The organism is uncultured Roseibium sp. (assembly GCF_947499295.1).
Lineage (GTDB): Bacteria > Pseudomonadota > Alphaproteobacteria > Rhizobiales > Stappiaceae > Roseibium.
Genome location: NZ_CANMNP010000005.1, coordinates 229,050 through 286,720, shown reverse-complemented (window position 1 = coordinate 286,720; position 57,671 = coordinate 229,050). Strand labels below are relative to the sequence as shown.

53 protein-coding genes (2 of these 53 cut by a window edge) are annotated in these 57,671 nt (G+C 55.2%); 23 read left to right on the top strand and 30 right to left on the bottom strand.

The annotated features are described in order from the left end of the window. Positions 1-1,097, top strand: partial view of a TolC family outer membrane protein gene (locus Q0835_RS11275; protein WP_298961140.1) — the 3' portion only. Its footprint begins 412 nt before the window's first position; only the last 1,097 of its 1,509 coding nucleotides appear in the window; its start codon lies off the left edge, out of view; it ends in the stop codon at positions 1,095-1,097. Between the two features lie 81 nt (positions 1,098-1,178). Here Q0835_RS11275 and Q0835_RS11270 read toward each other — a convergent pair whose 3' ends face one another. From Q0835_RS11270 to Q0835_RS11255, 4 genes are all read right to left on the bottom strand, one after another. Next, complete coding sequence (locus tag Q0835_RS11270; protein ID WP_298820118.1) at positions 1,179-2,210, bottom strand: glycine betaine/L-proline ABC transporter ATP-binding protein; 1,032 nt, start codon at positions 2,208-2,210, stop codon at positions 1,179-1,181. Next, positions 2,203-3,087, bottom strand: coding sequence for a proline/glycine betaine ABC transporter permease (locus Q0835_RS11265; RefSeq protein WP_298961137.1), 885 nt, complete (start codon positions 3,085-3,087; stop codon positions 2,203-2,205). Before Q0835_RS11265 ends, Q0835_RS11270 begins: the two co-directional genes overlap by 8 nt. 75 nt (positions 3,088-3,162) lie before the next feature. Continuing rightward, complete coding sequence (locus Q0835_RS11260) at positions 3,163-4,155, bottom strand: ABC transporter substrate-binding protein (protein ID WP_298820116.1); 993 nt, start codon at positions 4,153-4,155, stop codon at positions 3,163-3,165. A gap of 489 nt (positions 4,156-4,644) precedes the next feature. Further along, entirely contained in the window at positions 4,645-5,502 is an 858-nt protein-coding gene (locus Q0835_RS11255; RefSeq protein ID WP_298961134.1) for a LysR family transcriptional regulator, read from the bottom strand. A 90-nt stretch (positions 5,503-5,592) separates the two neighbouring features. Here Q0835_RS11255 and Q0835_RS11250 point away from each other — a divergent pair, with 90 nt between their 5' ends. From Q0835_RS11250 to Q0835_RS11225, 6 genes are all read left to right on the top strand, one after another. Further along, complete coding sequence (locus Q0835_RS11250; RefSeq protein WP_298961131.1) at positions 5,593-6,006, top strand: VOC family protein; 414 nt, start codon at positions 5,593-5,595, stop codon at positions 6,004-6,006. After that, entirely contained in the window at positions 6,003-6,950 is a 948-nt protein-coding gene (locus tag Q0835_RS11245; RefSeq protein WP_298961129.1) for a glyoxylate/hydroxypyruvate reductase A, read from the top strand. Before Q0835_RS11250 ends, Q0835_RS11245 begins: the two co-directional genes overlap by 4 nt. A gap of 84 nt (positions 6,951-7,034) precedes the next feature. Further along, a complete protein-coding gene (locus Q0835_RS11240) occupies positions 7,035-7,853 on the top strand; it encodes a sugar phosphate isomerase/epimerase family protein (RefSeq protein ID WP_298961126.1) in 819 nt (272 codons plus the stop codon). Between the two features lie 129 nt (positions 7,854-7,982). Next, on the top strand, positions 7,983-8,699 hold the full coding sequence (locus Q0835_RS11235) for a cytochrome c biogenesis CcdA family protein (RefSeq protein ID WP_298820106.1): 717 nt from the start codon (positions 7,983-7,985) through the stop codon (positions 8,697-8,699). Between the two features lie 23 nt (positions 8,700-8,722). After that, positions 8,723-9,145, top strand: a complete 423-nt coding sequence (locus Q0835_RS11230; RefSeq protein ID WP_298961123.1) for a thioredoxin family protein — start codon at positions 8,723-8,725, stop codon at positions 9,143-9,145. A gap of 146 nt (positions 9,146-9,291) precedes the next feature. Next, positions 9,292-10,281 (top strand): aldo/keto reductase, encoded by a 990-nt coding sequence (locus Q0835_RS11225; RefSeq protein WP_298961120.1) that lies wholly within the window; start codon positions 9,292-9,294, stop codon positions 10,279-10,281. A gap of 136 nt (positions 10,282-10,417) precedes the next feature. On the opposite strand, the gene gndA is transcribed toward Q0835_RS11225, so the two are convergent. Beyond that, positions 10,418-11,842 (bottom strand): NADP-dependent phosphogluconate dehydrogenase, encoded by a 1,425-nt coding sequence (gene gndA, locus Q0835_RS11220; RefSeq protein ID WP_298961117.1) that lies wholly within the window; start codon positions 11,840-11,842, stop codon positions 10,418-10,420. Between the two features lie 263 nt (positions 11,843-12,105). On the opposite strand from gndA, the gene Q0835_RS11215 reads away from it, so the two are divergent. Further along, the gene (locus Q0835_RS11215) at positions 12,106-13,086 is read left to right on the top strand and encodes an ABC transporter substrate-binding protein (protein WP_298961114.1); all 981 of its coding nucleotides are present in this window, start codon (positions 12,106-12,108) and stop codon (positions 13,084-13,086) included. Positions 13,087-13,206: 120 nt separating this feature from the next. Then, the gene (locus Q0835_RS11210) at positions 13,207-14,907 is read left to right on the top strand and encodes an iron ABC transporter permease (protein ID WP_298961111.1); all 1,701 of its coding nucleotides are present in this window, start codon (positions 13,207-13,209) and stop codon (positions 14,905-14,907) included. 1 nt (position 14,908) lies between these two features. Here Q0835_RS11210 and Q0835_RS11205 read toward each other — a convergent pair whose 3' ends face one another. Both Q0835_RS11205 and Q0835_RS11200 read right to left on the bottom strand, forming a co-directional pair. Beyond that, positions 14,909-15,955 carry an ABC transporter ATP-binding protein gene (locus tag Q0835_RS11205; RefSeq protein ID WP_298961108.1) on the bottom strand — a complete coding sequence of 349 codons (1,047 nt, stop codon included), beginning with the start codon at positions 15,953-15,955 and terminating at the stop codon, positions 14,909-14,911. A gap of 58 nt (positions 15,956-16,013) precedes the next feature. Next, a complete protein-coding gene (locus tag Q0835_RS11200; protein ID WP_298961105.1) occupies positions 16,014-16,946 on the bottom strand; it encodes a phosphotransferase in 933 nt (310 codons plus the stop codon). A gap of 244 nt (positions 16,947-17,190) precedes the next feature. On the opposite strand from Q0835_RS11200, the gene Q0835_RS11195 reads away from it, so the two are divergent. The 3 genes from Q0835_RS11195 to Q0835_RS11185 all read left to right on the top strand — a co-directional run bounded on the left by Q0835_RS11195 (position 17,191) and on the right by Q0835_RS11185 (position 22,689). Beyond that, positions 17,191-18,768 (top strand): trimethylamine methyltransferase family protein, encoded by a 1,578-nt coding sequence (locus Q0835_RS11195; protein WP_298961102.1) that lies wholly within the window; start codon positions 17,191-17,193, stop codon positions 18,766-18,768. 62 nt (positions 18,769-18,830) lie between these two features. Then, positions 18,831-21,266 (top strand): FAD-dependent oxidoreductase, encoded by a 2,436-nt coding sequence (locus Q0835_RS11190; RefSeq protein ID WP_298961099.1) that lies wholly within the window; start codon positions 18,831-18,833, stop codon positions 21,264-21,266. Positions 21,267-21,312: 46 nt separating this feature from the next. Then, entirely contained in the window at positions 21,313-22,689 is a 1,377-nt protein-coding gene (locus Q0835_RS11185; RefSeq protein ID WP_298961096.1) for a Xaa-Pro peptidase family protein, read from the top strand. Between the two features lie 30 nt (positions 22,690-22,719). Here the strand turns inward: Q0835_RS11185 and Q0835_RS11180 are convergent, their stop codons facing one another. The 3 genes from Q0835_RS11180 to Q0835_RS11170 form a co-directional block, all read right to left on the bottom strand. Further along, a complete protein-coding gene (locus tag Q0835_RS11180) occupies positions 22,720-23,025 on the bottom strand; it encodes a hypothetical protein (RefSeq protein WP_298820083.1) in 306 nt (101 codons plus the stop codon). Positions 23,026-23,173: 148 nt separating this feature from the next. Beyond that, positions 23,174-23,650: an SRPBCC family protein gene (locus tag Q0835_RS11175; protein WP_298961094.1), complete on the bottom strand. Its 477-nt coding sequence runs from the start codon at positions 23,648-23,650 to the stop codon at positions 23,174-23,176. Between the two features lie 27 nt (positions 23,651-23,677). Further along, complete coding sequence (locus tag Q0835_RS11170; protein ID WP_298961091.1) at positions 23,678-24,709, bottom strand: haloalkane dehalogenase; 1,032 nt, start codon at positions 24,707-24,709, stop codon at positions 23,678-23,680. A 158-nt stretch (positions 24,710-24,867) separates the two neighbouring features. Between Q0835_RS11170 and Q0835_RS11165 the strand changes: the two genes are divergently transcribed. Further along, complete coding sequence (locus Q0835_RS11165; protein WP_298961088.1) at positions 24,868-25,749, top strand: LysR family transcriptional regulator; 882 nt, start codon at positions 24,868-24,870, stop codon at positions 25,747-25,749. Between the two features lie 18 nt (positions 25,750-25,767). Here Q0835_RS11165 and Q0835_RS11160 read toward each other — a convergent pair whose 3' ends face one another. Beyond that, positions 25,768-26,670, bottom strand: a complete 903-nt coding sequence (locus Q0835_RS11160; RefSeq protein ID WP_298820076.1) for a LysR family transcriptional regulator — start codon at positions 26,668-26,670, stop codon at positions 25,768-25,770. A 162-nt stretch (positions 26,671-26,832) separates the two neighbouring features. Between Q0835_RS11160 and Q0835_RS11155 the strand changes: the two genes are divergently transcribed. Beyond that, positions 26,833-26,967, top strand: a complete 135-nt coding sequence (locus Q0835_RS11155; protein WP_298820074.1) for a hypothetical protein — start codon at positions 26,833-26,835, stop codon at positions 26,965-26,967. 22 nt (positions 26,968-26,989) lie between these two features. Here Q0835_RS11155 and Q0835_RS11150 read toward each other — a convergent pair whose 3' ends face one another. Together Q0835_RS11150 and Q0835_RS11145 are read right to left on the bottom strand one after the other, a co-directional pair. Further along, the gene (locus tag Q0835_RS11150; protein WP_298961085.1) at positions 26,990-27,781 is read right to left on the bottom strand and encodes a PhnD/SsuA/transferrin family substrate-binding protein; all 792 of its coding nucleotides are present in this window, start codon (positions 27,779-27,781) and stop codon (positions 26,990-26,992) included. Between the two features lie 32 nt (positions 27,782-27,813). After that, complete coding sequence (locus Q0835_RS11145) at positions 27,814-28,722, bottom strand: fatty acid desaturase (protein WP_298961083.1); 909 nt, start codon at positions 28,720-28,722, stop codon at positions 27,814-27,816. 350 nt (positions 28,723-29,072) lie between these two features. Here Q0835_RS11145 and Q0835_RS11140 point away from each other — a divergent pair, with 350 nt between their 5' ends. Together Q0835_RS11140 and Q0835_RS11135 are read left to right on the top strand one after the other, a co-directional pair. Continuing rightward, on the top strand, positions 29,073-30,386 hold the full coding sequence (locus tag Q0835_RS11140) for an FAD-dependent oxidoreductase (protein ID WP_298961081.1): 1,314 nt from the start codon (positions 29,073-29,075) through the stop codon (positions 30,384-30,386). Positions 30,387-30,480: 94 nt separating this feature from the next. Next, positions 30,481-31,602, top strand: coding sequence for an ATP-dependent RecD-like DNA helicase (locus tag Q0835_RS11135; protein ID WP_298820066.1), 1,122 nt, complete (start codon positions 30,481-30,483; stop codon positions 31,600-31,602). Here the strand turns inward: Q0835_RS11135 and Q0835_RS11130 are convergent. Further along, a complete protein-coding gene (locus tag Q0835_RS11130) occupies positions 31,586-32,239 on the bottom strand; it encodes a TetR/AcrR family transcriptional regulator (RefSeq protein WP_298820063.1) in 654 nt (217 codons plus the stop codon). The two genes, Q0835_RS11135 and Q0835_RS11130, sit on opposite strands and share 17 nt — an antisense overlap. 369 nt (positions 32,240-32,608) lie before the next feature. On the opposite strand from Q0835_RS11130, the gene Q0835_RS11125 reads away from it, so the two are divergent. The 4 genes from Q0835_RS11125 to Q0835_RS11110 all read left to right on the top strand — a co-directional run bounded on the left by Q0835_RS11125 (position 32,609) and on the right by Q0835_RS11110 (position 37,103). Then, positions 32,609-35,047: a Tex family protein gene (locus Q0835_RS11125; protein ID WP_298961079.1), complete on the top strand. Its 2,439-nt coding sequence runs from the start codon at positions 32,609-32,611 to the stop codon at positions 35,045-35,047. Positions 35,048-35,181: 134 nt separating this feature from the next. After that, on the top strand, positions 35,182-35,868 hold the full coding sequence (locus tag Q0835_RS11120; RefSeq protein WP_298820059.1) for a DUF2270 domain-containing protein: 687 nt from the start codon (positions 35,182-35,184) through the stop codon (positions 35,866-35,868). 93 nt (positions 35,869-35,961) lie between these two features. After that, positions 35,962-36,609, top strand: coding sequence for a GntR family transcriptional regulator (locus Q0835_RS11115; RefSeq protein WP_298961077.1), 648 nt, complete (start codon positions 35,962-35,964; stop codon positions 36,607-36,609). A gap of 56 nt (positions 36,610-36,665) precedes the next feature. Next, entirely contained in the window at positions 36,666-37,103 is a 438-nt protein-coding gene (locus Q0835_RS11110; RefSeq protein ID WP_298820055.1) for a GNAT family N-acetyltransferase, read from the top strand. Positions 37,104-37,177: 74 nt separating this feature from the next. On the opposite strand, the gene Q0835_RS11105 is transcribed toward Q0835_RS11110, so the two are convergent. From Q0835_RS11105 to Q0835_RS11050, 12 genes are all read right to left on the bottom strand, one after another. Then, positions 37,178-37,858, bottom strand: coding sequence for an MIP/aquaporin family protein (locus tag Q0835_RS11105; protein ID WP_298820053.1), 681 nt, complete (start codon positions 37,856-37,858; stop codon positions 37,178-37,180). A 10-nt stretch (positions 37,859-37,868) separates the two neighbouring features. After that, positions 37,869-38,360 (bottom strand): arsenate reductase ArsC, encoded by a 492-nt coding sequence (locus Q0835_RS11100; protein WP_298961074.1) that lies wholly within the window; start codon positions 38,358-38,360, stop codon positions 37,869-37,871. 30 nt (positions 38,361-38,390) lie between these two features. Next, on the bottom strand, positions 38,391-38,744 hold the full coding sequence (locus Q0835_RS11095) for a metalloregulator ArsR/SmtB family transcription factor (RefSeq protein WP_298820049.1): 354 nt from the start codon (positions 38,742-38,744) through the stop codon (positions 38,391-38,393). Between the two features lie 53 nt (positions 38,745-38,797). Continuing rightward, the gene (locus Q0835_RS11090) at positions 38,798-40,138 is read right to left on the bottom strand and encodes an MFS transporter (RefSeq protein ID WP_298820046.1); all 1,341 of its coding nucleotides are present in this window, start codon (positions 40,136-40,138) and stop codon (positions 38,798-38,800) included. Positions 40,139-40,220: 82 nt separating this feature from the next. Further along, positions 40,221-41,051, bottom strand: coding sequence for a dipeptide ABC transporter ATP-binding protein (locus tag Q0835_RS11085; RefSeq protein ID WP_298820044.1), 831 nt, complete (start codon positions 41,049-41,051; stop codon positions 40,221-40,223). Further along, entirely contained in the window at positions 41,052-41,888 is an 837-nt protein-coding gene (locus Q0835_RS11080) for an ABC transporter ATP-binding protein (protein WP_298820042.1), read from the bottom strand. It abuts the gene before it with no gap. A 4-nt stretch (positions 41,889-41,892) separates the two neighbouring features. After that, on the bottom strand, positions 41,893-42,822 hold the full coding sequence (locus tag Q0835_RS11075; protein ID WP_298820040.1) for an ABC transporter permease subunit: 930 nt from the start codon (positions 42,820-42,822) through the stop codon (positions 41,893-41,895). Between the two features lie 15 nt (positions 42,823-42,837). Further along, positions 42,838-43,845 (bottom strand): ABC transporter permease subunit, encoded by a 1,008-nt coding sequence (locus tag Q0835_RS11070; RefSeq protein WP_298820038.1) that lies wholly within the window; start codon positions 43,843-43,845, stop codon positions 42,838-42,840. Between the two features lie 118 nt (positions 43,846-43,963). Next, entirely contained in the window at positions 43,964-45,568 is a 1,605-nt protein-coding gene (locus tag Q0835_RS11065; RefSeq protein WP_298961069.1) for an ABC transporter substrate-binding protein, read from the bottom strand. A gap of 305 nt (positions 45,569-45,873) precedes the next feature. Continuing rightward, positions 45,874-47,361 (bottom strand): glycerol kinase GlpK, encoded by a 1,488-nt coding sequence (glpK, locus tag Q0835_RS11060; RefSeq protein ID WP_298961066.1) that lies wholly within the window; start codon positions 47,359-47,361, stop codon positions 45,874-45,876. 73 nt (positions 47,362-47,434) lie between these two features. Beyond that, positions 47,435-48,955, bottom strand: coding sequence for a glycerol-3-phosphate dehydrogenase (gene glpD, locus Q0835_RS11055; RefSeq protein ID WP_298961063.1), 1,521 nt, complete (start codon positions 48,953-48,955; stop codon positions 47,435-47,437). A gap of 178 nt (positions 48,956-49,133) precedes the next feature. Then, positions 49,134-51,440 carry a mechanosensitive ion channel domain-containing protein gene (locus Q0835_RS11050; RefSeq protein ID WP_298961060.1) on the bottom strand — a complete coding sequence of 769 codons (2,307 nt, stop codon included), beginning with the start codon at positions 51,438-51,440 and terminating at the stop codon, positions 49,134-49,136. Between the two features lie 289 nt (positions 51,441-51,729). Between Q0835_RS11050 and Q0835_RS11045 the strand changes: the two genes are divergently transcribed. Then, positions 51,730-52,845 carry a DUF2336 domain-containing protein gene (locus Q0835_RS11045; protein ID WP_298820028.1) on the top strand — a complete coding sequence of 372 codons (1,116 nt, stop codon included), beginning with the start codon at positions 51,730-51,732 and terminating at the stop codon, positions 52,843-52,845. Between the two features lie 15 nt (positions 52,846-52,860). Here the strand turns inward: Q0835_RS11045 and Q0835_RS11040 are convergent, their stop codons facing one another. From Q0835_RS11040 to fliI, 3 genes are all read right to left on the bottom strand, one after another. Further along, complete coding sequence (locus tag Q0835_RS11040) at positions 52,861-53,295, bottom strand: paraquat-inducible protein A (RefSeq protein ID WP_298820026.1); 435 nt, start codon at positions 53,293-53,295, stop codon at positions 52,861-52,863. 208 nt (positions 53,296-53,503) lie between these two features. After that, the gene (gene fliJ / locus Q0835_RS11035) at positions 53,504-53,911 is read right to left on the bottom strand and encodes a flagellar export protein FliJ (RefSeq protein ID WP_152499966.1); all 408 of its coding nucleotides are present in this window, start codon (positions 53,909-53,911) and stop codon (positions 53,504-53,506) included. Positions 53,912-53,939: 28 nt separating this feature from the next. After that, positions 53,940-55,265 (bottom strand): flagellar protein export ATPase FliI, encoded by a 1,326-nt coding sequence (fliI, locus tag Q0835_RS11030; protein ID WP_298820025.1) that lies wholly within the window; start codon positions 55,263-55,265, stop codon positions 53,940-53,942. 371 nt (positions 55,266-55,636) lie between these two features. Here fliI and ctrA point away from each other — a divergent pair, with 371 nt between their 5' ends. Together ctrA and Q0835_RS11020 are read left to right on the top strand one after the other, a co-directional pair. Further along, the gene (gene ctrA / locus Q0835_RS11025) at positions 55,637-56,329 is read left to right on the top strand and encodes a response regulator transcription factor CtrA (protein ID WP_068406317.1); all 693 of its coding nucleotides are present in this window, start codon (positions 55,637-55,639) and stop codon (positions 56,327-56,329) included. Positions 56,330-56,589: 260 nt separating this feature from the next. Next, positions 56,590-57,060: an SAM-dependent methyltransferase gene (locus Q0835_RS11020; protein WP_298961056.1), complete on the top strand. Its 471-nt coding sequence runs from the start codon at positions 56,590-56,592 to the stop codon at positions 57,058-57,060. A 62-nt stretch (positions 57,061-57,122) separates the two neighbouring features. On the opposite strand, the gene Q0835_RS11015 is transcribed toward Q0835_RS11020, so the two are convergent. Further along, positions 57,123-57,671, bottom strand: the 3' portion of a protein-coding gene (locus Q0835_RS11015; RefSeq protein ID WP_298961054.1) for an MBL fold metallo-hydrolase. It continues 423 nt past the right edge of the window; only the last 549 of its 972 coding nucleotides appear in the window; the start codon falls outside the window, past its right edge — the gene reads right to left on this strand; the stop codon is at positions 57,123-57,125.

The window sequence follows — 57,671 nt, the reverse complement described above, 5'->3', positions numbered from 1 at the left end:
AGCTGATTGGCGTTGAGCAAACACTGCTGCTCAATACGGCTGACGCTTATTTGCGTGTGGTTCGGGACAGGGCCATTCTCGCACGCCTGAAAGACTATACGGGCGTGGTGCAACGCGAGGTGAAGGCTGCACGAGCGCGGTACAAGTCAGGCGACGCCACGAAGACCGACATCGAGCAGGCCCTTGCCAGACTTGCCGAAGCACAAGGTAATTCGGACCAGGCGGTCGGTGACCTGGAAGCGTCGGAAGCGCTCTATGAACGACTGACGGGACAAAAACCCGGCAAGTTGGGTTGGCCCCGCATTCCCAAAACGCTGGAACCTGGAGGGTTGGATGATGCGATTACGATCGCATTTCAAAACAACCCTTCTATACGCGCTGCAACTGCAGATGCACGCGCAGCCCGATACGCAGCGCGGGCCGCGGTCGGAGACATGCTTCCGCGCGTATCTCTGGAAAGTGAATGGGAAAACGGATACCGCGGCAACCTTGGCAATCAGGACGAAGAGGATTTCCGCTTCGGTGTACGTGTCTCAGCCCCGCTCTTTACTGGTGGGCGCAACATATCCTCCGTCAAGCGAGCCAAGTTCACGGCAGCTCAAGAAGAATATGAGCTCGACGACACGCAGCAGATCATTCGCGAGAACGTCATTCGCGCGATGAAGCAGCGAACGGCATCCCGATTGCGGGCCAAAGCCGGCAAACGCGCCATTGAAGCCAATCGGCGTGCTGTGAAAGGGCTCCAGGTGGAGTTCGACAGCGGGCAGAGGTCCCTGCTCGACGTACTGGATGGCGAACGGGAATTGCTTTTGAGCCAGGTCGATCATGTCCGTGCCCGCTATGATGCGCGCATTGCCGATTTCTTCCTGCTGGCAAACATAGGGCGATTGGCCCCGCAACATTTCTCGATCATCGAAGAACGCCCGGCGGCAGTCGGCAGGCTGATCCCTGAATTCAACACCTGGGATCTTCGGCTTGGTCCGACTGAAAACGACATTGTTCAGATGGAACTGGCTGACGCGAATGCGGTTGATACTGGCCGGAAAGGCCCGGGCGGGATCAACTGGCTGTCCTGGCCCTATCGTTCAGGGAACTGACCAGCACTTCCAATTCGGCTCCAAAAATGACAAGGCCCCGAATTTTCCTCCGGGGCCTTGAAAATCTAATCGAAGCGCATGTCAGTGGCTGGCAGGTGTCACCATGGCACTGATCGTGTCCTGGACGTTCAGGACACCGACTGGCTTTCCATCGCCATTGACGACACAGGCCTCGCCCTCGCCGGTCTCTGCGAAGGTCTTTGCAGCCTCCTCAAGCATAATGCCGCTTTCGATGGTCAGTCCGCCTTCAACGGTTTTGGATTTGTCCATGACCGTTTCGACAAGGATCACGCGCCCTCGATTCACTTCTTTCACGAAGTCGGCGATATAAGCATCGGCAGGATTGAGAACGATGTCCTGGCCCGATCCCTGCTGAATCACGGCACCATCCCGAAGAATTGCAATCTTGTCGCCAAGCCTCAGCGCCTCATCCAGATCGTGGGTGATGAAGACGATGGTCTTGTGCAGCTCTTCCTGCAGATCCAGCAGAACGGTTTGCATGTCCATGCGGATCAACGGATCGAGGGCTGAAAACGCTTCATCCATCAGCAGAATATCGGCGTCGTTGGTCAACGCACGCGCCAGGCCGACGCGCTGCTGCATGCCACCGGAAAGCTGGTTCGGATAATGATCCTCAAAGCCTTCCAGACCGACACGCGCGATCCAGCGGGCTGCCCGCTCTTCCGCCTCTTTCATCGGCACGCCCTGGATTTCCAGTCCATAGACGGTGTTTTTCATTACCGTTCGATGCGGCAGCAGGGCGAACTTTTGGAACACCATGGCGGTCTTGTGGCGACGGAATTCGCGGAGCTCATCCTGGGACATCTTGCAGACGTCCTCGTTGCCATAAAGGACTTCACCGTCCGTCGGATCGATCAGCCGGTTGATGTGCCGGATCAAGGTAGATTTACCCGATCCTGACAATCCCATCACCACTTCGATTTTACCTCCTGGCATCGAAATGTTGATGTTGTTCAAACCGAGTACGTGATTGAACTTTTCGTTCAATTCCGTCTTCGACATGCCCTCCTTGACCTTCCGGACCATCTCTTTGCCGTTCGGTCCAAAAATTTTGTAGAGATTCTTGATCTCAATACCAGTTGCCTCAGCCATGGACGACCTCCGAGTGTTTTTGAAGGCGCTTGCCATAAGCCTGGGTCGCACGGTCAAAGATAATTGCGATTGAAACAATTGAGAGACCACTCAACATTCCAGCCGTCAGGTATTGGTTGTTAATCGCATTGAGAACTTCTTGGCCAAGCCCTTTGACACCGATCATCGACGCGACCACGACCATGGACAGAGACATCATGATGCACTGGTTGATACCTGCCATTATGGTTGGCAGCGCCAGTGGCAATTGGACATTCATGAGTTTCTGTCGCGCATTGGACCCAAAGGCATCTGCGGCTTCAAGCACGTCTTGATCGACAAGCCGGATCCCTAGATTGGTCAATCGGATCATTGGCGGGATTGCATAGATCACGACCGCGATAAGACCTGGGACCTTGCCAATTCCGAAGATCATGACCACCGGGATCAGATAGACAAAGCTCGGCATGGTCTGCATCAAATCCAGCACCGGGTTGACCATCCGCTGGACACGATCAGAACGCGCCATGAGGATACCGATCGGAATGCCCAGAACGATCGCCAGCATGGTGCATACCGTCACCATGGCGACTGTGCGCATCGTGTCTTCCCAGAGCCCGAAGACCCCAATCAGAACAAGCGCAACGACCGTGCCGATCACGATGGACACTTTCCGGCTCAGCAGAAAAATGATCACAGCAAATGCTGCGAGCACAATAGGCCAGGGAGAGTTGATCAGTAGCTGTTCAAGAAAAATCAGGAAGTCCTGCAACGGATCAAACATCTTGTCGATGATGTCACCATACGCCCTGGTGAACTCCTTGAATGATCCATCAATGGTTTTCTTGATTGTTAGCAAGGTGCCCCGGCTAAGCGAGGGAAATTCGATCCAGTCCATCTGTGTCGTCCCGATGGTTTTGCCCCAAATGAAAAGCCCGCACATTAGCGCGGGCTCCAGTCTCGTCTCGGCAGCTTAGAGCGATGCCTTGATTTTTTCGGCAGCTTCCGGGCTGACCCACTGGGTCCATACATCCTCGAAGTTTTCGAGGAAGTAATAAGCACCGTCTTCATTGGCCGCCTGATTGTCGCTCATCCATGCCAACACCTTACCAGCTGTACGGTTGTCCCACGTACGGCCTTTGATGTAGTCCATTGCAGGACCCGCCTTGTTTGCAAAATCGTCTGTCACAACTGTGAAGACTTCGGACTTGACCCAGGAATTCGGCTTCGGATCCGGACAGTCCTCGACCACGGTGCATTTATCCCACTCGGCCTTGTCATGCGGCACTTCAAAGTCGAGCAACGTCATGTCGTATTTGCCGAGAATGGAGGTAGGCGCCCAGTAATAGCCAAGCCAACCTTCCTTGCGCTCGTTGGCGCGGGCAATTGAACCGTCGAGGCCCGCAGCGGAACCCGGATCGACCATTTCAAACCCGGCTTCGTCGAAGCCGAATGCCCGGAACAGGTTGCCGGTGGTTATGCGGCAGTTCCAGCCGGTCGGGCATGTGAAGAAGCCACCTTTGCTGTCGTCTTCCGCTCCCTTGAAGAGATCCGGACGGGCAAGAGCGTCCTTGACGGTTTTGATGCCGTGTTCCTCGGCAATGAACGTTGGCACCCAAAAGCCTTCAACGCCACCTTCGTTGAGGATCTCACCGCCGATGATCAGGGAGCCTTCCGAAACAGCCTGGTCGAGCGGTTCGCGTACGGCATTGATCCAAAGCTCGGGAGCCATGTCCGGCTCACCCTTCTCGTTCATGGAAGTGAACGTCGGCATCGTGTCACCGGCAACGAGCTCGACATTGCAGCCGTAACCGTTCTCGAGAATGATTTTGTCGATCTGGGAGATTGCGCCTGCAGACGCCCAGTTCATTTCAGCGACGGTGATCGTGCCGCAGTCTTCGGCCATGGCTGACGACGCCATCCCGACCAGCGCGGTCGCGGCGACTGTGGCAAACAACTTCTTCATAGGAACACTCCTGTCCAGTCTTTTTGCTGATTGTGTTTTTGGGTGCAGTTCGCAAATTCTCTCCGCGAAGTATTCACGCATCCGCGCTTCCAATTGGAAAGTATATCAAGCAAGAAACGAAGTTTCGACTTGAAGGCATGAATATCAATTATTTTTAATTTAGCCTTCATCTAACGCTTATACGCTACTCTTGCTCTGCAGCCGCTTTGATGAGCCAAACGTAACCGAATGGGATCATCGCCGGTATTTAAACCAGCTCGAAGCTCAACACGCTTTACCATTGCACTAAGAAGCCGTTAGCACAACAGTAGAGTCCCAATTCACCCTGCAATCATATCGTTAATTTCAATAGCGCGCCCTCAAGCGACATTTTTATGCCTACAATCGTCATGAATTTTAGTTTTCTTTCAAAGAAGTGATTCTTGCTGACCTCGCGGAACCCTCAAAACTACACCCATGGGTTGATGTATTGAATGCGGCAATCTCTTTTCAAGGCGCTTTGGCAATCGCTGCGAGCACCAATTCCGTCAGAGAGGCGACAACAGACGCAGTTGGATGAACAAGAACCATCTTGCGCACTGCAGAAGTTGTCATTGACAGTTCCTGCAAGTTGGACCTCTGAGCAATCAGGCCACGCCATTCCGGCACAATTGCCTGACCGGCTCCACTCGCCACCATCTGTGCAATCGTCTCCAATCCATCCAGTTCGCAAAGGATATGTCCACGGCGAAATTTCCGCTCAAAGGCATTCCAGATAACGCGCCCGCCCCAGGCTTCCCTGTCATAGACAATCCAGGGCAAGTCAGCGTCACCGGGGGTCTTCTGATCCGCGTCTGCAGGAGCAATGTGAACCGCCGTTTCTTCGCAGAACAAACTGCTGCGCAAGCTCTTTGGCAACGAGAAAGGCGGTTCGGAAATCAGAACCGCATCCAGGTGGCCCGCCACAAGATCCTGGTAGAGGGCACGGGAGGTGCCCGGCCGAATGGTGAGCATTGCCTTAGGCGCTCTTTCCCTGAAGACGTCGATGACAGTGGGGCCGTAGTCAACAAGGACGGTCGAGACTGCCCCGAGACGGTAAGGCCCACCCAAACCTTCAGCATCTGTAGCAGAGCGTAACCGCTGTGCAGCCTGTACAAGTTCTCGGGCCGCCGGCAACACGCGAAGACACTCTGGTGTCGGTTGTGCCGCATGAGAGGTCCGGACGAGCAGTTCACAGGCAAGTTCGGTTTCCAAAACGCGTATTCTTTGGCTGACAGCCGCTGCAGTGAGGTTTTGCGTCCTCGCGGCACCGGCAATAGAGCCACTTTCAACGACGGCAATCAAGCTTTCCAGAAATCGCGTATCCAAAACATTTGCCTATGAAAGAAGAAGCAAAAAGATAGTAATTGTTTTGAATTGGTTCTGCTACTACGAGCACACACATTTCTGGAGAAACTCATGCAACCCTGCTTCCACCTCGCCTACCACGTAACCGATCTCGATGAAGCACGTGCGTTTTACGGCCGCCTGCTCGGCTGCCAGGAAGGACGCAGCACTGAAGCCTGGGTGGATTTCAATTTCTTTGGACACCAGCTCTCGCTGCATCTTGGCAAGCCATTTGAAACAACCAACACCGGCAAGGTAGGAAACCATATGGTTCCCATGCCCCATCTCGGCGTTGTGCTGGGCATGGAAGAGTGGAAGGCTCTTGCGCAACGGCTCGTAGCCGCTAACCTCGATTTCGTTGTTACCCCGACCATCCGGTTCGAGGGCCAGACCGGGGAACAAAGCACAATGTTTTTTTTGGATCCGTCCGGGAACCCGATAGAAGTAAAAGGCTTCGCCAACGCTGCGGGGATCTTCGAAAGATGAAACCGATTGTGCCGTTCGTTTCCGAAGCAAATGAGGACGAGCGCAAGGCCTGGAGCACAGCCTTGCCGACTGCCTTGAAGGATATTGCCGAAGTCAAAGCCTTCGACACTTTGAGTGAACAGGAACGCTCTCGGGCTACCGTTGCAATTGTTGCCAATCCGGATCCTGCCAAAGTCGCAGCAATGCCAAATTTGGTCTGGGTGCAAAGCCTCTGGGCCGGCGTTGAGCGCTTGACCGCTGAACTGCCCCAAGATGGCCCATTGATTGTGCGCCTGACGGATCCCCAGATGGCAGAGACCATGTCGGAGGCCGTGCTTGCCTGGTCGCTATACCTTCACCGGGATATGCCGAAATACATGACACAGCAACGCCAGCGGGTCTGGCTGGGACATGAGCTGTTACTCCCAGCGCACCGCACCATTGCCATTCTCGGCCTTGGCAAGCTTGGCATTGCATCCGCCAGAAGACTGAAATCAAACGGCTTCAATGTCATCAGCTGGAGCCGAAGCGAAAAGTCACTTGACGACATCAGGACCTATTGTGGCCAAGACGGATTGGAAGCCGTTTTAAAGCAGGCTGACAGTCTTGTGCTTTTGATGCCATTGACGGACGAAACGCGCGGTCTGCTCGACTCAACTGCCTTTGAACACTGCAAACCCGGAGCCACCGTCATTAATTTTGCGCGCGGCCCGATCATTGAAACGCCCGCGCTGATCGCAGCCCTGGATCGCGGGCAATTGAGCCACGCAGTCCTTGACGTCTTCGACAGTGAGCCATTGCCTCCCGAAAGTCCTCTGTGGAGCAACAGCAATGTGACCATCCTGCCGCATATTTCCGCACCAACAATTACGTCGACCGCGTCCCAAATCGTCGCAGACAACATCAGGCACTTTTTCCAGACAGGTTGCCTGCCTGAAAGCGTCGACCGCAAAAAGGGATACTGAAACAAGACGATGCAAACGTCGCAATAGTGTCAAGGATTGCAACTTATCTGATTGGCAACAGCTACAATCAACACAGGTATCACCATGCCAGACCTTCCTATTTTGGGCGCAGCCCTGAACGTGACCTCGCTGAAAACGCATCGGAACCTGATGCTCGAAAAGCAACGGGATCTTGAACTTCAGGACTTCTGGCCGGCTGAAACGCTGAATGGTGATTGGCAACCGCTGGTCGACGAGGCGAAGGCGCTTCTTGACGGTCACACCGGCCGCGTTGGCATTCATGGCCCATTCTGGGGCTTTACCATCGACCCGGTTGATATCGACATTCGCGAGATCGTCAAAAAGCGTCTGCTTCAAGGACTGGAAGTCTGTGAAGCCCTGGGCGGGACCCATATGGTGGTTCACAGTCCCTATTCCACCTGGGATCACAACAATCTCGACAATTACGACGACGCAAGGGACCGCAAGATCGAACTCTGTCATTTGACGATGAAGAACGCAGTCAAACGCGCGGAAGACATCGGCTGCGAACTGGTCATTGAAAATATCGAGGACAAGGACCCGTACGCCCGCGTCGAACTTGCGGAAAGCTTCGGCTCAAAAGCAGTCAGGATATCCATCGATACCGGCCATGCACACTATGCCCACGGTTCCACCGGTGCGCCACCCGTCGATTATTTCGTCAAGGCCGCTGGAAGCAAACTCCGTCATATGCACTTACAGGATGCAGATGGCTACGCCGACCGGCACTGGGCACTTGGTGAAGGCAACATCAACTGGCATTCAGTCTTCAATGCGATCGGGAAACTCGACAGCGACCCTCGCCTGATTGTCGAAATCAAGGATCACGCAAAGCTTCCGGCTTCGATCGCAAACATGAAAGCGCTCGGTCTGGCCCAATAGGGTCAGCCAACAAATTTGTGATCAGACTTTAGGGGACATATACCTGTCGCTGACCTATCTACGGTGCTGTGCCGACCGGCTGAAACCGGCCGGCTTTTGTGATCAATAGACGAGCACTGTCCGGACCATATGCTTGAACTTCCACTCGCTTATCTCGCAGGCCTTTTGACACTTATAAATCCCTGCGTCCTGCCGGTCCTGCCCATCGTTCTGGCATCCGCATTGAACGCCGACCGGCGTGCGCCCGTCGCGCTTGCCGCCGGTATGAGCGTTTCCTTCGTCACCGTCGGCATGCTGATATCCACACTGGGTTACGCCATCGGTCTGACCGAAGAATTGATGTCCAAAGTCGGCGCCACCTTGATGATCGTTTTCGGTCTTGTCTTGCTGGTGCCTGCATTCAGCCAACGGTTTGAACTCGCTGCAGCGGGTTTCTCCGGTTCCGCCGGCCAGAAAATGCAATCCACCGACACAAGCGGCCTGCGTGGCCAGTTCCTTGGCGGCATCCTTCTCGGTGCTGTCTGGTCACCCTGCATCGGGCCGACACTTGGAGGTGCAATTGCACTTGCCTCACAGGGAGAAAGTCTCCTCTGGGCAGCACTCATTATGTGTTTCTTCGCCCTCGGTGTTTCTACGCTGATCGTGGGGTTGGGACTGGGTGCTCGTGAAACTCTGCGCAGCCGAACCGACAAGTTGCGCGGCCTGGCTGAAAAATCCAAACCCATTATGGGCCTCGTGTTCCTGACGGTCGGCGTGCTGCTGATTTTCAACGTCCATCATATGGTCGATGCCTGGGCAATGAGCGTCATGCCGATCTGGCTTCAGGACCTGTCTGTTCGTTTCTGAACCTTTACTGGAAAGGATACCCGATGAACCGCCGTCACTTCCTCCTCTCATCTGCAGCTGCCGGACTAGCGGCAACAGTTTTGCCCAACGCGGCATTTGCGAGCGAAACACTGGATTACGCGCCCGGCCTTATCGAAAAGGAACTTTCTGCAGGCAAGACAGTGTTCGTGGATTACGCCGCATCATGGTGCGGAACCTGTGCCCGTCAGGAACGCGTGATCAATGCCCTTCGCGGAGCCAATCCGGCCTATGATCAGGCGATGGTTTTTGTTCGTGTCGACTGGGACGACTATCGCCAGCACCAAGTCACCACTTCGCGGAAAATTCCGCGCAGATCCACTTTGCTTGTATTGAAAGGCAATCAGGAGCTTGGGCGCATTGTTGCCGGTACAAGCGAAGCTCAAATCAAATCACTGATGGACACAGGCCTCCAGGCCGGAAGCTGAGTTCAGAACCTGCCAAGAACCGTTGATGACCATCGTGACGCGGTTCTTCAGAGTTCGTTTCAATCCTGAAACGACAGTTTCAGATTGTTCTATGGATGCGCAACCAGGTGCATGGCACTTTCCTGCCGAAACGACAGGATAGTGACATGCAAATTTTTTCAAAAGAGATCTCGCCACTCGGGATGGGGTGTTGGCCAATCGGCGGGCCCATGTTCAAGGACGGGCGTCCGCTCGGATATGCAAACAGCGACGACGCTGAATCCATTCGCACCATTCACGCCGCCCTGGAGGGCGGTATTACCCTATTCGACACTGCGGCAGCATATGGCGCTGGACATGCGGAGAAGCTGCTCGGCCAAGCGCTCCGCAATCGTCCTGAGGCTGTAATTGTCAGTAAATTGGGCCTGGCAATCGACGAGACCACAAAAGAAATTCTCGGCGAGGAGGCGAGTGCAGACAGCGTGCTTCCAGCGATTGAAAACAGCCTCAAACGGCTCCAGCGCGACTGCCTCGACATCGTCCTTCTCCATCTGAATTCACTGCCGATTGATCGCGCGATGCCGATATTCGAAGAGATGGAAAAAGCACGCATTGAAGGAAAGATTCGTGGCTATGGTTGGAGCACTGACTTCACAGGCAATGTCGAAGCCTTGTCGAAGAGAGACGGTGTGGTGGCCGTAGAGCACGGCACAAACGTCTTTTGCGATACACCCAAAATCCGCAGGGCGATCGCGCAGCAAGGCCTTGTTGCCTTCATTCGCTCTCCCCTGGCGATGGGTCTGCTGGGCGGAAACTATCGGAAAGGTTCCGTCATGCCGAAAGATGACATCCGATCGACGGAACAGATGTGGCTGACCTATTACAAAGACGGCAAGCCAAACATCGAGTTTCTGGAAAAACTGGACGCAGTACGCGACCTGCTCCAGTCAGATGGCCGGTCGCTGCCTCAAGGCGCACTTGGTTGGCTCTGGGCAAAATCAGACCGCAATTTTCCCTTGCCCGGTGCCCGAACGGTTGCCCAGATCCAGGATCTTGCCGGGGCCCTGAAATTCGGCGCACTTCCAAAAGCTGTTGTTTCTGAAATCGACATCCTCATTGGTCCCAAACACGAGGACTATGTCGAAAAGGAACTCTGATCGGGCGCCAGCCAGACTTGATGGCGGACCGAAAGATTTCCAATAGCCAATGCAAAAACGGCGGCCAAAATGGCCGCCGTGCCTACTTCAACGGGTCATAAGTGCTGCATTCGCAGAAGACCTTCAGACAGTCTGCTCAACCCATCGCCCAGGGACCGTGATAGCCTCCACCATCCTTGTCCGTGCGTTCAAAGCCATGCGCTCCAAAGAAGTCGCGCTGACCTTGCAACATGTTTGCGGTCGACCTGCCGGTACGCATGATGTCGAAATAGGAAAGCGCTGCTGAAAGGGCCGGAACGGGCAGGCCGTGAAGCGCCGCCTGGGCCACCACCTGACGCAGCATCGCTTCTGTCTCCTTCAACTTGTCGGAAAAGAACGGAGCCAGCATCAGATTGCGTTCTGAATTATCTGCAAGTGCTGCAGACATGTCATTCAACATGGCTGAACGGATGATACAGCCATTACGCCAGATACGTGCTATTTGCGGCAGCGGCATCGCCCAACCATATTGCCGCGCGGCTTCCAGGATCAGCCCGAAACCTTGCGCATAACAAACGATTTTGCCGGCAACCAGAGCTGCTTCCAATGCATCGATTGTCACGGCTTCCCGGTCCATTTCACTGGGTGCCGCGCCGAACTCGGCTTCGCCTGCCTGACGCTCGCCCAATCTCGCCGACATGTTCCGTGTCGCGACGGCAGCCTCAATGGCACTTGCCGGTGTTCCCAGCATCAGAGCCTCGATTGCGGTCCAGCGTCCGGTGCCCTTCTGCCCGGCCTTGTCCAAAATGATGTCGAGCATCGGTCGGCCGGTTTCCGGATCGGCGGTTCCGGCAACCTTTCCCGAAATTTCAATCAGGTAGGACTGGAGAATGCCCCCATTCCATTTTTCAAAAACGCGGGCGATTTCGGAAGAATTCATCCTAAAGCCGTCGCGCATGACGCCATAAACTTCTGCAATCATCTGCATGTCGGCATATTCGATACCGTTATGAACGGTTTTCACGAGGTGGCCGGCCCCCGCTTCACCGAGATAGGCAGCACAGGGCTCCTCCTCGTGTTTTGCGGATATGGCTTCTAGGATGTGACCGACCTGGTCCCATGCATCCTTTGCACCGCCCCCCATGATAGACGGACCGAAACGCGCGCCTTCTTCACCGCCAGACACGCCAATGCCCATGAAACGCGGACCTTTTTCCGCAGCCTTCGCCGCCCTGCGGTTGGTGTCGTGATAATTGGCATTGCCTGCATCGATAATCAGATCTTGACCATCAAGCAAAGGGCGCAGCGCTTCAATCTGTGCATCGACAGCCTCGCCAGCTGGAACCATCAGGATCACGGCTCTGGGCGACTTGATTGATGCAACGAAGTCCTCAAGCGTCTTCGAAGGCACAAGCTTGTCAGCAAGTGCGCCGGCTTTTCCAATGAACTGATCTGTCTTCTCGGCAGTGCGGTTATAGACCGCTATCTGAAATCCGTTCTCGGCAATATTGAGCGCGAGGTTGCCGCCCATTGTGCCAAGACCAATCAGCCCGATTTCCGCGACAGCACTTTCAGAGCTCATGAACAACGCCTTTCTCAAATCGATTTAGAACCGTGTGCAGCGGTGATAGCGGACCGGTGCGCATCCGGCAATCCTTGCATACAAGCGAACACAATTTGAGGAACGCCCTTCAGGCCCTCCCTCTCGAAACACGGAGGGTCACGCAGGATTCCCAAAAAGGCCATGTATTATTGTCCAGTGGTCGAAAAAATCTGTCACACAAGACTGATACCCGATTGCCTGACCGCAAGAACCAACGCGGCTCAGCCAAAGGGATCTGTTAAATGAAAAAGCTTCTGATTGCAGCCGGCCTCTTCGCTGCGGCGTCCGTATCCGCCTATGCTGAGGATGTAACAGGCAAACTTGTACTCTACACCTCCCAGCCAAATGCCGACGCACAGGCCACCGTTGATGCGTTTGCTGAAAAGCATCCGGGTGTCGAAGTCGAATGGGTTCGCGATGGCACCACTAAAATGATGGCCAAGTTGCGCGCCGAATTCGAAGCCGGAGCGCCAAAACCGGACGTCCTTCTGATTGCCGACATGGTCACAATGGAAGGCTTGAAAAAAGAAGGCCGCCTGATGGCGCACGAGGGCGCAGACGTTGCTGAATATGACCCTGCGATCATGGACAAGGATAAAACCTACTTCTCTACCAAGCTGATCACCACAGGCATTGTCTACAACACCAACGCGCCAATGAAGCCGACCTCCTATAAGGATCTCCTGAAGGAACAAGCGAAAGACAAACTGGCGATGCCGTCGCCACTGACATCCGGTGCTGCAACGATCCATATGGCCGCCTTGACGTCCAATCCCGATCTGGGCTGGGCTTTCTATGAAGGCCTTGCGGAGCAGGGCGCCAATCCGAAGGGCGGCAATGGCGGAACCTATAAGGCGGTCGCCGGCGGTGAGAAGCTTTATGGATTTGTTGTCGACTTCCTGCCGATCCGCGAAAAGCTCAAGGGTGCCCCGGTAGAATTTGTTTTCCCGGAAGAAGGCGTCTCAGCCGTAACTGAGCCGGTCGCAATCCTGTCCACGGCACAAAATCCGGACGCTGCCAAAGCCTTTGTTGATTTCCTTATCTCCGAGGAAGGTCAAAAACTGGCTGCCTCGCAAGGGTATCTTCCTGCACATCCGGCAGTGAAGGCACCGGAAGGTTTTCCTGCACGCGATACGATCAAACTGATGGACTTCGACCCGGTCTCGGCTCTTGAAAAAGATCAGGCCAACAAGTTGAAGTTCAGCGAAATCTTCGGCGGCTGAGGAGATATCTCACCCCGAGAAACAACGCAGTGCGAGCTTCCTCGCACTGCGTTGTTCTTTCTGCCGTGCCATTTACATGCGCCTCATACCTGGGCAACAAACAGAGTAAATTGAAGCCGCATGCGCCCAAAGCTTGCTCCTGAGAAAACAACACTGCTGCTGCTTGTGGTCGGCGCGACGGCGGTATGTGGCCTGCCCCTTCTGCTGTTGTTCAAAACCGGGCTGACAAGTGAAGGCAGTGTGGCTGTTGGACCGCTTCTGGAAGCGGTTCAAAGCCGCTCGGTCCAGCGGGCGCTTTGGCATTCCATTGAGAGCAGTCTTTGGTCCGCACTCGGTGCGTCCATCCTCGGAACCTGCCTCGCGCTGATCATCGGTTTGACAGACATTCGCGCGAAAGGCCTGCTGGTCTTCCTCATTCTATTGCCGATGATGATCCCGCCGCATGTCACGGCCATAGCCTGGATACAGGCACTTGGACCCGCCAGCCCTGTTTTGCAATTGTTGGGTCTGGCACCCGAAATTGGGTCGACGCATCCGCTCTATTCACGCGAAGGCCTGGTGTTTCTGCTGACGCTGCAGCACAGTCCCCTCGTTTTTCTCCTTGTCCGCGCGGCCTTGCGGACCTTTCCGCGCGAGCTTTCCGATGCCGCACGCATCTCCGGTGCTGGCGCAGCCTTGATGCTGCGCCGGATAACGCTTCCGCTCCTTGGCCCATCGCTTTTGGCCGGTTTCGCGCTTGCCTTCGTTGCCGCGCTCGGCAACTTCGGCATCAACGCGCTGATCGGTATTCCGGCACGTTATACGACCTTACCGGTGCTCGTGTGGCGGCGCCTGGCCAGCTTCGGGCCAGACATTTTGCCCAATGTTGCCGTGATTTCCGTCATCCTGGCGTTGGTCGCACTTTTTGCCATTTTACTGCAAAGCCTGTTGCAGCGCCGCATGCGCGCGAGCCTCATCGGGCTGCCGCAGGACCCTTTGGCAATTTCGCTCGGCTCCAGGCGCATCCTCGTCGAGAGTATCCTCTGGCTGTTTGTTGCCGGCGTGCTTTTGCTTCCCGCAGCTTCCCTGCTTGCGACGTCTTTGGTGAAGACCTACGGCCTGCCACTGTCGCTCGAGACCCTGACATTGGACAATTTCACCGAAGTACTCTGGCGCCAGACAGTCACGCTCAGGGCATTTGCCAATTCGACGTTGATTGCCGGACTAAGCGCATTTGTCATTGCCGCAATGAGTTTGCTTCTCGGCTATTTTCTTGCCCACAAAAATTCAGGAAACCGCCGCTTGGCGGGATTGGCGTTGACGCAGTCTGAAATCGCTTTTGCGGTTCCGGGCCTTGTCATGTCGATCGCGTTCATCCTGGCCTTTATCCGACCGATCCCTGTACTTGGCATCTCGCTCTATGGCACGATCTGGATCATCCTGATTGCGTATGTCTCCGTGTTTCTTGCGGTTGGATTGAAGCCTGTCATGGCCGCATTCCTGCAAATGGACGCTTCTCTGGAAGATGCGGCACGGGTTTCCGGAGCCGGTTTTTTCAGACGCATGCGCAAGATATTCGCTCCCCTTGCCGCACCATCCGCAGCTTCCGGCGCAATCCTTGTCTTCCTCACGGCGTATAATGAAGTCACTGTATCAGCGCTGCTCTGGTCGACGGGAAACGAGACCATCGGAACAACTATCTTCAACTATGAAGACGGCGGTTACACCACACTGGCAGCCGCCATGTCAGCGGTTGTGGTTGGGGCTACAATCTTCATCATGCTGGCCATGAACGTTCTGGCCAGGCGCGTTCCGAACGGCACAATCCCCTGGAAGGACTGAGTTAGGCTGGCAACACCCAGCCTCGAAGAATTTCAAGGCGAAGCATATCCCCCGGAGTGGCCTTTCGATGAAGCGACATCATCAAGTGCTGGTCCAGACCGGGCATCGAAACAAATACATCCCAGACACCCCCTCGATAGACCGTCCGAACCACCCGGGTTTCAAAACCAGATGCGCTGTTTGCAAGAACAATATGCTCTGGTCGAAGCAGCAAGGTGCCTTGTCCGGGAACGGCATTGTGCGGACACTCAACTTCCACCGTTGCACCGCCAAATCCAATCTCGGCCATGCCTGCCTCGGCGCGGTTGATCCTTACGGGCAAGAGAGTGCTTCGGCCAATAAAGCCCGCGACCTCTTTAGACATCGGCCGCCGGTACAAGGTATCCGGATCATCCACTTGAAGAATTTTGCCGTTCCACATCACCGCCACTTTGTCGGCCAGGGCCATCGCTTCGCGCTGATCATGTGTAATGAAAAGTGTCGTTCCACCGCTGGCCTTGTGAAAGCTTGAAAGCTCTTCTTCCATGACCCCTCTAAGATGCGGGTCCAGATTGGCGAGCGGTTCATCCATCAGGACCGTGCCTGCCCCTTGTGCAAGGCAACGCGCAAGCGCAACCCTTTGGCGCTGACCGCCTGACAATTCAGCCGGCCTTCTTTGCCCGAACTCAGAAAGAGCAACGGTTTTCAGGCAATCAGCAACGCGGGCGGACACGACCGAACGACCCTTGCCTGCAGCTTCCAACGGAAAGGCGACGTTTCCCGAAACGCTCATGTGCGGCCAAAGTGCATAGGACTGGAAAACCACCCCGACCTGGCGCTGCTCGGGAGGAACATGAAATCCATCGCCCGCCACTTTTCGCCCGTCTAGCAAGACCTCACCGGCATCAATAGGCTCAAGGCCCGCGATCGTGCGCAACAGGGTGGACTTGCCGCACCCGGAAGGGCCAAGAACGACAAAGAAAGTGCCGTCTTCAATCGACAGCGAAACGTCGTTGAGAGCTTTATGGTCCGCGAAAGATTTGGATACGGCATCAAGATGGATGGACATGCCCTCCGGTATCGCTGTCCTGTGACAGGATCATTACATTGACCGGAACAACGCAGCGCTATTTGGCACGCAGACGCAGCATCAGGTCGACTTCTTCTTCCAGAGCCCGTCCATACGCCCGCGCCGCAGGTGCATTGCTCGTCATGAGCGTTTCATGGCGGAAAAGACAGTATGCCGCAAAGCACCAGTGGTAGCCGATACGCTCCTCCAAGAAACGCTGGACCGTCTGCTGAACGGGGTAGGCCTGCAGGAACATGTCTTCCGCATGTGCGACCAGTGGGTGAAGTCCATAAAGTGTCGCGAGACCTGGCGAGACAAACCCGACAATGTCTTCAACCGGATCGCCGAGGCCCGCGAACTGCCAGTCGATCAATCTCGCGCCCTCTCCCGTTGCCAGGATGGTGCCAAGACAGAAGCTGCGATGGACCAGCGACCTTTCGACAGGCTTCCGAACAACCGCTTTGTCCTGCGGACGCAGCCGCTTGAGATTGGCTGCCTTGCGGCTCTCAGGGATCGCCGCCAGCATGGCATCGCCGCGCCCCAGTACCTCATTGTATCCCGCCGGGACGGTTTGATGACCCTGGACCGGTTCTTTCAGAGCGGCAAATCGCCCGATAAGTGCGGCAGCTTCAGAGACATCGATCTCATTGTCTTCAGGGGACGGATATCCGTAGACCAGCACCGGAGTTCCAGCTGGACTGATTGCAAAGGCTTCCAATGAAGGTGACAAATGGTGGCGTGAAAGAACGGAAAGAGCATCTGCTTCCTGACGTGGCAATGTCGGGAAGAGCGGATTGTCTTCCGCCTCGGGGAAGAATTCCTTGATCACATAGCTGCGGCCGGGCACATCAAGGCGCCAGAACCGGCAGGTATAGGCAACCGGCAAGGGACGCAAATGCGCGTGATCCCAGTCTGCCTCTGGCAACTGGGTTTTCAAAAACGCCAGCAAGGTACTGTCCGAGAGATGCTCCTTCACCGAAACCTCATTCATAAATCTCGCCCTGTCCTGATCGCTTTGATCGCCCCGATCCGTCAAGCCAAAGTTTTTATGCAGAAGGCCCCTGTCGCTTTCGCTCTCTCCGATGTCGGAGTTTGAGCACTCACCGTCGTACTGAGACTGCCCGTAACAAGCAGCTCCTCAACTAAGCTTGCAGACCGTGGCGGCAAACCTATCGCCCGGCCGCCGGACCATTCCACCAAACCCGGCAAGCCTCAAGACAACGGATAGCGAAGCAATGACGAGCGAAATCGAAGCCGCTCCCAAGGCGAAGGCACCACCTGCCCGACGCGGGCGGCGGCGCAGAAGTGGTGACAAGAGCGGTCCGGATCTTTTTCCGCAAAAGCCGTTCAAGCAACCGCGTCATCGCTTCAAACCCCTCGAAGTTGTCTCAGCCGACGAACTGGAGGCCATTCACGATGCTTCCATGCGGGTTTTGGAGGAAATCGGTATTGATTTCCTGCACGAGGATGCAAAGACATGGCTGAAAGCCGCCGGTGCCGACATCAAACCCGGCGAAGATCGCGTACGGATGGATCGCGCCATGGTGGAGGAGCTCGTCGCCAAGGCACCGGGCCAGTTCACCGTCCGCGCCAGGAACCGGGCGCATGATCTTCAGATTGGCGGCGATGCAATCGCCTTTTCCTGTGTCGCAAGCGCGCCCAATGTGGTGGACAAAGACAAGGGCCGGCGTGCTGGAAATCAGCAGGATTACCGTAACTTCCTGAAGCTTTCCCAGCATTTCAATATCATTCATTGCATGATGGGATACCCGGTTGAACCCGTGGATATCCATGCATCCGTTCGTCATCTCGACTGCGTTGCCGACATGCTCCGCATCACCGACAAGGTGTTCCATATCTATTCGCTTGGACGTGAACGCAATCTCGATGGCCTGGAGTTGACCCGCATCGGTTATGGCCTGACGCATGAAGAATTTGTCCGGACGCCAAGCGTTCTGACGGTCATCAACACCTCGTCGCCTTTGCGTCTGGACACACCCATGCTGACGGGCCTGATCGAGATGGCCAAAGCCGGTCAGGTTTCCATTGTCACGCCGTTCACGCTTGCAGGAGCTATGGCTCCTGTGACGATCGCAGGTGCCCTTACATTGCAAAACGCTGAAGCCCTTGCCGGCATCGCCTTTGCCCAACTCGTGCGTCCGGGAGCTCCGGTGGTCTATGGTGGCTTCACCTCCAATGTGGACATGAAATCCGGTGCACCGGCCTTTGGCACGCCGGAATACATGAAAGCCGCGATTGCCGGAGGCCAGCTCGCCCGCCGCTATAACCTGCCCTACCGCACTTCCGGAGTTTGCGCGGCCAATACTGTGGACTATCAGGCTGCTCTGGAAACCACCTTGTCGGAATGGGGAGCGATAAACGGCGGTGGCAATCTGATCAAACATGCCGCCGGTTGGCTCGAGGGTGGTCTCAGTGCCGGTTATGAGAAATTCATCACAGACATCGATCTTCTGCAGAAGCTCCAGGAGTACCTGACACCATTGGATGTTTCGGAAGACGCCCTCGCACTTGAGGCGATCCGGGATGTTGGCCCGGCCGGACATTTCTTTGGAACCGAACATACACAGGCCCGCTACAAGGACGCTTTCTACGCTCCGCTTGTCTCCGATTGGCGCAACTATGAAACATGGGCCGAAGCAGGGAGCCCAATTGCCTATGACAAGGCGAACATGCTCTACAAAAAAGCGCTCGAAGCCTACGAACCTCCGCCTATCGATCCCGCTATAGATGAAGAAATCACCGCCTTCGTTGAAAGGCGGAAAGCCGAAGGCGGCGCACCCACCGATTTTTAGCTTCCACATCGGAAGTCGACCTGGCCGCCAGATTTAGCGCAGGCCGTTCCGGAGCAGATTTAATGAAGACCCACACACAAGTAGTTGTCATTGGCGGCGGTGTCGTTGGCTGCAGTGTGCTCTACCACCTGACCAAACTCGGGTGGACCGATGTAACACTGGTCGAACGGGATGAGCTGACATCCGGCTCGTCCTGGCATGCGGCTGGTGGCTTCCACACACTCAATGGCGACCCCAATGTCGCCCAGCTCCAGAGCTATACGGTCGACCTTTACGAAGAGCTGGAAGAAATTTCCGGCCAATCCTGCGGACTGCACCTCACCGGTGGTGTCATGCTGGCCGATACGCCGGAGCGCATGGACTTCCTGCGACTTGCTCAGGCCAAAGGGCGATACCTCGGCATGGATCTGGAACTGATTTCCGTCGCCGAAGCCAAAACGATGTTTCCGATCTTGGACGAAAAACACTTCATCGGAGCACTCTGGGATCCGATTGAAGGTCATCTCGACCCGTCCGGAACGACACACGCCTATGCCAAGGCCGCACGTGTGAACGGAGCAACCGTCTACCGGCACACCAAGGTGGAGGAGTTGGTCCAGACACCGGACGGCACCTGGGATGTGATTACGAACAAGGGCACCATTCGTGCAGAGCATGTGGTCAATGCCGGAGGCCTTTGGGCGCGAGAATGCGGACGCATGGTTGGTCTGGAACTGCCTGTTCTAGCCATGGAACACATGTATCTTCTGACCGACGAAATGCCCGAGGTGACTGCACACAATGCGGCAACCGGCAAGGAACTGATCGGTGTTCTTGATTTCGGCGGCGAAATCTACACACGCCAGGAAGGCAAGGGCATGCTGCTCGGAACTTACGAGCAGAACTGCCGGCCATGGAGCCCACGCCAGACCCCCTGGGATTTCGGCCACGAGCTGCTCGCCCCGGACCTGGATCGCATTGCGCCCGAGCTTGAAGTCGGGTTTGAGCATTTTCCGGCGCTGCAAACCGCCGGTATCAAACAGATTATCAATGGCCCATTCACCTTCGCTCCGGACGGCAATCCTCTTGTCGGCCCAGTGCGTGGCCTACGCAACTACTGGGTCGCATGCGGTGTCATGGCTGGTTTCAGCCAAGGTGGCGGCGTCGGCTTGACACTTGCGAACTGGCTGGTGAATGGTGACCCTGGTTATGACATCTGGGGAATGGATGTCGCGCGTTACGGCAACTGGGCCACGCTGTCCTACACAAACGCAAAGGTCCAGGAGAACTACCGGCGCCGTTTTCGTATCCGGTTTCCCAACGAAGAGCTGCCTGCTGCCCGCCCGCACCAGACTACGCCGCTCTACGACAGAATGCTGGCGCAGGGCGCGGTCATGGGGGACAGCTGGGGACTTGAAACCCCTCTCTGGTTCGCTCCGGAGGGCACCGAGGCGAAGGATGTCGTGTCTTTCCGCCGATCAAACGATTTCGAACATATCGGCGATGAATGCCGTGCCGTGCGTGAAAGCGTCGGCATCACTGAAATTGCAAACTTTGCGAAATACGAAGTGACCGGATCAGGTGCGGAAGACTACCTGTCACATCTGATGACAAACACCATGCCGAAGACCGGGCGCATCATACTGACCCCGATGCTGAACGAGAACGGCAAGCTGATCGGTGATTTCACGATTGCCCGGGCCAGTGACAGCCGGTTCTACATGTTCGGCTCGTCTCAGGCTGAAGTCTATCATTTGCGCTGGTTCGAACAGCATCTGCCGCAAGATGGCTCCGTGCAGATCCAGCCTATCAATCTTAGTTGGGTCGGTCTGTCGATAGCCGGGCCAAATGCCCGCAAAGTACTCGAAAAAGTCACAGGCGAAGACGTTTCAAACGAAGCTTTCCGATTTATGGATTTCCGCGAAATGGACGTCGCCAACGCACCATGCAAGGTCAATCGTATCTCCTATACCGGCGATCTTGGATACGAGATCTGGATGGCACCTGAATACGAACGGCAAGTGTACGAAGCCCTGATGAACGCCGGGACCCAATTCGACATCCGGAACTTCGGCATGCGGGCGCTGCTGGCCATGCGTCTTGAAAAGAACTTCGGCACCTGGTTTCGAGAATTCCGCCCGATCTACGGCCCTTATGAAGCCGATCTCGGTCGATTTGTGAAACTTTCCAAGGAAAATTTCATCGGAAAGGACGCTGCCCGGAAGGAACACGACCAGGGTCCAGATCGCTTACGTGTCAGTTTTATCGTCGACGCCGGAGACGCCGATGTGATGGGCGATGAACCGATCTGGCATGCCGGCAAGGTGATCGGCTGGATCACGTCAGGCGGCTATGCACACTTTGTCGACCGTTCGCTTGCACAAGGCTATATCCCCGCGGATCTGGCCAGAAACCTAAATGAAGGCGATTTCGAAATCGAAATCCTCGGAGAGCGACGCAAAGCGACAATCAATCCCGACCCCTTGTTCGATCCCGGTGCAGAACGCATGCGCATGTAGGCGCAACGCCATTTGATCGCGACCACAAGAGGAGGTGTGGGCAATCATGAATACGGAACACTTCGGCCGGCATCGGCGCAAGATCATGCCATCGGTATTGCCGGTGCATCCAGGCGAGATGTCGGACTACGCAGCGCTATCGGCCTATGCCACCGAAAAGGCCACTGTGCTGAACCGTCACGTGCTCGGATATGGCGACTTGGCAGAGGACGAATGGTCCGCCCTCGGCCTTGCAGCACCGGACCTGGAAGCTCTGCGCGGCTACCGTTTGCGGCGCATCCGTCAGCAATTGGCGGCCTTTGATCTCAGTGCCGCAATCCTGTGCGACCCACTCAATGTCCGCTACGCGACAGACGCAACCAACATGCAGGTCTGGTCAACCCACAATGCGGTCAGATACACATTCGTGGCGCTCGAGGGACCTGTTGTCGCGTTTGACTTTCACAATTGCGAGCATCTCAACGCACACAATCCTCTGGTCACTGAAATACGCCACGGCGTGCCCTGGTTTTATTTTGAATCAGGCCCACGTTCAGCTGAACTTGCTCAGAAATGGGCTGATGAACTCGCCGATCTGGTCAAAGCCTTCGGTGGCGGCAATCACCGGATTGCGCTCGACAAATGCCGGCGGGAGGGCGTTGCCGCGCTCGAAAGACACGGCATAACCATTCATGACGGCGAAGAAGTGATGGAATTGGCCCGGGCCATCAAGTGCAACGACGAGATCAAGGCCATGCGACGCGCCATTGCAGCCTGCGAAGCGGCGATGCGGGAAATGGAACATGCGCTTGTCCCGGGTATCACCGAATGGGATCTCTGGGCATTCCTGCATGCCGGCAATATCAGGCGCGGCGGCGAATGGATCGAAACCCATCTGCTTTCATCCGGACCCCGCACAAATCCCTGGTTTCAAGAGGCCTCGGCACGTCAGATCAATGAAGGAGAGCTGGTCGCGTTCGATACCGACCTCGTCGGCCCTTACGGCATGTGCTGCGACATTTCTCGCACCTGGCTGTGTGGCGACGGACTGCCGACCAATGAACAGCAAGCTCTTTATGAGTTGGCTGTCGACCAGATCGAAGGCAATATCCAGATGTTGGAGCCGGGTCGGACGTTCCGCGAGCTGTCACATCGGGGCAAGAGCCTGCCGGACGACTGCCTCGCCAATCGCTATTCAGTCCTGTTCCATGGCGTTGGACTTTGCGATGAATATCCAGCGGTGCCTTATCCGGCGGACTGGGAGGCTGGCGGTTATGATGGCGTTCTCGAAGCTGGAATGGTGGTGTGTGTCGAAAGCTATGCCGGCCGGCACGGCGGGTATGAAGGTGTAAAACTGGAAGAACAGATTCTCATCACCGACACCGGCTCGGAGCGTCTCAGCACCTACCCCTGGGACGCAAGACTGATGGGCCGTCCGCGTTGACGACCCTCATAAACCGGAAAAACAAGGCCGTTACTTCAGACGAAGGATCTTGGCACCGAGGTTCCGTGCATAGTCGTCTTGTGTCACGACAACGACTTTGGTCTCGCGCACGTCGGTATGGTTCAGCTGAAGCGGAGTTTTGCCGCCGGGATTGACTACGACCTTGCGTGTCGGCGGCAAAGCGCGGAACACCAGAACACCGGCTTCCTTGGTGACGATTGCTCCGTAGGGCTCATCATGAAGAATACGAACCGTACCGCTTTCAGCCACGGCCGCAGTGCCTGAAACCGCTGCCAGAGCGGCAGCCGAACACAGTGCTTTCAGAAAAAATTTCATGACGCTTCTCGCAGTTAAGTTTTCATTTACCTAGAATCGTAATCCTTTCTTAACTTTTGCACCAGTGTTTCTGCGGCGTTAACCAATAAAAAGAAACACCCCGGCACCAAAACCGGGGCGTTTGTCTTAAATTGAAACACTTCTGATCTTAAGCTGCTGCCTTGGGGTGTATTTCAACACCGTTTTCAACGAAATTTGCATTCGCTGACAGCAGATCAGACAAGCCTTTCCGGAATTGTCTTTTGAGCAACGGTGTCAGAAACCAGCCGATCGGCCCGAACTTTGGCGTGAAGACTATGCGCATCGTCACTTGCGTCTGCTCGGCTGACAATGCTGAAAAGTCCAGTGTGACCCGAGCGGTTTTCAACGGCACGTTGGCGTCAAAGATATCGATGACCAGATGCTCTTCGGGCTGGTAGCTGATAATCCGCTCTTTCAAATAGGTTTTTCCGTCGACATGCTTGCAATGCCGCTCGGCACCAAGCCCGGTCGCTACACTGTTTGACAGCAATGGCGACTGATTGATTTGGGGATTGAACCGGTAGATTTCGTCAAATCGATCCCAGCTTTGCCAGACTTCGGAAATGGGTGCATTGACGATCTGAAACACAGCAGCTTCAGGCATGCTCGGGTCCTCCTTGTTCATGTGGTTTCAAAGTCGGCGCAGCCAGTCGGCAATACCCTGCCCGATCTGGTGCGGATGTTCTTCCTGCAGGAAGTGCGTGCCGGCGCCCACGAAGCGAACTTCAAGGTTGGAAGCGTTCAACGCCATATATTCGGCAACGGCCTTGGGTGTGATCGCACCCGGCTCGGCGTAAAAGAGCAGCTTCGGAATGTCGGTGCTGAAAAGCCACTTGCCGTTCAGTGTTACTTCCTCAACAACGTCGGCCGGACGACCACCGATAGGCACCTGGCGAGGCCAGGCGAGAACCGGCTTGCGCGAGGCCGGTGACGGAAAGGGATTGCGATAATGATCCATTTCCTCTTGACCAAGCTTCCTGATGACCCCGAACTCAGGCAGCGTCACTTCAACGAAGAAATTTTCCTGAAGTACCAGCCGCGCACCTTCATCGCTGTTCATGAGCCGGAAGAAATCGGCGATCTGTTCGGGCATTGCCTCATAACTTGGTGCCGGCATGGCTGGTGGCACGATGGCTTCCATGAGCACCAATGCGCTGACCCGCTCCTGATTAAGGCGTGCGTAACGCATTCCAAGCGCCGATCCCCAATCATGCACAACGAGAACAACGTCGTTCAGATCAAGCTCATTCAAAAAAGCATCAAGATAGGCTGCGTGATCGGCAAAGCTGTAGTCAATATCGGGTTTTCCGCTGTCACCCATACCGATGAGATCAGGCGCAATGGCACGGTATCCTTCAGGCATGTGAGGAATGACATTGCGCCAAAGATAGGATGACGTCGGATTGCCATGCAGAAAGACAACCGGCTGGCCGCTGCCTTCATCAACATAACTGATGTGTGACCCCTTGACGCCAAGTCGTTTTTTCGCAAAGGGAAAATCAGACGGGATTTCAATTCCGTATGGTGCGGAACCCGTCGGTCTGGACGCTGTGGCTTGTGCATTTGCACTTCCAGGGGATGCGAGCATCATCGCGCCTGCACCGACTGCCATGCCTTGCAAAAGTCCCCGCCGATTTGTTTTGAATTGCTGACCCTTGTTCATTCCCAGTCCACTCCTCGTTCATGTCCGACCTTGCCCGGACAGGTTCTGATGGCTATTAGGTGCGGATAGAAAATTGTTATGGAATACGCAGCAGGTAGCCATGGCGGATTAAAAACGATCCGCCCTCAAATCATTTCCCAAGGAGGATGTGCTCAGGCATGAAGAAGGAATTGGACTGGGACCATCTGCGAATATTTCTGGCATCGGTGCGCACGGGCAGCTTCCGAAAGGCGGCGGAAAAACTCGCGGTGAATCACGGCACCGTTCACCGTGCAATTTCGGCGCTCGAGACTGATCTGGGCACACGGCTGATCGACCGCACCTCGAGCGGGCTGCAGCTCACGCAGCCCGGTGAAACGCTTGTTGGCCCAGCCGAGGAAATGGAGGCACAGGCAAACGCCATTACCCGCAAGCTGACCGGGCTCGACTTGGTTCCATCGGGTACAATCAGGCTCAGCCTACCACCTGCCTTTTCACACGGATTGCTGTCCGACATGCTGCTTGAGTTTGCAAAGCACTACCCCGAGATTACCGTGCAGGCGATTTCGACCAACCGGGTTTCGGACCTGTTGCGTCTGGAAGCCGATATCTCCCTCAGAGTGGCCACAAATGTGGATGAGGACGTTTTCGGCCGGAAACTGATCCGTTTCGTGCAAGCCGTTTATGCGTCTCCCGACTACCTTGAACGGCATGGAAACTTGATGGAAAACGGCGGCGAAGGGGCTCATTGGATTACCTGGAGCGACAATCACGATTGGATCGCCCAAAGCCCGTTTCCAAAAGCGAGAGTGCGACATGTGCTGCCGGAAGTTTCCATGCAGATTGAAGCAGCATCCAAGGGCCTTGGTCTGATCAAGGTTCCGGCCTTTGCAGGCGACGCAGACCCGCGCATCCTGCGCGTACCGTCGACGCCGGTGCTCCCCGGCTACAACGTATGGCTACTTTATCACGGCGACCTGCGACGCGTTGCCAGGGTCCGCGCTTTTGTTGATTTCACGACCGCTTATTTTGAGCGCAACAAAGGCCTGTTCACACGCTGATTTCCCACAGCGCTGCCGCTAGGCTGAAACGCCGAGGCCAAGTTCGCGGAAACACTCCTCGACATGCTGTGCAAACGCATGGGTGGCCTTGCCGGCACGCGCCCGCTCCCGCATGACGATGTGATAGTCGCCAATTTCCGGAAGATCATGGCGCTCGTCCAGCACCTGCAACGGCGCTTCGACGACACTGGCCGGAAACGGCGCGATGGCAAGGTCTGCAAGAAGTGCCGCCTCCTGGCCCGCACTGTGAAAGCTCGTATAGGAAATCCGGTAGGGTTTTTGTGCGTCGTCAAGCGCAACTCGCGCCGCCCGGCGCCACGGGCAGCCCGGCGTAGAAACAGCGAGGGGCAAAGGATCCCGGTCATAGGCAATCCCGCCTTCCAGACCAACCCAGACCAAAGGCTCGGTGAAGACAATCTCGCCACCGCTCGCCAGCCCCGTGCCCGGACGGGCTGTGAAAAGCACAAGATCCAGCTCGCCTGTCTTGACCTTCTCATCCAGCATCGGACTGCCGTCCAGGTGAACATCCACGTTTACGCCGGGATGGGACCGGGCGAAACGGGACAGAATATTGGGCAACAGGCGGGTGCCGAAATCGGATGGAGCCCCGAAACGCACCTCACCTTCCACGTCTGGCGCAACAAACAGTGAAACGGCTTCCTCATTCAGCATCAAGATCCGTCGCGCATAGCCCAGAAGGGCTTCTCCCTCGGGCGTCAGCCGGACGCTGCGTCCTTCCCGTACGAACACGGCAACGTCCAACATGGTTTCCAATTTCTTAATTTGCATCGACACTGCCGAGGGTGTCCGGCCAATAAGCTCTGAAGCTTTTGAAAAGCTTGATGTTTCCGCAATGATCAGGAAGGTGCGATAGAGTTCCAGATCAATCAGCGGTGTTCCGCTGCCGGGCAGTTTATCCATGAAACCATCCAAATAAATATCAGTTCAATTTTTTTGAACAGTTCGATGAATACAATTCGATTGATTGAAAAGCAAGGAAGGCCCATATGTTGCTCAAGCGGCCAGTTTCTTAAGCAGTGGACCGCCCGTACCCACAACATCAAATCAAGGATTGGGATTGCCATGACTTATCTCGCTCAAGCTTTGCGCACCAACCTCATGGGTGTCGTTTCCGGCCATTCCGCTGCAGAATTGGCCAAGATGAATCAGGCCCTGCGTCTGCGCGAAGTCGCACAAGACCCGAAGGCTACGCGCTGACTGTCTGACGGGATGGCGTGATTTATGCCAGAACGGGATATCCAAGCAGAGAAGCTTCCTGCTCCATGGCAGGGATGCTCGCATAGTCTTCAAAATCAAGTTTAGAAAAGCCGCGAATGCCCAACCGTTCGCGGCTTTTTTGCGTCTTCGGGTCAAGAAACACATCCGCAACGACATCTGCAATCTGCTCTGTCTGAGTGACTGAAAATCGCTTCGACGTGATCATGGGAAGCCCTGGCGCGGGCAAGGTCTGTGCAAGCGGACGCACCATGTTGGCAAGCTCCGGTAGTTCCTGGCAGACAAGCCACCAGCACACAGCATCGATGCTGGCAACATCAGCGTCACCAGCGGCAACGGCTTTCACTGATTTCAGGTGCCCACCGCTCTCAAAAACCGACGAGAAAAACGGCCTTCCATCAGACAAAGGCGCTATGCTGCGGCGAAAGGCGTTCATGCCAGATTGGCTGTCCGGCGTATTGTAGACCGCCGGCGCGCCTCGCAAGTCCTCCAGCGTTTCATGGGAGCTGTTTTTGCCGACAATTATCTGGCTGCAATAATAGTGTTCACGGCACCCCGGAGCCGCGTAATGAGGCGTACCAAGCAGTCTGACCTTGCCATGCAAGGCATGGGTCAATGGATAACCGCAAGTCTGCGTGAGCAGGACACCCGGCTCACTCCAGCTTTCATGGACATCCAATCCAGCCGGCCACGGCGTGAAGTGTTCCGGGGCAATATTCAGAGCGTCGCCAATTGCCGCTTGCAGGGCCTCTTCAAGGGCACACGTCGCCTCGCGCACTTCAGGCCAATCATACATCGGCAACCGCACCGGATGAAACACAGGCATGGTCAATGCGCGGCCTTGCCTGTCGAAGACATTTTGGCTGTCGCGCTTCCAACGATTTCCTCTCGATACTTGATGGGATGCACAACCGGCTCCTTTACTTTGAACAAATAGCGTCTCGCCAGATCGAAATAGCTCGCAAAAACATACCCCTTGTTGCGCCTTTGCCAGGCAGCACGCCTTTCCCGGTACATCGCCGGGAGCTCATACCAGGGAGCCCTTGGATGGGCATGATGTACGACATGGAGATTATTGTTCAAAAACAGCAGCGCAAACAATGGGCTGTTCTCAACCACGATTGAGCGTGCTTCCGCGTCCTTATGTGCCCGGTGCTCCGCAAAGGTGCGCAACATCAGGAGGCTCAGAGCCGGGTAGGCGACGCAAAAGATGTAAATCCAAAGGGGCATCCCGCCGACGTAAACAACAAAAATAAGGACAGGGACGATTCCCGCCAGGTGATGCGCCCAGGCCTTAAGGACAGCTCTGTCGCCCCTTAGCATTGATCGAAATTCCGAGCCGGCAAAACCGATTGTCGAAACAGCAGGCCCCATGAGAAGCCGGCCAAGCAAGGTATTGTTTAGCGTGAGGATCAATCTTATCACGCGAGGCAGGCCTTGCCAGTCAGCCCATGCAAGATAAAAACTCTCCGGATCGTCGTACGGATCAGTCAAGCGGTCATTGTTGTGATGCCTGAGATGAAGTGATTTGAACCGGCGATACGGGATAAAGAGATTGAGCGAACAATAGACCAGTGCTTCATTGATGGCCGGGCTGCGCGTTGGATGCCCGTGAAGCACTTCGTGCTGCAGGGATGCCTGAAGCGTCACAAGCACGGCTGCAAGTGGCCAAACCAGCCAGCCACCAAGCAATCCGTAAGAACCGATCAGCAGCATCCAGACTGAGGATGTGCCCACTATCAAAGCCAATGTCGGCCATTCGCAACCATTCTCGCGCGGCACACAAAACCCCCAAATTATTGAAAAATCAGCAAAAACCGAACTGAACAAACATCACTATGCGGAGTTGTCCACCTGGCTTCAATTTGGGAGTTTTGAACAAAATCTACATTGTCTAATTTTTTTCAATATCTGAAGAAAATAGTCACCAATTTTTAAATAAATAAGCAAACTTGGAAGAATTTCGACAAATATCCGACTATTTCTCGACAGGACAAGGCGCTTATTGTTCTGGATAAATGTGCACCTGAGCCCTGCTCCAAGCTGGCTCAAGAAAGTCACCACACCATCTGGAAGGACCTTGCAAGGTGATCGATCCTGAAAGCCGCTACGACGCAATCATCATCGGTGCCGGTGTAATCGGGTGTGCCATTGCATTTCATTTGACGAAGAAGGGTTACAAGACACTCAACGTCGACGCTCTGCCGGCTGCCGGTTATGGGTCCACATCCAGTTCAGCGGCCGTCATCAGGACCTACTATTCAACGCTTGACGGAACTGCGATGGCCTATGAGGGCTATCACGAATGGAAAAACTGGCAGCAAACCCTCGGCATCGAAACTCACGACGGTCTTGCACAATTCATTGAAACCGGAACGCTTGTCATGAAGACGGCCGCGGACAACTACCAAAAACAGGTTTTGAAACATGCTGACGCGCTCGGCATCGCTTATGAGCATTGGACGGCCGAGCGGATGGTAAAGGAACTTCCGGGCTATGATCTGGCGTGTTTTGCGCCGGCCAAGACCATGGACGACGATGAATTCGGCTCCAGGTCCGGTGGCGAACTGACAGGTGGCGTGTTCTTCTTTGCAGGTGGCTATGTCGACGATCCCCAGATCGCGGCGCGAAATCTTAAGGACGCCGCAGCCGACAACGGCGCGGACTTCCGGTTCAACACAAGGATCGTTGCTATCCCGACCAGGAATAATCGGGTTCAGGGTGTCGTTTGTGACACTGGCGAAGAAATATCAGCCAGAATTGTCATCAATGTCGGTGGCCCGCACTCAGGCAAGGTCAATGCACTTCTCGACGTGGATCCCGGGGTCCGGATCGGACACCGCCCTCTCCGCCAGGAGGTCGTGCAGATCAAACCACCGGAAACACTGGGCTATTCTCGACAGGGCCTGGTCATCTCCGACAATGACATTGCGGTCTACGTCAAGCCCGGCAGCGGCGGACAGTTGATGATCGGCAGTCAAAACCCGGCCTGTGATCCACATTTGGAATCCGACCCCGATGACTTCTCAAGAGATCTGACCGACAGGGCGCTAACCTATGCCTATCGCTATTCGCAGCGCCTGCCCGAACTCGGTGTCTCCCAGCACCCTGTTGGTATCGCCGATCTTTATGATGCGACGGACGACTGGTTGCCGATCTACGACCGCAGCGATGTGGATGGTTACTACCTTGCCATCGGCACCAGCGGCAACCAGTTCAAGAATGCGACGGTTGCCGGGCGATTGATGGGTGAGTTGATAGACTATTGCGAAGGCGGCAATGACCATGACACCGTGCCTCTGCAATTTGCACTGCATCATGTTGAGCACACGCTCAACACGGCAACCTTCTCACGCCGGCGAGAATTGACAAAGGAAAGTTCCTTTTCGGTCCTGGGTTAGCATCAATCTTCCGGGGCGCTGGAAACGGAAACTCTCTTGGTCGAATCGCACAAATCAGGCTAAGCAACGAAGCACACCTTAAAGGAGCTCTTCCGTGGCCTGGTCTCCCCAGCAAGACGACGCCTTGAATGAAACCGCCGCCTGGCTGAAACGCGGTGACCGGCAGGTATTCCGGTTGTTCGGATATGCCGGAACCGGCAAAACCACCCTCGCCCGTCATCTGGCAGAAGGCATCGACGGAGACGTATGCTTCGGTGCGTTCACCGGCAAGGCGGCGCATGTGCTGCGTCAGAAGGGGTGCGAGGATGCAGGTACCATTCATTCACTGATCTATCGTCCCCGGTCTGCCAAGGAAGAAGAAGACCTTGATGACGACGATGAAGACGCCGGCCCGCAATTCGCGATCAAGCGCGACAGTGCAGCAGCCACCGCCAGTCTGATCGTCATCGATGAGTGCTCCATGGTGGATGAGGAACTTGGCAAGGATCTTCTGTCTTTTGGAACACCGGTACTTGTGCTCGGTGACCCCGCTCAGCTGCCCCCCGTCAAGGGTGGTGGCTTTTTTACCGAAGCAGAGCCTGATGTGATGTTGACCGAAGTTCATCGACAGGCGCAGGACAACCCGATCGTGCGAATGTCCATGACCATTCGCGACGGCGGTCAGCTGGACTTTGGCGAGTTCGGCGAAAGCAAGGTGATCAACAGGCGCCAGATCGACAAGGAGCAGATCCTCGGCGCCGATCAGGTTCTGGTCGGAACCAACAAGACCCGCCGGCTCTACAACGCGCGCATCCGCGAGTTGAAGAATTTCGACACGCCCATGCCGGCAGTCGGCGACAAGTTGGTGTGCCTGAGAAACGACAAGACCAAAGGATTGCTGAATGGTGGTCTCTGGACCGTCAAACGCCTTCGTCCACCGCGCGGAAATACCTTGCGTTTCGACGTTCATTCTGAAGATGAGCTCAGCAAACTGGCGGTAAAGGTGAAAGTGCTGCCGGCGATGTTTGAAGACGGGGCGGAAAGCATCCCTTATGCCATTCGCCGCAAGGCCGATGAGTTCGACTACGGCTACGCGCTGACCGTCCACAAGGCACAGGGCTCACAATGGGATAGCGTGGTGTTGTTTGATGAAAGCTGGGCCTTTCGCGAGCACAAGAGCCGCTGGCTTTATACCGCCGTCACCAGGGCAGCGGAGCGCATTACTGTCGTAAAATAGGCCGGTCAACTGAGGCAAGTTCATCAAAGACCTGTTCGCCGTTCAGGATCGGCAACGCTCTCAATCCGGTTTCAATGAATGTTTTCAGATCATTCTTGCTGCTTCCGCCCCTTCCGAGGATGGCAATTGCAGAAAATTGTCCATCTACAAAGGTCGCTGCCCGGTCAAGATCGGCATCGGCTGCAAATTCGCCAGAAGACACCGCTTTCAACAAGCGCTCCCTGATCATCGCATACCGTGAATCCCGCAAGCCCAGGACCAATTCCCTGTGCCGGTCAGTTCCATAGGCGCAATCCACCAACGCATTGACGAGAAAACAGCCTGACGGAGTATTGGGATCCATCGTAAGATCGGCGACTGCTCCCAGAAAATCACGCAGATCCGCGACAACATGTTTTCTTGCTGCCACCAGCCGGTCGAAGACAGGGCCTGCGTAAGTCTCGAAGTAATGCAGCAGTGCTTTTTCGAAAAGCGCTTCCTTGTCACCGAATGCCGCATAGAGACCGGGCTTCGCCATGCCTGAGACTTCAGACAGATCTGTCATGGACGTGGCGGAATATCCGTTCTGCCAGAAAGCGAGCATGACCGCCTGAAGAGCGTCTTTCGCTTCCACTTTCCTCGGCCGTCCCCGTGGCATCGGCGTAAACTCCTTTCCGCAACCAATTCCTGAACAATCCAGTCTTTATTTAGATTGTTATTCAGCAACAGCAATGCGGCCATTTGATCACAGCAGTTTGGCAAACATAGCCATGATTTTGGAACGCATAATACGCAATGTGTTGCAAATCGTTCAAGATCGGCAAGAAAACCACTTATGATTGCACTTTGATTGCAACATTTTGTCCAAAATGAAACAAAGCAGACGGGCTGAGGCAACGCACATTGACGATGGCTCAATTGCGACCAGTTTTCCGGTTGAAGGATTTATTCTGGCTCTTTCATGCCATAGATAGGGGCTCTATCGTCTGCCGCTTAAAAGACCTCTTATTGGAAAGTTTCATCGTAAATGGTCAGTGTTTCATCACCCTCCCAACCCCAGACCGGCAACAACAGCCCAGTGGCCGCTGGAACGGCAATCAGGATCGCACAGCGCATCTCGGAGGAAATAGGGTGCAAAGCCGGCCAGGTGACCGCAACAGTGCAACTGCTCGATGAAGGGTCGACCGTTCCCTTCATTGCCCGCTATCGAAAGGAAGCTACCGGCGGCCTGGACGACAGTCAGCTGCGCAAGCTCGAAGAACGCCTGATCTATCTGCGCGAGCTTGAAGACCGCCGGGTGGCCATCACGAAGTCGATTGAGGAACAAGGTAAGCTCACCGATGAACTGACCAACGGAATTCAGGCCGCGGAAACCAAGTCACAGCTTGAAGACCTGTATCTGCCCTTCAAGAAAAAGCGGCGGACCAAGGCACAGATCGCCAGAGAAGCCGGCCTCGAGCCACTGGCCGATCAGCTGTTGGCAGATCCCCAGAAAGCCCCGGAAACAGAGGCAAGCGCTTTTGTGGACGAAGGCAAGGGTATCGCAGACACCAAAGCCGCCCTGGATGGTGCCCGGCAAATACTCATGGAACGTTTTGCCGAGAACGCGGACCTTGTCGGAAGGCTGAGACGCTACATTGAAGAACGGGGCGTCGTGCAATCCAAGCTCATCGACGGCATGGCAGAAAAGGGTGCGAAATTCGCCGATTATTTCGACTATTCCGAAAAGTGGTCGAAAATCCCGAGCCACCGGGCGCTTGCGCTGTTTCGTGGCCGCAACGAGGGCATCCTGTCTGTTGACCTGACCGTCGACGCCGACGACGTTTCACCGGTTTTATCTGCAGTCAGGATGGTGGCTGACACGTATGGCATTGCCGATCGTGGCCGCCCTGCGGACAAATGGCTGATGGAAGTTGCAAGGTTTGCCTGGAAAGTGAAACTGGCGCTCCACCTTGAACTGGATCTGATGGGCGTTCTTCGCGACAAGGCGGAAGAAGAAGCCATTCAGGTTTTTGCGAGAAACCTGAAAGATCTGCTTCTGGCCGCACCGGCAGGAGCCACGTCAACACTTGGGCTCGATCCAGGTATTCGTACCGGTGTGAAAGTTGCCGTGGTGGACGGAACCGGAAAACTGGTCGATACCGCGACGATCTATCCCTTCCAGCCGCGCAACGACATTTCAGGTTCAAGGGCGACATTGCTTGCTCTTATGGCGAAACACAAGGTCGGGCTTCTGGCAATTGGTAACGGCACCGCCAGCCGCGAAACGGACAAACTTGCCGCTGATGTGTTGTCCGACATTCCTTCTGCACAACGCCCGGTCAAGGTGATCGTCAACGAAGCCGGTGCGTCTGTCTATTCGGCATCGGAATTTGCAGCAAAGGAAATGCCGGACGTCGATGTGTCCCTCAGGGGTGCGGCATCAATTGCAAGACGCCTGCAGGATCCGCTCGCCGAGCTCGTCAAGATCGAGCCGAAATCCATCGGCGTCGGCCAGTATCAGCACGACGTCAATCAGAGCAAGCTTGCACGCGCGCTCGATGCAGTGGTCGAAGACGCGGTGAATGCGGTTGGCGTTGATCTCAACACGGCCTCTCCAGCGCTCCTCTCGCGCATTTCAGGTCTTTCTGAAAATCTTGCCACGGCCGTTGTGGAACACAGGGAGGAGATTGGCCGCTTTGACAGCCGCCGCCAGCTCAAGGACGTGCCGCGCCTTGGCGCCAAGGCTTTTGAACTTTGTGCAGGCTTCTTGCGCATCAACGATGGCAAGGAACCGCTTGATGCGTCTTCCGTTCACCCGGAGACCTATCCGCTTGCCAAACGCATCGTGAAGGCCTGCGGACGGGACGTCCGTCAGATCATGGGTGACAACGCGCTTCTCAAAGGTCTCGACCCTTCAGAATTTACCGACGAGACGTTCGGTCTGCCGACCGTCGAAGATATTTTTTCAGAGCTTGAAAAGCCCGGCCGCGATCCGCGCCCGGAATTCAAGACGGCTGCCCTTCAGGATGGTGTTGAGGAAATTTCAGACCTGAAACCCGGAATGAAGCTCGAAGGCACCGTCACCAATGTCACCAATTTCGGTGCGTTTGTGGATGTCGGCGTTCACCAGGACGGTCTCGTTCACGTTTCACAACTTGCCGACCGCTTCGTCGACGATCCCCACAAAGTCGTCAAGGCGGGCGACATCGTCAAGGTAACGATCCTGGACGTGGATGTGCCACGCAAACGCATCTCCATGACGATGAAATCTCAGGCCGACTACCAGGAGCAGCGCGAGCGTCCGCAGCAGGATCGAGGTGGCCAGAGGCACAAGGGATCCGGCAATCGAGGCCCAGGAGGCCGTGGGCCCGGCGGTGGTCACTCCGGCGGTGGAAAGGGCAACACGCCGAAAGGCTCCGGCGACGGCGGCAACAACGCCTTGGCGGCAGCTCTTGCAGCAGCGATGAACAAGAAACGGACATAGGGAAAGTCGATCGACCAATCCAACTTTCAGATCCAAATCCGTTTGTTTGCACGGACCCGCACGTACAGAAAAACTACAAAAGAATACCAGTTGAGGTAGTCTTGTCGTGAGCAAGTATGATCAAGGATCAGCTCATGAGCGACGAACGCCCCAGGAGAGACTGGCCGAACCAGGAAATAGAATCCGGCACACTCGGCGCGCTGGCGCATCTTTATCGGGCCGAGGTGTTTCGCAGCACCCACTGGCGCACGCGGCTGGACAACACCACGAATTGGGCAGTGGTCACGACGGGCATCGCGCTATCAGCAACCTTTTCCAACAAGGATGCCTCGCCACTGCCAATGGTTCTGGTTGGACTGCTGGTCACGGTCTTTCTGATCTTCGAAGCGCGCCGATATCGCTACTACAATATGTTCCGCGCCAGAGCCCGGCTGATGGAGTCCGATCTCTACGCGCCGATCCTGCACGGGCGGAAGGTTCCTTGGGGCAGCGAGTGGAGCAAGATGCTGGCCGAAGACTACGAAACGCCGCACTACCACATCAGCCTGGCGCGCGCTGCGGGCCGTCGGCTGCGATCAAATTATTCCTGGATCCTCGCCATTCAGGCCGTCGCCTATTACGGCAAGATTGCAATTCATCCAGACCCTCTCACCAGTTTCGCCGACGTGTTCGCACGAGCCGCAATTGGCCCAATTCCTGGAAGCTTCGTAATGTTTGCCGGGCTTGTGTTTCATCTGAGTTGGGTTGTTTTTGCTTTCGTCACCCTGCGGCTGGACAAGATTTACCGCGAAAAGCGTCAATCGCCGATGCAGGCGATCTGAACTGGGTCTGCGATCGAAATACCGGCGGTTTCATTTCTGATCTGCAGCTGATATATCAAAAGCTCTTCTGTTTTAGACATAGAGTATATTTCAATGACAAGCGATGTCAGCCAATCCGCTCAGGCGTACCGGGACCTGGAAGAAGACATCGTCACCTTGAAGCTGAAGCCTGGCGAAGCTGTTACGGAAACCTATCTGACGCAGCGGCTCGGCATGGGGCGGACACCCATCCGCGAAGCGCTGCAGCGGCTTAGTTGGGAAGGCCTTTTGACGATACGTCCGAGGCTTGGTGTAATCGTCGCCGACATGAACCCGGCAGATTTCGTCAAGGTGCTTGAAGCAAGGCATGCGCTGGAGCGCCTGATGGCCGGCTCAGCCGCCAGGCTTGCCAGTCAGCAGGAGCGCAAGGCTCTTGAAAAATGCGCAGAGGAAATGAGAGAGGCTGCTTCTGTGCCCGATGTTGAAGCCTATCTGAGGCTGGACAAGGCTTTTGACGAGGTGGTTGCTCAAGCAGCTTGCAATCCTTTTGCAGCAAAGGCACTTGCGCCGCTACAGAGCCACAGCCGGCGCTTCTGGTATCGCCATTTCGGCCAGACCGATCTGAACCCTGCCGCTTGGAGCCATTTGGAGGTGATGCAGGCGATCGCCGCCGGTGACGAACCGTCTGCGATGGAACATGCTGAAAATCTCATGCTCTACCTGAGGCGGCATGCCATGTCGTTGCTCAGCGGTCACATCTGACGTCAACGTGAAAGACACGCTGCTTCAAGTGAAGTCACTCACACAGGAGAGGATCGATGCTATCCGCAAGGATTTCCAATGAGAGTGGCAATGAAAGCGCTGAACTTGCCGATGAAATCGAGCGCCAATTGCTTCGCTCGCTTCGACAGCAGAACACGCAATCTCGCAATGAAACCATTGTCTTGAAGGCGACGTCACAAGATGGTCGGCTGCTTGGCGGCATAACGGCTTCAACGTCCTATGGCTGGTTGCTTGTCAAAATCCTCTGGGTTGACGAAACAGCCCGCGGCTTGGGGCTGGGGTCGGACCTCTTGAACGCGGCGGAAACCGAAGGACGCCGGCTCGGGTGCCATGGCGCCTGGTTGGATACCTCCAACCCCGAGGCCTACGCCTATTATCTCAAACGCGGCTACGACACATTTGGCACGCTTGAGAATGGGGCAACCGAGCATCCTGCGGACCATTGCCGTTGGTTCATGAAGAAGGCGCTTTAGGCCAACGGTCGCTTTTGCCTGGCAACAATTCGATAGCCGGCTGCTACACGCCCGTTGTTATGGCAGGTCAAACTTCACGAAATTGCTGTCCGCTTTTCGGATCTAAGCAGCCAGGAGAAGAGCGCTAAAGCAAGCGTTGCGCCTGCAATTTCGGCGATGATAAATCCTGGCAGGTCAACCGGCCTGATGCCGGCAAACGTATCCGTAAAGGCCCGCGAGATTGCGACAGCCGGATTGGCAAAGGACGTCGAAGCCGTGAACCAGTAAGCTGCCGTGATATAGAGCCCGACCAACCAGGGCACGGCTGCTTCTCGAAAACGGATACCCGCGAGAATGGTTGCGAGCAGGCCGAATGTTGCAACAATTTCTGCAACCCACTGCCCCGCCCCTGTGCGAACGGTTGTCGATGCTTGCAGGACCGGCAGTTCAAACATCACATGCGCAACCAACGAGCCTGAGATGCCGCCAAGGATCTGTGCGATGATGTAAGCTGCTGCCACCACCAAACCAAGTTCACGCTTGAGCCAGAAGACAAACGTCACGGCAGGATTGAAATGCGCACCGGATATCGGGCCGAGCATTGTGATCAACACCACCAGTATTGCACCGGTGGGGATCGTATTCCCGAGCAGCGAGACAGCAACATCTTCAGAAAGCTTGTCCGCCATGATACCCGACCCGACTACGGTCCCCACAAGCATGGCGGTTCCGAGCGCTTCGGCAACGAGGCGCCGGGACAGACTGAATTCAGACATGTTTCAAATCCTATGCATCCGCTGCAGCACTGATCGCTGCCAGTTTTTGTTTTCCGTCTTCGGCGGTGAAAACAGCATCTCCAAGAGCAAGCATGGCTTCGATACGGCGTTTGAGACGCTGATAAGCCTGGTCAAAGGCCATGCCCCTCACAGCGTCATCGCCATCGACTGAAGCCGGATCCGGAATACCCCAGTGAACGACCAGTGGATGACCTGGCCAGACAGGACACGCCTCTCCGGCGGCACTGTCACAAACGGTCACGATAAGGTCCATCCGAGGAGCATTCGGTCCTGCAAATTCCTCCCAGCTCTTGGAGCGGAAACCGTCGGCAGGAAGACCGTGACGCACCAGGCAGGCCAATGCGTCGGGATTGACTGACCCGCGCGGTGTGGATCCTGCCGAATAGGTTTCAAACTTGCCTTTGCCCAAGTGCCGAAGAAGGCCTTCGCCCAAAACTGAGCGTGCGGAATTCGCCGTGCAGACGAATAAAACATTACGCATTTTCAGAAATGCCCCACCATGTTCGTGAAATCAGGTCACCTCGTCTTCAATCGAGGTGCAGGAAGTGAAGATATTGGCAATCGGAGCGCAAAGGTCCGGATTCCCGCCACAGCAATCTTCCAGCAGATAGGTCACCAGAAGCTGCATTGTGCTTAAGCTGGCCGTGTAGTGAATGGATCGTCCATCTCGTTCAGCGGTGACCAGACCGGAGCGCGCCAAAGCACTTAAGTGCGCTGACAAAGTGTTCGGAAGCACTTTGAGCGCATCCGCAATAGCGCCAGCGGTCATGCCTTCCTTGCCTGCCTTTACCAACAAGCGAAAGACATCAAGGCGGGTTTCCTGTCCGAGGGCAGCCAATGCATCAAGGGCTTTTTCTTTTTCCATATTTCGAGAATACTCGAAATAACGAAGTAAGCAACCTCTTTTCCGCATGCTCTTCAAGCACCTCGAAAGGCAAAAGCGGCATATATGAATACCAAGGCCGAGAGCAAAGCAGTGAGAGCGAAAACGAGCCCGAACCCGCCAAGAGCAAAGGCAGCACTGGACACTGCGAGCCCGACGGTGCCTCCAGCGATCTGGGACGTCATGGCAATCCCGCCACCCTGTCCGTGTTTGTGCTCAGGCAATGCCTCCGAAACCGCTGCCCGTGTCGGCGTGAACAGAAATGGAAACGCCAACCCGGCGATCAGGAGCCCTGGAACGAACAGAAGCACATTCTCATAGGACCAGGTCACGGTTTGCCAGAGGAAGGCAAGTGTCAGAACACCGAGACCGAAAAGCACTTGCCACCGCTTTGCGATCTTGTCGGTATACCGCCCGCAGACCACAGCAGTAACAGGCTGCAGGGCCGGTGCGAGCATGACAACGACCCCCGCCTGGAAAGGCGTCAGGTGTAAATCGGTCTGAGCATAAAGAGCAACGAAGACAAAGAGTGGCATTTTGGCATATTGAGCCGTGAAGATCGTAAGATTGCTGCCCGCAAAAACGGGGCTCGAAAACAGATCGACTTCAATCAAGGGCATGCTTTGCCGAAGTTCGAACATCCAGAAAAGCCCGAATAGAACCAGCCCAAGGAACATCGAGGCAAGGATTAAGGGGTTGCTCCATCCGAGGTCACTCGCCTCCATCAGACCGAAGACAATGCAGAACATGGCCGCCGCCATCAGAAGCAATCCGATCCAGTCAATTTGCCGCCCTGCAGGTCGCGGCACATCTCGCCAGGTGAGCGTCACCAATACAGCAACGACTACGGCAACAAACGGATTGATCCAGAAAATCCATCGCCAGGACAGGAAGTCGGTGAAGAGCCCGCCGACCAGGGGCCCAAGCGCGAGAAACGTTGTTCCAACGGCCCCGCTTGTTGCCAAAGCTGCGCCTCTGACTTCCTTTGGAAAGGTCATTGTGATCATGGCAAGGAACAAGGGAAAAATGATCGCAGCACCAAGTCCCTGAAGTGCCCTTGCTGCGATCAGCGCGTCTCCTGAGGGAGCAAACCCGCAGGCAACCGAGCAAATGGCAAAAAGCGCCAGACCAAAAAGGAAAACGCGGAGAATACCGAACAGGTCCGCAATTTTTCCGCCAACCGCAACAAAACAGGCAAAGGTTAGGAGATAGGCATTTACCACCCAATGGGCGTCATTGTTCGAGAGCCCGAGCTCCTTCTGGATGGTCGGCAAGGCAATTCCAACCACCGTTTCGTCCAGAAGCACAAGCCCCAGGACGCAGCTGACAGCACCCAGGAGCCACCACTTTCGATTTGCATCCGAAATTGCCTGCATCAAAAAGGCTCCCGAAGACCAGCTTCAGGAGCCTACATGAACAAGCTGAGCGCGTGCACCGCCTAAAGGCTGCAAATCAACATCAGGCGGCTTTTGCCGCCAGGCGCTTTTTGATGCTCTCAACGTCGGCCCGGGGTGTCGCGGCAAACAGAGTTTTGGTGTAGTCGTGCTGCGGATCGTTGAACACCTCGTCCCGAGTGCCGTATTCAACAACTTCGCCGAAATACATCACCATCACCTTATCGGCAATGTAACGAACCACCGACAGATCATGCGAAATGAACACGTAAGTCAGGTTCATTTCTTCTTGCAAATCGGCAAGCAGGTTCAGAATCTGGGCCTGAACGGAAAGATCCAGCGCGGAGACCGGCTCGTCCAGCACGAGAAGTTTTGGCTTCATCATTATGGCGCGGGCAATCGCGATACGCTGGCGCTGCCCGCCGGAAAACATATGCGGGTACCGACCGTAGTGCTCAGGCGGCAACCCGACCTTTTCCAGCATCTGGAGTGCAAGATCGCGACGTTCGGCAGCCGGCATGTCCGTATTCAGAAGCAGCGGCTCTTCCAGAACATGCCCTATTTTTTGGCGCGGGTTCAGTGAACCATACGGGTTCTGGAATACAATCTGCACCTTCTGACGCATCTCCTTGGAGATGCCGGTTTTCGAAATGTCGATTGGCAATCCGTCAATTTCTATTGACCCGGACGTTTGTGCATCGATCATGGTGAGCATGCGGGCAAGTGTAGACTTGCCGCAGCCGCTTTCTCCGACAACAGCCAGTGTCGAGCCGCGCTCAACATCAAGGCTCACACCTTTGACGGCTGTCAGTTGGGACCCCTTTTTGAAGAGACCACCCTTGATATCGTAGGTGCGGTAAACGTCGCGGACTTTGAGGATGATATCGTCGGCCACTTAAAATCCTCCCGCTTGGGCAAAGTCACTGACCGTCGGCAGGCGATCGCCCGTCGCATTTTCCGGCAGAGCTGAAAGCAGCGCTTTTGTGTAGGGATTTTGGGGGTTTTCAAACAGAGCAAGCACATCAGCCTCCTCCATTTTGCGACCCTGGTACTGAACAATCACCCGGTCAGCTGTTTCAGCGACAACGCCCATGTCATGCGTGATCATGATCAGGCCCATACCGCGTTCCTGTTGGATTTGAACCAAAAGATCCAGGATCTGCTTTTGAATGGTCACATCAAGCGCCGTTGTCGGTTCGTCCGCGATCAACAGTTTCGGTGAACACGCAATTGCCATGGCAATCATCACACGCTGGCACTGACCGCCGGACATCTGATGCGGAAAGGCGTTGAGCCGCCCTGCCGGATCGGGAATACCGACAGCTTCAAACAGCTCGACCACGCGATCCTTGATCTGTTTGCCCTTCAGACCCGTGTGTGTCTTGAGGGTCTCGCTCATTTGGAAGCCGACCGTGAAACAAGGATTCAGGCTGGCGATCGGCTCTTGAAAGATCATCGAAATATCCTTTCCGATAACCTTTCTGCGTTCCTTGGCGGACAAGGTTCGAAGGTCGAGGCCTTCGAATTCCATCTTGTCGGCCGTGATGGTTGCGCTGTCCGGCAGCAAGCCCATTGTCGCCAGCATGGCGACCGATTTGCCTGATCCGGATTCGCCGACAATCGCCAGAACTTCACCCGCATCGACCGTGTAGTCGACGCCGGCCAAGGCCCGAAAAGGCCCCTTGGCAGTATCGAATTCAACCCGAAGGTTTCTGATTTCCAGAAGCGACATTCAATCAGCTCCTTTTCAGTTTCGGGTCAAGCGCATCGCGCAGACCGTCGCCTACAAGATTGATGGCGATAACGGTGATCAGGATGGCCAGACCTGGGAATGTGACCACCCACCAGGCGCTCAGGATGAACTCCCGGGCCTCTGCAAGCATTGTGCCCCATTCAGAGGCAGGCGGTTGAGCGCCCATCCCGAGGAAGCCGAGTGCGGCTGCATCCAGAATTGCATTGGAAAACGAGAGCGTTGCCTGAACGATCAGCGGTGCGAGACAATTCGGCAATATTGTCTTGAACATCAAGCGAAAATGGCCTGCACCTGCTAGGCGTGCTGCAACCACATAATCACGCGACCGCTCGGCCAATACGGCCGCACGTGTCAGTCTGACGAAATGCGGCTGCAGAACAAGTGCAATGGCGATCATCGCATTTGTAAGCCCAGGCCCAAGAATGGCGACAAGAACCAGTGCCAGAAGGAGCGCCGGAAACGCAAGGATGATATCCATCAGTCGCATGATGAAAGTATCGACCGTGCCGCCGGCATAGCCTGAGATCAGACCCGTCACGATACCCACGCAAAGCGAGATGGTGACAACGATGACGCCGATCCAGAGCGAATATGCAGCACCGTGCATCAAACGGGAGAGAATATCGCGCCCGACAGCATCTGTTCCCAGAATAAAGGTGGACTTGCCGCCTTCTTCCCAGAAGGGCGGAACAAGGAAACTGTCCCGATATTGCATGTCAGGATCGTGCGGTGAAATCCAGGGGGACAGCACCGCGACTGTGACCAGTGCAACAAAGATGCACAGGCCAATGACCGCGCCTTTATTGCGCGAAAAGTAGTACCAGAATTCGGCGAGATTGGCCCAGGTGGCGCTTCGGCTGGCAGCCTGAACCTTGTCTGTATCGGCACCGGTGGCCGGAGAGGTATTTGTCATTTTCTAACCCTCGGCTCAGTTGTGTCGGATACGTGGATTGATCAGGCCGTAGAGCACGTCCACAATCAGATTGACCATCATCACGATGCCGGCAATCAGAAGCAGACCACCCTGGACCACGAAGTAGTCCCGGCGTGAAATGCTGTCGAAAAGCCATTTCCCGATGCCGGGCCACGAGAAAATGGTTTCTGTCAGGATCGCTCCGCCGAGCAGAACCCCAACCTGCAGACCAATGGTCGTGACAACCGGGATAAGTGCGTTTCGAAGCGCGTGGAGACCTATCACCGACTTCGGCGCCAGGCCCTTCGCACGCGCGGTGCGCACATAGTCCTCGCCAAGGACCTCAAGCATGGCCGACCGGGTCTGGCGGGCAATCACCGCCAGTGGAATGGTCGCCAGCACGATGGATGGCAAAATCAGATGTCGTACCGCTGACAGGAATGCGCCCTTTTCACCGGACAGCAAACTGTCGATCAGCATGAAACCTGTCACCTGCGGGAAAAAGTAAAGCAGCGAGATCCGTCCGGAAACCGGCGTCCATTGCAACACTCCTGAAAACAGGATGATCAGCAGCAGGCCCCACCAGAAGATCGGCATGGAGTAGCCGACAAGCGCTGTTCCCATGATCGCCTGATCCGCGATTGATCCGCGTTTCACCGCGGCAAAAATACCTGCCGGAATTCCAATGCAAACGGCCAGGATGATTGCGCAAAGCGCGAGCTCCGCTGTGGCGGGAAAGAGTGTCATAAACTCGTCCAGCACGGGCTTCTTGGACGAAAAGGACGTTCCCAGATCACCTTGGAAGATCCCGAGAATATAGTCGAGATACTGTTGCCAGTAGGGCTTGTCAAAGCCCAGTTGCCTCATGACTTCTGCCTTGCGTTCCGGCGAAATTCCGCGTTCTCCGGCAAGGAGTTCAGCCGGATCGCCGGGCAAAAGACGGATGAAGGTGAAGGCGACAAAGGTGACGCCGATAAATGTCGGAATCAACAGGCCGAGACGGCCTAGAAGAAAGCGGAGCATGTCAGGTTCCAGATACGAAGAACCAGCGGAAACCGCCCATACTTTCGGCAGCATCCGCCGGTCATAATACTTGAAGGCGCCGGCATTACTGCCAGCGCCTCCTTGAGATTAGGCGGATTTATTCCGCAATGTCTACGCCGTCAAACCAATGGCCGCCGAGCGGATCCATTACATAGCCGGTGACTTTGGAAGACATCGGCATGAAGACGACGGAGTGCGCGATGGTTGCCCAAGGTGCTTCTTCCTTGAAGACAGCCTGTGCTTCTTCGTAGAGCTTGGTACGTTCCGCCTTGTCCGTTACGGTCTTGGCCTTCTGGATCAGAGCCTCAAACTCGTCGTTGCACCACTGCGCACGGTTGGAACCACCAACACCGTCACAGCCGAGCAAAACGGCAAGGAAGTTGTCCGGATCGCCATTGTCGCCGGTCCAGCCGAGAAGAACGGCACCATCGCGATCAACATCCTTGGACCGGGACAGGTACTCACCCCATTCGTAGGAGACGATTTCAACATTGACACCGACATTGGCGAAATCAGCCTGAATGACTTCCGCCATACGGCGGGCATTCGGGTTGTAAGGACGCTGCACTGGCATCGCCCAGACCTTCATGGAAAGCTTTTCTACACCGGCGGCTGCCAGCATTTCCTTAGCAAGGTCAGGATTGTAATCGTCGTCCTGGGTCGCTTCGTTGTAGGACCACATGGTTGGCGGAATCGGGTTCTTGGCGGCCTGGCCGGAGCCCTGGAAAACCGCGTCGAGGATCGCCTGCTTGTTCACAGCGTGGTTAAGCGCCTTGCGGACTTCTTTCTTGTCGAACGGAGCCACTTTGGTGTTGTAGGCAAGGTAACCGACGTTCAGACCCTGCTGTTCCATCAGCGTCAGGTTGCTGTCAGCCCGGATATCCTCAATGTCTGCCGGTGCCGGATAAGGCATGACATGACATTCACCGGCCTTGAGCTTCTGCAGCCGAACGGCAGCATCCGGCGTGATTGCGAAGATCAGGTTGTCGATCTTTTCCTTGCCGTTCCAGTAGTCGGCATGTGCCTGATACCGGATCACGGCATCTTTCTGATAGCCGACAAATGCGAACGGACCAGTGCCTACCGGCTGCTGGTTCAGCTGTTCCTTGGTGCCAGCAGCTTCAAGCTGCGCGGCATACTCGGCAGAAACGACCGACGCGAAATCCATGGCAAGGTTCGCGATCATCGGAGCTTCCGGACGGTTCAGCACGAACTTGACCGTATGATCGTCAACCTTGACAATTTCCTTGATCAGGTCCGGCATGGACATGCCGTTGAAGTATTCCCAGGCTGTGCCCGGTGTATACTCGTGCCACGGATGATCTTTCTTCAGCTGACGTTCGAAAGAGAAGACGACATCGTCGGCGTTGAAATCACGGGTCGGCGTGAAGAAGCTGGTGGTGTGATACTTAACACCCTGACGCAATTTGAAGGTGTACTCCAAACCGTCTTCCGAAACTTCCCAGCTTTCAGCAAGGCCTGGCAGAACCTCTGTCGTGCCACGCTTGAACTCGACAAGCCTGTTGTAGATCGGCTTGGAGGAAGCATCGAAAGTTGTACCGGCGGTGTAAAGTGCGGTGTCGAAGCCTTCAGGTGAACCTTCAGAGCAATAAACCAGTGTCTTTGCGGACGCGCCGGTTGCTGCGATCACAGCAAGGCTGGCGCCAAGAAGGGTAGCCTTCAAGGTTTTTTGGAAATTCATCAAACTGTTCTCCCCTTGATGAAGAAGCAAGGGCCCTGCATCGTTGAACCGTGCAAAGGAGTTAAGCCCGAGCCAGCGCAAACTAAGGCGTTTTTTTGGCGGAAAATCAACTGCCAACATATTTCTAATTTCACCTGTTTTTTGAAATTTTTTTTCTAGGTAAGCCATACTGCCGTAAATTTTTGACGCAAGACCCTAGGCTCAATGGAAACAAATACCGCTACGGCACTATTTTTTACGCTTAGCATAAGTGCTTGAAAACAAAAAAACTCCCGCCTTGGCGGGAGTTTGGAAATCTGGCAACCTTACGTAGAACTTGTTCGCCTGACCGCATCCTGCCAACCTGAAAGCAATCGGCGTCTTTCCGCTTCATCCAGCCTTGGTTCGAACCTTTTTTCCAGTTTCCATTGCGCGGAAAAGGATTCTGCCCCCGGCCAGACACCGGCTTTCGAGCCCGCAAGCCAGGCAGAGCCGAGAGCGGTCGTCTCGGCCACTGTTGGACGATCGACAGGCGCACCAAGAATGTCAGCCAGAAACTGCATGGTCCAGTCGGATGCGGTCATGCCGCCATCCACTCTCAAGACAGGCTTTTCGGCATCGGGCCAATCCGCCTGCATGGCGTCGATCAAGTCACTGGTCTGGTAGCCAACGCTTTGCAGCACCGCGCGGGCGATTTCCTTCGGACCTGTATTTCGCGTCAGCCCGAACATCGCCCCTCTGGCGTTCGCATCCCAGTACGGCGCGCCCAGACCGACAAAGGCCGGAACCAGATAAATATCCTGATTGGCATCTGCCTGCTCGGCGAGACCTTGTGTCTCGCCGGCGCTTTCAATGATGCCCAGGCCATCCCGCAACCATTGAACCGCGGCACCTGCAACGAAGATGGACCCCTCCAGAGCGTATGTCGTCTTGCCGTCCAGGCGGTAGGCGATGGTGGTCAACATCCTGTTGTTGGACCTGACCGGAGCATCACCGGTATTCATAAGCGCAAAACAGCCGGTCCCGTAAGTCGACTTTACCATACCAGGCTTGAAGCAGGCCTGACCGACGGTCGCCGCTTGCTGATCACCGGCAACGCCGAGTATCGGGATAGAGCGGCCGAACAGATCGGCCACTGTCATACCGAACTCGTCCGCACTGTCCTTCACTTCTGGAAGCATGTTGAGAGGGATCCTCAACAGACTGCACAGTTCTTCATCCCAGGTGTTTTCGTGAATGTTGTAGATCAATGTTCGCGCAGCATTTGTTGCATCGGTCACATGAACCGTACCGCCGGTTAGCTGCCAGATCAGCCAGGTATCGACAGTTCCGAAAACAAGCTCGCCGCGTTCGGCCCGCGCCCGGACGCCATCCACATTGTCAAGGATCCAGGCAATTTTCGTTCCCGAGAAATACGGGTCAAGCAACAGGCCGGTCTTTGACGTAAATTTGTCTTCCAGACCATCGGCACGCAGCTGAGCGCAAAAATCGGCGGTTCGCCTGTCTTGCCACACGATCGCGTTGTAAACCGGCTCACCGGTTGAGCGATCCCAGATCAGTGTGGTTTCCCGCTGGTTGGTAATACCGATCGCGGCGACATCCGCCCCCGCTGACGGTGCCTTTTCCATTGCTTCGCGGCAAACACGCAGTGTGCTTGTCCAGATGTCCGTCGGCGAATGCTCCACCCAACCAGACTTCGGGAAATGCTGCGGAAACTCCTGCTGGCCGACACTAAGCGGTTGATAGTCTTCGCCAAAGACGATCGCTCGGCTTGACGTTGTGCCCTGGTCTATTGCCAACACACATCCTGCCATGGCCCACCTCCCATTGATTTTGTTTGTTCGAGAAACTGTCGGCTCGACCGTCAGTTACATCGGTTAGAGAAAACTATGCAGCAGCGCCAGGTCTGTCCGCAAGATAGTCTGAAATGAACGCGTCCAGTCTAAGGGACTCCTCCTTGGAGATCCGAAGACCAAGCTTGGATCGGCGCCAGAGCACATCGTCTGCGCTTCGCGCCCACTCACGTTCAATCAGCCATTTCACTTCAACTTCATAAAGGTCGTGACCGAAACAAGGGCCAAGCGCATCAAGTGACGCCGCATCGCCCAGCATAAGCCGGGCATCGGTGCCGTAGTGGCGCATCAGGCGCGAGGCGAACTGCTTCCCGACAAAGGGATAGTCCCGCACAAGTTGATCAACTTGATGGTCAAATTCCGTCACCCTGAAATCGCCACCCGGCAGCGGAGCATAGGCCGTCCAGACACCACGCTTGAAGGGAAGATACGGCTCCAGTTTGGCCAGCACGTTTTCAGCCAGTTTTCGATATGTGGTGATTTTGCCGCCGAACACCGACAAAAGGGCAGGCTTGTCTTCACCACCATCCAACTCAAGCACATAGTCACGGGTTGCCGCCTTGGCATCCTTGGCGCCGTCATCATAAAGAGGCCGCACGCCAGAATAGGTGTGAACCACGTCTTTGGGCTCAATCGCCTCCGCCAGATACTCGCTGGCGGATTTGCAAAGATAGGCGATCTCATCGTCGGAGATGCGCACGTCGCCCAGATCGTCCTGGTAATCGACGTCCGTTGTCCCGATCAGCGTGAAATCGTCTTCATAGGGAATGGCGAAAATGATGCGTCCATCCCCATTCTGAAAGATGAAGCAGCGGTCGTGTTCAAACTGGCGCGGAACGATGATGTGACTGCCTTTGACCAAACGGACGGCCGAGGTGTTGTTCGCGCCAACGACACCGTTGAGCATTTCTGCCACCCAGGGCCCCGCCGCATTGACAAGTACACTGGCGGTAACAGTCCGCTCCTCTCCCGTGTCCTGATCTTTCAGAACAACATTCCAAACATCATTGTCCCGACGCGCGCTGATGCATTTGGTGCGCGTAAGGACCTCCGCACCACGGTCCGCCGCATCGCGCGCGTTCAGGACAACCAGCCGGGCATCATCCACCCAGCAATCCGAATACTCGAACCCCTTCTTGAAGAGGTTTTTGAGACCTTGAGAAAAAGGAGCCTGATCAAGGCGCACTGTTTTGGTCGCCGGGAGAAGTTCGCGCCCTCCCAGATGGTCATACATGAACAGACCCAACCGGAGCAGCCAAGCGGGACGAAGATCCTTGTGGTGAGGCAGTATGAAACGAAGCGGCCAGGCGATATGAGGCGCTGCCCGCCAAAGCACTTCGCGTTCCTTCAGCGCTTTCCTGACCAGATTGAACTCGTAATATTCCAGGTAGCGCAGGCCGCCATGAATAAGCTTTGTCGACGCCGAAGACGTCGCCCCGGCGAGATCACCCATTTCCACAAGCATCACGGAGGCGCCGCGGCCGACAGCATCACGGGTGATGCCCGTGCCATTGATGCCTCCGCCAATGACCAAAAGATCGTACTCCGCCGCCATAACCTGTCTCCGGCTGATATGAAATTGCAGTTGCCAACCCGAAAATGAAAATAAAACGAAACTCAGCGAAATTCAATCAACAATTTCCCGAACATGACGAAACCACTATCTTGTCGAGCGTCCGGTAGTACTCTCCAAAAGAGAACACCACGAGATAACATACAAATTATTGAAAAATCTAATGTTCTCCATCATCTGCTGGTGCATCATCTACGGGTTTCGACTTTCGGGAACCGGTTTTCACTTTCTCTTTCGCTTTCCCGGCAGCGGTTGCATAAGGAGGTGTCGCCGCATGGTAAGTTACCTGCGGGAACGGAATCTCGATATCGCGTTCGTCAAAGACCTGTTTCACAAATTCATTGTAAGCCCTGCCGACAGACCATTGATCTCCGGGCCTTGTCTTGATGCGCGCCCTGATATCGATTGAGCTGGCGCCAAAATTTGTCACTCCGTGCATTTCGAGGTCACCGAAAATGCTCGATTTGAAATCTGTCTCGTTCAACCGCCGGAAAGCCTCCGCCATTGCGTCTTTGGCGTAGGTGATATCCGTGTCGTAAGACACACCGATCAAGGCAACATGATAAGAGAAGCCGCGCATGAAATTGGACACCATGTCCACAGAGGAAAACGGAATGATATGGGTGGTGCCATCCAGATCCCGCATCCTGACGGATCGCACGGTGATGCCTTCCACCGTTCCCGTTATGCCTGCCACGGTCACCACGTCGCCTTCGTTGATCGCGTTCTCAATCTGAATGAAAGCACCGGTGATGATGTCTTTCACCAGGGTTTGCGCACCAAAGGAAATCGCCAGACCCACAACACCGGCACCGGCAATCAGCGGACCGATATCAACACCGATTTCCGAAAGTGAAAGCAGGATTGCCATAACGATAATGACGACCGTGAAGGCATTGCGAAACAGCTGAAAAAGTGTCCGCTCCCGTGCGGTGACGATGTAGCCGGCCCGGGACTGAAGGCGAAGATCCACCCAGGACATAACAGCAAGCCAGACAACAAAAGCGACAATCAGCACCATAAAGGCCGCGCCATAGCTGCTGACAAGGCGAGCACCGGTTTCGCTGTAAATCCAGTCAATGACACTCAAGAGACCCCAAATGTCGAAGAGCAGCAATATGGTTCCGATGAACACGATAGTTCTGATGAGTTTGAGCAACCTTGGAACGAAGGCGTTGAGCCTGGACTGAAGCGCCGGAAGTTTTTCGCTAAGCTCGTTCGGAATGCGAATGCCGCCCTTGATTGCCCGTGTCATCACAAGCGAAATTGCCATGCCCGCCATTATGGTAATGATTGAAAGACCGGTCGCCCTAAGGATGATTGTTGTTGCGTCGAAGGGGCGCGTGACCCAGACCAGAAAAATCGCGATGATGTAGCCATAAGCGCCGACATGCCACAAGTTGCCAAGATTGGTGAGCGCGCTCTGGGCAAGTCCACTATGGAGCGTTTGCGCATAGTCGCGTGTGCCTTTGCGGACGTTCAGCCGGTTCCGTGCGATCAGCACCATCAGGTAAAGCATCCCGATAAGAACAATCAGAAAACGCAGCGCATTGCCAAGAACAAAGGAGACGGCGATGTTCGCCACCGGAACGGCCAGGAAAACACCATAGTTGACCCAGAACATGTAGTAGCGCAGCTTGACGTACCAGTAGTCGGCACTTGCGTTTGAAAACGGCAGAAGACGCAATTCCGGCCGCTGCGGTGCAAAAACAAACCTGAGGGAAACATTGGCCATACCGGTGATGAAAAACGCGTTGAGAGCCAGGCTCTCCTGGAGGGACACACCGGCCTGAAAGCCGCCATAGGCAAGAAGCGCAACCAGATACCCGACACCAAGCCCAACGGCGACGGTAAGCCCGTCAATGATAGAAGTCAGAACAAGAATGAAACTTCGTGTCAGTCCACCGCCATAGCGGGCACGAACGGACAATTTCGGATAAATCAACCGGGCGATCGCCTGGCCGGCCCAAAAGGCCAGATAGGCTGCACCAAGGACCACCGCAACCTGGGTGAGCACGTCCTTTGCCCGATCCCACTTGATCGGAATTTCTCCGCTGAAAATGAGCAAAAGCCCCTTTAGCGAATGCACCGATCGATCGACGACCACTCCGATCTCGTCTGCAATTGTCTTTGTGTATTCGCCGACTCGGATGACGAAGCCACGCCCGGCACTTTCTTCATCGCCGGACGCGGTGTCCCCCGTCGCCTGACCTTCTCCGGCCTGCGCCTTGCTGTCGCCTCCCACGCCCTCTTCGGACGCGCTTTCCTTGAGCATCTTGATCAGGGCTTCACGGCTGGCAGGATCGTTGAGAACTTTAATGAGAGCATCGTTTGCTTTTTGGACGTCCGCCGTCTGCGAAGTCTGTTCGCTCGCTTGCTGGCTCGGCGCTTCTTGCGCCAGTCCCGAAGTCTCCCCGAGCACCATCAGCCCCAAGATGACGACCAGAATGTTGCCCAAAATTCTCATCATAATTCCTGTACTTGCGGCACGCGGGTGCGAACACTGTCTCAAGCACAACAATAGGAAACAACCTGCAGAAAAGGAAAGAGAGCTTGAAGGCCGATCAGTCTTTTTGCACCGCAACGAAAACTGGCAAACGAGAGTTGAAACGTTTCATCGACTAAGTTCAACCTTCAGACTTTCCGTGTCAGCCAACAATAAACCAAGTTTACGTAAGGTAAAAAGGGATCATTCATCCATCGGGTAACGTAATAATAACAATATAGACGTCAATCTGATGGGAAGAGGAGAGTGGATGTCGAATTCCCTGATCGAACTGGCCCAGGATAACACCGAGGGAGCTCGCGAGCGCTTGTTTGCGCAAGTGAGCGAGCTTGTGGTTTCCAACCTGGACCAGCGCACCGATCGGGAGCTGGCAATCTTCGCTGAAGTCATCATCAAGCTTTACGGTGTCGGATCCGCAAAAGATCGCGCGCGCCTGGCCAAAAGACTGGCATCCCAAACGAACACCCCATCTGAACTTGCAAAACGTCTGGCAGAAGACAATGTCAACGTGGCCATGCCTGTTCTTGCAAATTGCCCGGTGTTTTCGCAGGAGGACCTGCTGGATTTCGTTGAACGGTTGAGCGCTTCTCATCTCCAGGTAATTGCGCGTCGCTCCGACCTCTCGCCGCAAATTTCAGATGTCATCGCCGAGAGGGGTGATCGCCCGGTCCAACGAATTCTGGCCGGCAATCGGGAAATCAAGCTATCTCGTGAAACAATGCTCAAATTCGTCAAACTGGCGACGGAGGACGTGGTTCTGCGGGAAGACCTGTGCTTGAGAACCGATTTGTCACCCACCGTCTGTCGTCAGTTGCTGCCGCTGGTGAACGAGGAAACAAAAAAACGGCTTCACGGGATCATCGAGGGTTCGCTTTCACAAGATCAGCTCAATCAGATCGCCCGGCTTAAGGCGTTGCGCCGAGAGTTCGGCGATGCGCTCACGACAACCGATATGGAGCTGCTCTGGAGGGACGCCGAACGCAACGGTATTTCGATTAGCGAATTGATGATCCTGCTTCTGCAGGATGGCCGGTTCAATCATACGATCGAATTGCTCAGCGCACGCGGTCGCATCGCTCAAAAAGCTTTGAAAGACGCTGTCTATGAAGGCAAACTCGACCTCGTTATGAAAACAGCTGCCAAGGCTCAACTCGACACATCGACCTTCGCTCTCTTTGCCAAGGTTCGCTGCGATCATCTGAAAATTCCGTCTGCACGCGCGTCGGAGTGGACAGTTGCCTATAAGAAACACATCGAAAGCACGGCCTCGGCTCGTCAATCGAGGTGTGGCGACTTTCAGGCCAAGCGCAAAGAAAAAAAGGCAAAACCGGGCGGGGAACGTGCATCCCGTCTGGCGGCTATGTAGTCTGCTTCCAGGCGATCAGGCTCTTGCGCAAAGGTTGGCCGCCACCGCGGTCGACAGGGTTGCGGCCGCATAGAACCAAAGACCGGGCAAAATGGCCGCAGCAGCCAGACCACTTGTTTTGGCCGCAAACAGCACCAGAGCGACCAGCATCACATCCAGCATCGACCATTTGCTGACCATGGAGAGCAGCGCCAGGGACCTGGACTTTCCTCCGGTCAAAACCGCGATGTGGATCAAAAGGATCTTGAGAGCAGGAAACCCGACAGAAAAGAGCGCGACAATGCCCGCAAGCGCGGCATCGCCATCCTGCCAAAGCTCCGTGATCATCCTGATAAGGCTTGGACGGTCTTCCAGAAAATAAAGCCGTTCAAAGCGCATCAGTGGTTGCGTAAGGCCAAGTGCAAAGGAAAATGTAGAGATCGGGAGCAGCAGAGCCAGAAATAGTCGCATTAATCTTGCCGAGCTCCGGCTCTTTGTTGTGACTGGGCGATTGGTTGACCGTCAACAGATGGTATCGACGGCACCATTTGCCTATACCACCGCCGCCACAAAGCACAAAACCTGACCGCCGCAAAGGCGATCAGGCTGATTGGGGAAATATTTTAGTCGCTGCGCGCTTCAAAAACAGAATAAGCGCTTGCAGCTTCAGGTGCATTGCCTAACGCATGCGGGCACGTGCAGCGACTTCATCCAGCTGTTCCTGTTCGGCAATCTCTTGCGCGGTGCGCTCCCTTTGCTGGTCGCGCTCTTCAAGTTGCTCGAACTTCTTCAATTCTTCAATCGCCTCGCTGAGCTCGTCTTGAGCTCGCTGCAGCTGGTCGTCGAGTTCGTGCGCGGAATTGCGCAGATTGTCTCGCCGGTCAGCGGCTGCTTTGGCGAATGTCGGATATGCAAAATGTGTGACATCGGTAATACCGACCCGTTCCTGTTCGGACCGGATCTGATCGTCAAGTTCATCGGCCATGCGATTGAACTCGGCTATCATGCCCTCGATCTGGGCAAGCTGACGCCGCTTTTCATCCACTTGAAACCGCTTCAAGCGGATCAAACTGTCTCGGGTTTTCATTACTCAATACTCCCCTAACACGGGCAGTCTACCCCTGAGTCATTTCCAAAAGGTTGGCAAGTTGCAGATAACCGTCAGAAAGTGACGTTGATTCGTCTTTTTCCTGATTCAAAAAAGTATCTATCAACTCGAACCTGTGAATTGCCTCGTCCACGACCGGATCGGATCCCTTGCGATAAGCACCAAGACGGATCAGTTCTTCCATATCGGTATAGGTCGACAATAGCTGCCGCGCCTTGCGCAACACGGGCAGCGATTGTTCCGGCACGCAGCGCGGCATCGTCCTGGACACAGACTTTAGCACATTGATTGCCGGATATCGTCCGCGCTCCGCAATGGCCCGCTCCATGACCACATGACCATCCAGAATACCGCGAACGGCATCCGCAACCGGTTCATTGTGGTTGTCGCCCTCAACCAGAACGGTGAACAGGCCAGTGATCGATCCGGTTCCCTCCAGACCAGGACCGGCTCGCTCCAGAAGCCGAGGCAGTTCGGTGAAAACAGTTGGTGTATAACCTTTGGATGTCGGCGGCTCGCCCACTGAAAGGCCGATTTCTCTCTGCGCCATTGCGAATCGCGTAATCGAATCCATCATGCAAAGGACGTTATTGCCTTCGTCCCGAAAGTGTTCAGCAACGGTCATTGAAAGATATGCAGCCTGACGGCGCATTAATACACTCTCATCAGAGGTCGCCACGACGACCACCGAGCGCGCCAGACCCTCCTCGCCCAGATCGTCTTCGATAAACTCCTGCACTTCCCGGCCGCGTTCACCGATCAGACCAATAACGGCAACATCACAATTGGTGTTTCGAGCCAGCATCGACATCAATACCGATTTGCCCACACCGGAGCCGGCAAAGATGCCCATCCGCTGCCCTTCGCAGCACGTCACGAAGGTATTGAGTGCTCTGACGCCCAGATCAAGCGGCGGTCCGACTCGTTTGCGTTCCGAAGCCGGTGGCGGTGAACTTCGCAATTTGCGAGGCACTCCGCCATTTGGAAGGTCTCCTTTACCATCAATTGGTTCACCATGTGCGTTAACGACTCGACCAAGCCACTCGCTACCTGGATGAACCACGCTCTCCCGGGCTTTTATGACGGCTTTGCAGCCCATGCGCACGCCTTCGAGGCCGGAAAACGGCATGCAAAGAGCATGACCTTCCCTGAAACCGACAACTTCGGCGGGAACCTTTGGGTTATCCTCACCATTATCGATTAAAAGTCGCGAGCCGACGCTCATCTCGTGAATAGGTCCCGCGATCTCCACGAGAAGGCCCTGAACCGCAGTAACCCGGCCATAAATCTCGGTCGACATGAGCGAATCAATCTCGGCGAAAAGCGCCTTCACGGAAAATTCCTTCACACGTTAACGGTTTTGGTAACCTATCGTTTACGACTCTGGTTAATCTTAACGTTTGGAAGGCTGACAAGCGAGAGCCATTTCGAAGTCATTTCGGCTTTGTTGAAAGGAATCTGAACGGAATCGGTTAGACCCGTTTCTTAAAGTTCAACATTAAGACTTATGAATCTGGGTTTTTTCTGGGGATTCAATAAGTTGATCGTTGTTCACAGTTTCCTCTTTTCGAAGCTTGCCGTTGCGAATCATATTTTGTTAACCATTAACCGATAGCTTTGAGTCGGGGTTAACACAGTCCTTCGTAGCAGGCACCGACAGAGCCGTTGCGACTTGCCCAGGAAAGGCAGAACAAGGGGATTGGCATGCGTGTATTGTTGATTGAGGATGATAGCGCCACAGCGCAGAGCATCGAGTTGATGCTGAAGTCCGAGAACTTCAACGTCTACACGACAGATCTTGGCGAGGAAGGTATCGACCTCGGCAAACTGTACGACTACGACATCATCATGTTGGATTTGAACCTGCCGGACATGTCCGGATACGAGGTTCTTCGGACACTCCGCGTTTCGAAGGTCAAGACACCGATCCTGATCCTCTCCGGTAACGCGGGAATTGAAGACAAGGTTCGTGGCCTCGGCTTCGGCGCCGACGATTACATGACCAAGCCCTTCCATAAGGATGAGCTTGTCGCGCGTATCCACGCAATCGTTCGCCGCTCCAAAGGCCATGCACAATCGGTGATCATCACCGGTGACTTGAAGGTCAATCTGGATACCAAGACCGTCGAAGTTGGCGGCCAGCGTGTGCATCTGACCGGCAAGGAATACCAGATGCTTGAGCTTCTGTCCCTGCGCAAGGGAACGACGCTCACCAAGGAAATGTTCTTGAACCACCTTTACGGTGGCATGGACGAGCCGGAACTGAAGATTATCGACGTCTTCATCTGTAAGCTCCGCAAGAAACTGGCGGCAGCAACATCCGGTAAAAACTATATCGAGACGGTTTGGGGACGCGGCTACGTTCTTCGCGAACCGGAAGTCGAAGCTGCAGCTTAATCAGCTCCAGACATCGCTAAAGATCAAAAAGCCCCGGATTACCGGGGCTTTTTTTGTGTCTGCCTGCAAGGCTCTGCATATTTTCAGACAGATTGTTGCGTCCCACACTCTCCTGAACAGGGCCTGCACGTCAGCACTCACACCAGGTCTGGTCGGTAAAAGCACCTAACCCGACGTTTTTTGTTGTGCTTTTCATAAAGTATCAGCAGCTTGCCGATGTCGGGCCCGGCGCAACACAAATCAAACCAAGGAATATGATGATGAACACCACCTTGAAGGTGATCGGTTCCGTGCGCCCTTTTGCGGAAGGATTTCGCATCGCCATCGACAAAGACTATGTGCCTGGCTTGAAAGGGCTTGCGGAATTCAGCCACGCGATCGTTTTGTGGATCGCTCATGAGGCGGACAACGACGGGTCACGGCATCCGCTGGTTTTTCCGTCTCCCTATACTGCCACGGAAGAAGCAGTTGGAGTGTTTGCCACTCGCAGCCCCCAGAGACCCAATCCGGTTTGTTTCTCAATTGTCCGTCTTTTGAATGTTGATGAAACTGCCGGAGTGATTACGACCCCCTTTATCGACACGCTATCGGACACACCGGTCATCGATATCAAACCGTATTTTCCGGCAAGTGATCTTGTCAGGTCTGCATCCGTCCCCAGGCATTTTGACCACTGGCCATCCTGCTATGAAGACTCAGCAAGCTTCAGTTGGGGCGCTGAGTTTCGATAGGGACCACCAAAACGCGAGAAGCCGGCAGAGGCCGGCTTCTCCTGTGCAGTTCTGAAATCGAATCAGAGATGCATCTGATATGAGGCCGGTACATACCGGAACCCATCTCCATCGGCAGCAACATAGCCGACTGCCGGGAAAGGCATGTGGTAACCGACGAACGGTACCTTGTCGGCCGCAAGCATACTGAAGATGTTCTTCCGCGTTGCGGCTGCCGCCTCTTTGTCCATATCGAAGCGCACTTCCCATTCCGGCTTGGCAAGTGACCAGACATAGTGATTGGCTGTATCTGCTGCCAGAAGAAGCTGCTGACCGCCGTTTTCGAGCATGTAAAGCATATGTCCTGGTGTGTGGCCGTGCGCAGCAACAGCGGTAACGCCGGAGGCTACCGAGCCGCCATCACCAAGGAATGTCATCTTGTCAGCAAGCGGCTTCACATTTTTGGCCATCAGTTTGGTAACACCATTGGCCTCAGGATCCATAGCCGCCCAGAAGTCATACTCTTTCTGGCCCGTCACGTATCGCGCATTTGCAAAGGCCGGTGCACCGCCCTCCATAAGGCCGCCGATATGGTCTGGGTGCATGTGCGTAATCACAACAACGTCTACCTG

What these genes read in the sequence shown, in the direction of transcription:
- Q0835_RS11165 (WP_298961088.1), top strand. Translation starts at nt 24,868, where the DNA reads ATGAAGAAGGAATTGGACTGGGACCATCTGCGAATATTTCTGGCATCG.
- Q0835_RS11040 (WP_298820026.1), bottom strand. Translation starts at nt 53,295, where the DNA reads ATGCGACTATTTCTGGCTCTGCTGCTCCCGATCTCTACATTTTCCTTT.
- Q0835_RS11070 (WP_298820038.1), bottom strand. Translation starts at nt 43,845, where the DNA reads ATGCTCCGCTTTCTTCTAGGCCGTCTCGGCCTGTTGATTCCGACATTT.
- Q0835_RS11260 (WP_298820116.1), bottom strand. Translation starts at nt 4,155, where the DNA reads ATGAAGAAGTTGTTTGCCACAGTCGCCGCGACCGCGCTGGTCGGGATG.
- Q0835_RS11125 (WP_298961079.1), top strand. Translation starts at nt 32,609, where the DNA reads ATGGTCAGTGTTTCATCACCCTCCCAACCCCAGACCGGCAACAACAGC.
- Q0835_RS11250 (WP_298961131.1), top strand. Translation starts at nt 5,593, where the DNA reads ATGCAACCCTGCTTCCACCTCGCCTACCACGTAACCGATCTCGATGAA.
- Q0835_RS11155 (WP_298820074.1), top strand. Translation starts at nt 26,833, where the DNA reads ATGACTTATCTCGCTCAAGCTTTGCGCACCAACCTCATGGGTGTCGTT.
- Q0835_RS11190 (WP_298961099.1), top strand. Translation starts at nt 18,831, where the DNA reads ATGAAGACCCACACACAAGTAGTTGTCATTGGCGGCGGTGTCGTTGGC.
- Q0835_RS11235 (WP_298820106.1), top strand. Translation starts at nt 7,983, where the DNA reads ATGCTTGAACTTCCACTCGCTTATCTCGCAGGCCTTTTGACACTTATA.
- Q0835_RS11020 (WP_298961056.1), top strand. Translation starts at nt 56,590, where the DNA reads ATGAACACCACCTTGAAGGTGATCGGTTCCGTGCGCCCTTTTGCGGAA.
- Q0835_RS11150 (WP_298961085.1), bottom strand. Translation starts at nt 27,781, where the DNA reads ATGTATGATTGGCCTGAAGTGCGCGAGGCGACGTGTGCCCTTGAAGAG.
- Q0835_RS11225 (WP_298961120.1), top strand. Translation starts at nt 9,292, where the DNA reads ATGCAAATTTTTTCAAAAGAGATCTCGCCACTCGGGATGGGGTGTTGG.
- Q0835_RS11185 (WP_298961096.1), top strand. Translation starts at nt 21,313, where the DNA reads ATGAATACGGAACACTTCGGCCGGCATCGGCGCAAGATCATGCCATCG.
- glpK (WP_298961066.1), bottom strand. Translation starts at nt 47,361, where the DNA reads ATGGCAGGATGTGTGTTGGCAATAGACCAGGGCACAACGTCAAGCCGA.
- Q0835_RS11045 (WP_298820028.1), top strand. Translation starts at nt 51,730, where the DNA reads ATGTCGAATTCCCTGATCGAACTGGCCCAGGATAACACCGAGGGAGCT.
- ctrA (WP_068406317.1), top strand. Translation starts at nt 55,637, where the DNA reads ATGCGTGTATTGTTGATTGAGGATGATAGCGCCACAGCGCAGAGCATC.
- Q0835_RS11160 (WP_298820076.1), bottom strand. Translation starts at nt 26,670, where the DNA reads ATGGATAAACTGCCCGGCAGCGGAACACCGCTGATTGATCTGGAACTC.
- Q0835_RS11095 (WP_298820049.1), bottom strand. Translation starts at nt 38,744, where the DNA reads ATGGAAAAAGAAAAAGCCCTTGATGCATTGGCTGCCCTCGGACAGGAA.
- Q0835_RS11195 (WP_298961102.1), top strand. Translation starts at nt 17,191, where the DNA reads ATGACGAGCGAAATCGAAGCCGCTCCCAAGGCGAAGGCACCACCTGCC.
- Q0835_RS11110 (WP_298820055.1), top strand. Translation starts at nt 36,666, where the DNA reads ATGCTATCCGCAAGGATTTCCAATGAGAGTGGCAATGAAAGCGCTGAA.
- Q0835_RS11270 (WP_298820118.1), bottom strand. Translation starts at nt 2,210, where the DNA reads ATGGCTGAGGCAACTGGTATTGAGATCAAGAATCTCTACAAAATTTTT.
- glpD (WP_298961063.1), bottom strand. Translation starts at nt 48,955, where the DNA reads ATGGCGGCGGAGTACGATCTTTTGGTCATTGGCGGAGGCATCAATGGC.
- Q0835_RS11180 (WP_298820083.1), bottom strand. Translation starts at nt 23,025, where the DNA reads ATGAAATTTTTTCTGAAAGCACTGTGTTCGGCTGCCGCTCTGGCAGCG.
- Q0835_RS11175 (WP_298961094.1), bottom strand. Translation starts at nt 23,650, where the DNA reads ATGCCTGAAGCTGCTGTGTTTCAGATCGTCAATGCACCCATTTCCGAA.
- gndA (WP_298961117.1), bottom strand. Translation starts at nt 11,842, where the DNA reads ATGAGCTCTGAAAGTGCTGTCGCGGAAATCGGGCTGATTGGTCTTGGC.
- Q0835_RS11245 (WP_298961129.1), top strand. Translation starts at nt 6,003, where the DNA reads ATGAAACCGATTGTGCCGTTCGTTTCCGAAGCAAATGAGGACGAGCGC.
- Q0835_RS11080 (WP_298820042.1), bottom strand. Translation starts at nt 41,888, where the DNA reads ATGTCGCTTCTGGAAATCAGAAACCTTCGGGTTGAATTCGATACTGCC.
- Q0835_RS11050 (WP_298961060.1), bottom strand. Translation starts at nt 51,440, where the DNA reads ATGAGAATTTTGGGCAACATTCTGGTCGTCATCTTGGGGCTGATGGTG.
- Q0835_RS11075 (WP_298820040.1), bottom strand. Translation starts at nt 42,822, where the DNA reads ATGACAAATACCTCTCCGGCCACCGGTGCCGATACAGACAAGGTTCAG.
- Q0835_RS11115 (WP_298961077.1), top strand. Translation starts at nt 35,962, where the DNA reads ATGACAAGCGATGTCAGCCAATCCGCTCAGGCGTACCGGGACCTGGAA.
- Q0835_RS11205 (WP_298961108.1), bottom strand. Translation starts at nt 15,955, where the DNA reads ATGTCCATCCATCTTGATGCCGTATCCAAATCTTTCGCGGACCATAAA.
- Q0835_RS11090 (WP_298820046.1), bottom strand. Translation starts at nt 40,138, where the DNA reads ATGCAGGCAATTTCGGATGCAAATCGAAAGTGGTGGCTCCTGGGTGCT.
- Q0835_RS11265 (WP_298961137.1), bottom strand. Translation starts at nt 3,087, where the DNA reads ATGGACTGGATCGAATTTCCCTCGCTTAGCCGGGGCACCTTGCTAACA.
- Q0835_RS11240 (WP_298961126.1), top strand. Translation starts at nt 7,035, where the DNA reads ATGCCAGACCTTCCTATTTTGGGCGCAGCCCTGAACGTGACCTCGCTG.
- Q0835_RS11215 (WP_298961114.1), top strand. Translation starts at nt 12,106, where the DNA reads ATGAAAAAGCTTCTGATTGCAGCCGGCCTCTTCGCTGCGGCGTCCGTA.
- Q0835_RS11065 (WP_298961069.1), bottom strand. Translation starts at nt 45,568, where the DNA reads ATGAATTTCCAAAAAACCTTGAAGGCTACCCTTCTTGGCGCCAGCCTT.
- Q0835_RS11210 (WP_298961111.1), top strand. Translation starts at nt 13,207, where the DNA reads ATGCGCCCAAAGCTTGCTCCTGAGAAAACAACACTGCTGCTGCTTGTG.
- Q0835_RS11100 (WP_298961074.1), bottom strand. Translation starts at nt 38,360, where the DNA reads ATGCGTAATGTTTTATTCGTCTGCACGGCGAATTCCGCACGCTCAGTT.
- Q0835_RS11105 (WP_298820053.1), bottom strand. Translation starts at nt 37,858, where the DNA reads ATGTCTGAATTCAGTCTGTCCCGGCGCCTCGTTGCCGAAGCGCTCGGA.
- Q0835_RS11230 (WP_298961123.1), top strand. Translation starts at nt 8,723, where the DNA reads ATGAACCGCCGTCACTTCCTCCTCTCATCTGCAGCTGCCGGACTAGCG.
- Q0835_RS11170 (WP_298961091.1), bottom strand. Translation starts at nt 24,709, where the DNA reads ATGAACAAGGGTCAGCAATTCAAAACAAATCGGCGGGGACTTTTGCAA.
- Q0835_RS11200 (WP_298961105.1), bottom strand. Translation starts at nt 16,946, where the DNA reads ATGAATGAGGTTTCGGTGAAGGAGCATCTCTCGGACAGTACCTTGCTG.
- Q0835_RS11130 (WP_298820063.1), bottom strand. Translation starts at nt 32,239, where the DNA reads ATGCCACGGGGACGGCCGAGGAAAGTGGAAGCGAAAGACGCTCTTCAG.
- fliJ (WP_152499966.1), bottom strand. Translation starts at nt 53,911, where the DNA reads ATGAAAACCCGAGACAGTTTGATCCGCTTGAAGCGGTTTCAAGTGGAT.
- Q0835_RS11120 (WP_298820059.1), top strand. Translation starts at nt 35,182, where the DNA reads ATGAGCGACGAACGCCCCAGGAGAGACTGGCCGAACCAGGAAATAGAA.